The organism is Variovorax sp. GW460-12-1-14-LB1, assembly GCF_059423605.1.
This window is the reverse complement of record NZ_JBWKYF010000047.1, coordinates 1-52,234: the sequence shown is the minus strand read 5'-3', so window position 1 is coordinate 52,234 and position 52,234 is coordinate 1. Positions and strand designations below refer to the sequence as shown.

General features: G+C 67.0%; 43 protein-coding genes and 1 tRNA gene. 17 read left to right on the top strand and 27 right to left on the bottom strand.

Annotated features, from left to right (window positions below; translation table 11 throughout):
• On the top strand, positions 1 to 1,294 hold a 1,294-nt coding region (locus AC07Y4_RS22055; protein WP_495275106.1), incomplete at its 5' end, for a lactonase family protein.
• Positions 1,295 to 1,516: 222 nt separating this feature from the next.
• Here AC07Y4_RS22055 and AC07Y4_RS22050 read toward each other — a convergent pair.
• The 7 genes from AC07Y4_RS22050 to AC07Y4_RS22020 all read right to left on the bottom strand — a co-directional run bounded on the left by AC07Y4_RS22050 (position 1,517) and on the right by AC07Y4_RS22020 (position 10,699).
• A tRNA-Arg gene (locus tag AC07Y4_RS22050) sits at positions 1,517 to 1,591 on the bottom strand.
• A 58-nt stretch (positions 1,592 to 1,649) separates the two neighbouring features.
• Positions 1,650 to 5,747: a translocation/assembly module TamB domain-containing protein gene (locus AC07Y4_RS22045; RefSeq protein ID WP_495275105.1), complete on the bottom strand. Its 4,098-nt coding sequence runs from the start codon at positions 5,745 to 5,747 to the stop codon at positions 1,650 to 1,652.
• Between the two features lie 8 nt (positions 5,748 to 5,755).
• Positions 5,756 to 7,687, bottom strand: a complete 1,932-nt coding sequence (locus AC07Y4_RS22040) for an autotransporter assembly complex protein TamA (RefSeq protein WP_495275104.1) — start codon at positions 7,685 to 7,687, stop codon at positions 5,756 to 5,758.
• A gap of 58 nt (positions 7,688 to 7,745) precedes the next feature.
• Complete coding sequence (locus AC07Y4_RS22035) at positions 7,746 to 8,933, bottom strand: vWA domain-containing protein (protein WP_062482585.1); 1,188 nt, start codon at positions 8,931 to 8,933, stop codon at positions 7,746 to 7,748.
• Positions 8,934 to 8,958: 25 nt separating this feature from the next.
• Positions 8,959 to 9,546, bottom strand: coding sequence for a GNAT family N-acetyltransferase (locus tag AC07Y4_RS22030; RefSeq protein ID WP_070062693.1), 588 nt, complete (start codon positions 9,544 to 9,546; stop codon positions 8,959 to 8,961).
• Between the two features lie 46 nt (positions 9,547 to 9,592).
• Positions 9,593 to 9,841 carry a hypothetical protein gene (locus AC07Y4_RS22025; RefSeq protein ID WP_495275103.1) on the bottom strand — a complete coding sequence of 83 codons (249 nt, stop codon included), beginning with the start codon at positions 9,839 to 9,841 and terminating at the stop codon, positions 9,593 to 9,595.
• Between the two features lie 3 nt (positions 9,842 to 9,844).
• Positions 9,845 to 10,699, bottom strand: coding sequence for an AAA family ATPase (locus tag AC07Y4_RS22020; protein WP_095746764.1), 855 nt, complete (start codon positions 10,697 to 10,699; stop codon positions 9,845 to 9,847).
• A gap of 150 nt (positions 10,700 to 10,849) precedes the next feature.
• Between AC07Y4_RS22020 and AC07Y4_RS22015 the strand changes: the two genes are divergently transcribed.
• Positions 10,850 to 11,542: a c-type cytochrome gene (locus AC07Y4_RS22015; RefSeq protein ID WP_095746763.1), complete on the top strand. Its 693-nt coding sequence runs from the start codon at positions 10,850 to 10,852 to the stop codon at positions 11,540 to 11,542.
• Positions 11,543 to 11,623: 81 nt separating this feature from the next.
• On the opposite strand, the gene pcaG is transcribed toward AC07Y4_RS22015, so the two are convergent.
• A complete protein-coding gene (gene pcaG / locus AC07Y4_RS22010; protein ID WP_495275101.1) occupies positions 11,624 to 12,235 on the bottom strand; it encodes a protocatechuate 3,4-dioxygenase subunit alpha in 612 nt (203 codons plus the stop codon).
• 12 nt (positions 12,236 to 12,247) lie between these two features.
• Complete coding sequence (pcaH, locus tag AC07Y4_RS22005; RefSeq protein ID WP_447747075.1) at positions 12,248 to 12,970, bottom strand: protocatechuate 3,4-dioxygenase subunit beta; 723 nt, start codon at positions 12,968 to 12,970, stop codon at positions 12,248 to 12,250.
• Positions 12,971 to 13,073: 103 nt separating this feature from the next.
• Here pcaH and AC07Y4_RS22000 point away from each other — a divergent pair, with 103 nt between their 5' ends.
• On the top strand, positions 13,074 to 14,072 hold the full coding sequence (locus AC07Y4_RS22000; RefSeq protein ID WP_495275100.1) for a LysR substrate-binding domain-containing protein: 999 nt from the start codon (positions 13,074 to 13,076) through the stop codon (positions 14,070 to 14,072).
• Between the two features lie 7 nt (positions 14,073 to 14,079).
• On the opposite strand, the gene AC07Y4_RS21995 is transcribed toward AC07Y4_RS22000, so the two are convergent.
• Positions 14,080 to 14,514, bottom strand: coding sequence for a DUF1841 family protein (locus tag AC07Y4_RS21995; protein ID WP_070062687.1), 435 nt, complete (start codon positions 14,512 to 14,514; stop codon positions 14,080 to 14,082).
• A gap of 298 nt (positions 14,515 to 14,812) precedes the next feature.
• On the opposite strand from AC07Y4_RS21995, the gene AC07Y4_RS21990 reads away from it, so the two are divergent.
• The 7 genes from AC07Y4_RS21990 (at position 14,813) to AC07Y4_RS21960 (ending at position 27,680) form a co-directional block, all read left to right on the top strand.
• Complete coding sequence (locus AC07Y4_RS21990; protein ID WP_495275099.1) at positions 14,813 to 18,694, top strand: hypothetical protein; 3,882 nt, start codon at positions 14,813 to 14,815, stop codon at positions 18,692 to 18,694.
• An 89-nt stretch (positions 18,695 to 18,783) separates the two neighbouring features.
• Positions 18,784 to 19,281, top strand: a complete 498-nt coding sequence (locus AC07Y4_RS21985; RefSeq protein WP_062479666.1) for an OmpA family protein — start codon at positions 18,784 to 18,786, stop codon at positions 19,279 to 19,281.
• Positions 19,282 to 19,392: 111 nt separating this feature from the next.
• A complete protein-coding gene (locus tag AC07Y4_RS21980) occupies positions 19,393 to 22,488 on the top strand; it encodes a glutamate ligase domain-containing protein (protein ID WP_495275098.1) in 3,096 nt (1,031 codons plus the stop codon).
• Complete coding sequence (locus tag AC07Y4_RS21975; protein ID WP_495275097.1) at positions 22,485 to 22,778, top strand: hypothetical protein; 294 nt, start codon at positions 22,485 to 22,487, stop codon at positions 22,776 to 22,778. Before AC07Y4_RS21980 ends, AC07Y4_RS21975 begins: the two co-directional genes overlap by 4 nt.
• 91 nt (positions 22,779 to 22,869) lie before the next feature.
• Complete coding sequence (locus AC07Y4_RS21970; protein ID WP_095948072.1) at positions 22,870 to 24,714, top strand: peptidase domain-containing ABC transporter; 1,845 nt, start codon at positions 22,870 to 22,872, stop codon at positions 24,712 to 24,714.
• Positions 24,715 to 24,813: 99 nt separating this feature from the next.
• A complete protein-coding gene (locus AC07Y4_RS21965; protein WP_487849683.1) occupies positions 24,814 to 26,109 on the top strand; it encodes an HlyD family type I secretion periplasmic adaptor subunit in 1,296 nt (431 codons plus the stop codon).
• Positions 26,106 to 27,680 carry a TolC family protein gene (locus tag AC07Y4_RS21960; RefSeq protein WP_095948074.1) on the top strand — a complete coding sequence of 525 codons (1,575 nt, stop codon included), beginning with the start codon at positions 26,106 to 26,108 and terminating at the stop codon, positions 27,678 to 27,680. The genes AC07Y4_RS21965 and AC07Y4_RS21960 overlap by 4 nt, the downstream gene beginning before the upstream one ends.
• 128 nt (positions 27,681 to 27,808) lie before the next feature.
• Here the strand turns inward: AC07Y4_RS21960 and AC07Y4_RS21955 are convergent, their stop codons facing one another.
• From AC07Y4_RS21955 to AC07Y4_RS21880, 16 genes are all read right to left on the bottom strand, one after another.
• Positions 27,809 to 29,221, bottom strand: a complete 1,413-nt coding sequence (locus tag AC07Y4_RS21955) for a sigma 54-interacting transcriptional regulator (protein WP_495275096.1) — start codon at positions 29,219 to 29,221, stop codon at positions 27,809 to 27,811.
• A gap of 24 nt (positions 29,222 to 29,245) precedes the next feature.
• Complete coding sequence (locus AC07Y4_RS21950) at positions 29,246 to 31,006, bottom strand: TadG family pilus assembly protein (protein ID WP_495275095.1); 1,761 nt, start codon at positions 31,004 to 31,006, stop codon at positions 29,246 to 29,248.
• Between the two features lie 13 nt (positions 31,007 to 31,019).
• Entirely contained in the window at positions 31,020 to 31,505 is a 486-nt protein-coding gene (locus tag AC07Y4_RS21945) for a TadE/TadG family type IV pilus assembly protein (protein WP_495275094.1), read from the bottom strand.
• The gene (locus AC07Y4_RS21940; RefSeq protein WP_495275093.1) at positions 31,502 to 31,987 is read right to left on the bottom strand and encodes a TadE/TadG family type IV pilus assembly protein; all 486 of its coding nucleotides are present in this window, start codon (positions 31,985 to 31,987) and stop codon (positions 31,502 to 31,504) included. The genes AC07Y4_RS21945 and AC07Y4_RS21940 overlap by 4 nt, the downstream gene beginning before the upstream one ends.
• A 43-nt stretch (positions 31,988 to 32,030) precedes the next feature.
• Positions 32,031 to 32,453, bottom strand: coding sequence for a DUF3613 domain-containing protein (locus AC07Y4_RS21935; RefSeq protein ID WP_495275092.1), 423 nt, complete (start codon positions 32,451 to 32,453; stop codon positions 32,031 to 32,033).
• 8 nt (positions 32,454 to 32,461) lie between these two features.
• Positions 32,462 to 33,382: a hypothetical protein gene (locus tag AC07Y4_RS21930; protein WP_495275091.1), complete on the bottom strand. Its 921-nt coding sequence runs from the start codon at positions 33,380 to 33,382 to the stop codon at positions 32,462 to 32,464.
• Positions 33,379 to 34,344, bottom strand: coding sequence for a type II secretion system F family protein (locus AC07Y4_RS21925; protein WP_495275090.1), 966 nt, complete (start codon positions 34,342 to 34,344; stop codon positions 33,379 to 33,381). The genes AC07Y4_RS21930 and AC07Y4_RS21925 overlap by 4 nt, the downstream gene beginning before the upstream one ends.
• On the bottom strand, positions 34,341 to 35,345 hold the full coding sequence (locus AC07Y4_RS21920; RefSeq protein ID WP_495275089.1) for a type II secretion system F family protein: 1,005 nt from the start codon (positions 35,343 to 35,345) through the stop codon (positions 34,341 to 34,343). The genes AC07Y4_RS21925 and AC07Y4_RS21920 overlap by 4 nt, the downstream gene beginning before the upstream one ends.
• On the bottom strand, positions 35,338 to 36,654 hold the full coding sequence (locus AC07Y4_RS21915; protein WP_139704881.1) for a TadA family conjugal transfer-associated ATPase: 1,317 nt from the start codon (positions 36,652 to 36,654) through the stop codon (positions 35,338 to 35,340). Before AC07Y4_RS21915 ends, AC07Y4_RS21920 begins: the two co-directional genes overlap by 8 nt.
• 3 nt (positions 36,655 to 36,657) lie before the next feature.
• Complete coding sequence (locus AC07Y4_RS21910; protein ID WP_495275088.1) at positions 36,658 to 37,941, bottom strand: CpaE/TadZ family protein; 1,284 nt, start codon at positions 37,939 to 37,941, stop codon at positions 36,658 to 36,660.
• Positions 37,942 to 37,982: 41 nt separating this feature from the next.
• Positions 37,983 to 39,356 carry a type II and III secretion system protein family protein gene (locus tag AC07Y4_RS21905; protein WP_495275087.1) on the bottom strand — a complete coding sequence of 458 codons (1,374 nt, stop codon included), beginning with the start codon at positions 39,354 to 39,356 and terminating at the stop codon, positions 37,983 to 37,985.
• A 48-nt stretch (positions 39,357 to 39,404) separates the two neighbouring features.
• On the bottom strand, positions 39,405 to 40,403 hold the full coding sequence (gene cpaB / locus AC07Y4_RS21900; RefSeq protein WP_495275086.1) for a Flp pilus assembly protein CpaB: 999 nt from the start codon (positions 40,401 to 40,403) through the stop codon (positions 39,405 to 39,407).
• 81 nt (positions 40,404 to 40,484) lie between these two features.
• Positions 40,485 to 40,988, bottom strand: coding sequence for an A24 family peptidase (locus AC07Y4_RS21895; protein WP_495275085.1), 504 nt, complete (start codon positions 40,986 to 40,988; stop codon positions 40,485 to 40,487).
• Positions 40,989 to 41,026: 38 nt separating this feature from the next.
• Positions 41,027 to 41,200, bottom strand: coding sequence for a Flp family type IVb pilin (locus tag AC07Y4_RS21890; protein WP_495275084.1), 174 nt, complete (start codon positions 41,198 to 41,200; stop codon positions 41,027 to 41,029).
• Between the two features lie 412 nt (positions 41,201 to 41,612).
• Positions 41,613 to 43,118: a L,D-transpeptidase family protein gene (locus tag AC07Y4_RS21885; RefSeq protein ID WP_495275083.1), complete on the bottom strand. Its 1,506-nt coding sequence runs from the start codon at positions 43,116 to 43,118 to the stop codon at positions 41,613 to 41,615.
• Complete coding sequence (locus AC07Y4_RS21880; RefSeq protein ID WP_495275082.1) at positions 43,085 to 44,260, bottom strand: YybH family protein; 1,176 nt, start codon at positions 44,258 to 44,260, stop codon at positions 43,085 to 43,087. Before AC07Y4_RS21880 ends, AC07Y4_RS21885 begins: the two co-directional genes overlap by 34 nt.
• Before the next feature lie 205 nt (positions 44,261 to 44,465).
• On the opposite strand from AC07Y4_RS21880, the gene AC07Y4_RS21875 reads away from it, so the two are divergent.
• A complete protein-coding gene (locus AC07Y4_RS21875) occupies positions 44,466 to 45,470 on the top strand; it encodes a Bug family tripartite tricarboxylate transporter substrate binding protein (RefSeq protein WP_307696987.1) in 1,005 nt (334 codons plus the stop codon).
• Between the two features lie 125 nt (positions 45,471 to 45,595).
• Here AC07Y4_RS21875 and AC07Y4_RS21870 read toward each other — a convergent pair whose 3' ends face one another.
• The gene (locus AC07Y4_RS21870; protein WP_495275081.1) at positions 45,596 to 46,393 is read right to left on the bottom strand and encodes an IclR family transcriptional regulator domain-containing protein; all 798 of its coding nucleotides are present in this window, start codon (positions 46,391 to 46,393) and stop codon (positions 45,596 to 45,598) included.
• A 137-nt stretch (positions 46,394 to 46,530) separates the two neighbouring features.
• On the opposite strand from AC07Y4_RS21870, the gene AC07Y4_RS21865 reads away from it, so the two are divergent.
• From AC07Y4_RS21865 to AC07Y4_RS21840, 6 genes are all read left to right on the top strand, one after another.
• Positions 46,531 to 47,232: a 3-oxoacid CoA-transferase subunit A gene (locus AC07Y4_RS21865; RefSeq protein WP_495275080.1), complete on the top strand. Its 702-nt coding sequence runs from the start codon at positions 46,531 to 46,533 to the stop codon at positions 47,230 to 47,232.
• Positions 47,229 to 47,876 (top strand): 3-oxoacid CoA-transferase subunit B, encoded by a 648-nt coding sequence (locus AC07Y4_RS21860; protein ID WP_062482449.1) that lies wholly within the window; start codon positions 47,229 to 47,231, stop codon positions 47,874 to 47,876. The genes AC07Y4_RS21865 and AC07Y4_RS21860 overlap by 4 nt, the downstream gene beginning before the upstream one ends.
• Positions 47,877 to 47,906: 30 nt before the next feature.
• Positions 47,907 to 49,112: a 3-oxoadipyl-CoA thiolase gene (pcaF, locus tag AC07Y4_RS21855; protein WP_062482451.1), complete on the top strand. Its 1,206-nt coding sequence runs from the start codon at positions 47,907 to 47,909 to the stop codon at positions 49,110 to 49,112.
• Positions 49,112 to 50,089 (top strand): Bug family tripartite tricarboxylate transporter substrate binding protein, encoded by a 978-nt coding sequence (locus tag AC07Y4_RS21850; RefSeq protein ID WP_495275079.1) that lies wholly within the window; start codon positions 49,112 to 49,114, stop codon positions 50,087 to 50,089. Before pcaF ends, AC07Y4_RS21850 begins: the two co-directional genes overlap by 1 nt.
• 56 nt (positions 50,090 to 50,145) lie before the next feature.
• A complete protein-coding gene (locus tag AC07Y4_RS21845) occupies positions 50,146 to 51,159 on the top strand; it encodes a Bug family tripartite tricarboxylate transporter substrate binding protein (RefSeq protein ID WP_159279280.1) in 1,014 nt (337 codons plus the stop codon).
• A gap of 350 nt (positions 51,160 to 51,509) precedes the next feature.
• A partial coding sequence (locus AC07Y4_RS21840) for an ESPR domain-containing protein (protein ID WP_495275078.1) occupies positions 51,510 to 52,234 on the top strand: 725 nt, incomplete at its 3' end.

The following is a 52,234-nucleotide window of genomic DNA, read 5'->3' as shown; positions in this document are numbered from 1 at the left end:
GGGCGGTGGTGGTGTATTCCCACTGCCGCCACCGGGCGCTACATACACGGTGGGAGGTACGGTGACCGGACTTGAGTCAGGCGCGTCCCTCACGCTGCTCAATTCAGACGGCGATGCACTGTCCGTCGGCAGCAATGGCGCTTTCACTTTCGCGACGGCCATCGCCGGCGGCAGCAGCTATTCCGTGACGGTGGGCGCACAGCCTTCGGGGCAGAACTGCAGGGTCTCGAATGGCACAGGCTCCAACGTTTCCGCCAACGTCACTTCGGTGCGGGTGTCCTGCGCGGGCGCGCCCGAATTTGCCTATGTGGCGCAGTCCTTCAGCGACAACATCGGCATCTACAAGATCGACGTGTCGACCGGTGCGCTCTCGTCTGTCGGGACCGTGGCGGCAGGGGCCTCGCCATTTTCAATCGCGGTGCACCCGAGCAAGAGATTCCTCTACGTGGCGAACACTGGAGACGGCACCATCTCTATCTATGCGATCAACCAGACGACTGGTGCGCTGGCGCAGGTAGGTACCGACTTGCCCACAGGCCGCTATCCGCAATCGATCGCTGTGGATCCGGCCGGCAACGTTGTCTACGCAGCCAACGCATTGGACAACACCGTCTCGGTTTTCGCCGTTGATCAAGGCTCTGGCGCGCTGACGGCAATTGCCGGCTCGCCGTTTTCTACGGTGACCAGCCCCGTAGGAGTCACTGTTCATCCTGGTGGCAAGTTCGTCTATATCGCGAGCCAGATCGACAACACGATCACCAAGTATGCGATCGATCAGGGCTCTGGCGCTGTGCTCGCTGCCGGGGCGACGTCCGTCCCTGCAGGTTCTTCGCCAACGTTCGTCACTCTCGACGCTGCGGGGGAGACGATGTACGTCACGGGCACCAAGGTCACGACTTTCGCCATCGACTCAGCCACCGGAGATCTTGCGCAGATCGGGGCGCCCTTGACTCCGAACGGTACGTCGAGCCGGGTGCGAGTGCATCCTGCTGGCAAGTTCGCCTACATCCCGGACGGGTTGGGGCGCACTCTCTCGGGCTATGCCGTCGCACCAGGCTCGGGCGTACTCTCCCCGCTCCCGGATGCACCACTGGCAACGGACAATGCGCCGCTGGATATTGCCTTCAACGCATCGGGGAAGTTCCTTGTGACGGCGAACTGGAACGACGACTCCATTTCGGCTTACAGCATCAATCAGAAGACTGGCGTCCTGTCATCTGTCGGCTCGGTCGTGAATTTGGACACCCGTCCCCGGGCGATTGTCACGGTCCAGCTTCCTCTGTCGCCGACTTGACGGGAAGGGCGGCAACGTCCCCTGGCGCCTGATCCGTACACGTGAGTGCGGCGAGATGGGCGTCAGGCCAGAGGGATCTCGTCCGGTGGTTGCGTGATGCAGTTGCCCCCGGTGCCTCACCGGGTGGCATGAACTGCCTGATCCGCGCATCTGCTCGTGAACCGATGGTGTGGCTCTGGCCGTGGTGCTCCGCCTGAGAGCGGTTGAAGAGTAACGGCTTGCTGGTGCCTTCGACAGGAATCGAACCTGTATCTGAGTCTTAGGAGGACCCCGTTCTATCCATTGAACTACGAAGACGGTGTGCGCCGCTGCTGCAGCGCGGCCCGCACTTTACCAGCTTGGGGTGTCCCGGCCCTCAGTCGTACTTCACCGTATAGATCAGGTCCACCCCGCTCGTCTGCCCCGCCTGGCCCCGCAGCGTGAGGCGCTTGGTCAGGTCGTAGAAGATGAAGAGGGTGCCGAAGGTGCCGCCCAGGCTGCGTTCGTAGGTGATGTAGAAATCTTTGGACAACCGCTTGCCCAGCGTCACGGCCGACTCGCGCAGGTCGCCGCCGTTGCCGGGGCCCTTGAAGCCGAGTTCGTCCAGGCCGAAGCGGCTGGCCAGGCTGCCGCCGGTGGTGGTGCCGCCGATCTTGCCGAGCAGCGACAGGGCGGCCTGCTGCAAGAGGGCCGACTCGCCGCCGCTGGTGGCCGAGGCGCGGCCCAGGATGACCCATGACAACGTCTCGGCGTCGGACAGCGCGGGCTCCGCGTAGAGCTTCACGCGCGGCGACTGCGCGGAGCCGGTGATCTGCACGCCGGCGCGCTGCGCGATGTTCGGGCGGATGGCCAGGATGTCGAGCGCGGGGTTGTCGAAGGGGCCGTTGAAGCGCGCGATGCCAGTCTCGACGTCGAGCTGCTGGCCGTAGGCGCGGTACTGGCCCTTGACGGTCTTCACCTCGCCGGTGATGCGTGGCGGGGCATCGAGGCGGGTGCTGCGGATCTCCAGTTCGCCCTCGAGCCGCGTGGTGATGCCGCGGCCCTGCACGGCGAAGTCGTCACCCAGGTCGAAGGTGACGACGATGTCGGGCGGCTTGGCGGTCTGGGGCTTGGCGGCCTTGGCCGCCTGGGCGTCGGCTTTGGCGGATTCGCGCTGCGCGGCCTCGGCGGCGGCCTTGTCCTTGGCGGCCGAGCGCACGACGACGTCGCTGCCCAGGCTGGGCGCGGTCTCGTCGGGCAGGATGATGACGGCGCGGTCGGTCTTGAGCTTGCCGCGCACGTTGAACTGGCCGTCGTCCAGCCGCGCCTGCAGGTTGCCCGACAGCGACACCTGGCGGTCGGTGCGCACGAGCACGCGCAGGGCGCGCAGCTCGGCCTGCAGGGCCATGCGGATGCCGGTGCTGGTCGCGCTGTTGTTGCTGCCCCAGCTGAGGTCGCCGCGCGCGGTGAGCGAGCCGCCGTCGGTGCGCGCTTCGCTGGCGGCGGTGCTGCGGTTGCCGCTCTGGCCGCCGATGCGCGCGTTGCTGCCGGCGCCGCCCTTGAGCGTGAACTCGGTGATCTCCAGGCGCTCGCCGGTGAGCGAGGCGCGCAGGCGGCCGTCGCGCAGGTCGAGGCCTTCGACCGGGGCGCGCAGCGCGAGCTGGTCGGCGCCGAGGGTGCCGTTCCAGCGCGGCGCGGTGCGGTTGCCCGAGAGGGTGGCGTTGGCGTCGAGCGTGCCGGCGATGCGCCAGCCGGGCGGCGCGAGCATCGACCACACGCCCAGGTTGGGCAGCGCGGCGCGCAGGGTGCCGTTCAGGGGCGCGTCGGGCGCCCACTGCCAGCCGCCGCTGCGCTGCTGCATGCGGGTCCCGAGCTCGGCGTCGAGGCGGCCGGCGCGTTCGCTGTCCCAGGCCAGGGTGGCGCGCACGGCGTCGCCCTGCGCGTCGAGCTGCAGTTCGGCGCGGCGCAGGCCGGCCGGGGTGGCGGTGACGTCGACGCCGTTGACCTCGTTCTTGCCGCTGGCCGAGCTCATGGTGCGTTCGCTCGCGGTGCCGGTTCCGGTGCTGGTGATGCGGGTGACGAGCGCGGCCTCGCCGGCCTGCACGCGGATGTCGCCGCTCTGGCGCGCAAGGCGGGCCTTGGCGCGCAGGGTGTCGCCGGCGTCGATGTCCCAGTCGCCGTTGAACAGCAGGTCGCCGCTGATGCCGAGTTCGCTCAGCGTGGCGTTGGCGCCGAACGCGCCGGCCCACGCCATCGGCAGGCCCTGCATCTGGCCCTTGGACTGCAGGCGGAACACGCGGTTGGGCGCGGCGCCGCTCTGGTTGAAGCGCAGCGGCTGCCAGTCGATGCGCACGGTGCCGGGCAGCGGGCCGCGCACGGTGGCGTCGGCACCGGAGGCTTCGACGTCGAGGCGGTTGTCGGCGGTGCGCACGGTGGCCGTGACTTCGCGGCCCAGCTCCAGCACCCAGGGGCCCTGGCCGGGGCGCGCGGTGGCGGTGTCCTGTGCCTGCAGGCGCAGGCTGGCGAGGGTGGCACGCCACTGGTTGGCGCTGGAGAGGCCGCCGCTGGCGCGGGTGTCGAGCGCCAGCTTCTGTGTGCCGGTGATGGCTTCGCCCTTGAGCGTCAGCGTGGCCTGGGCGATGCTTCCGGCGAGGTCGGCTTGCAGTGCGCGCAGTTGCACATTGGTGGCCACGCCGCCGGGCTGGGCGGCGGGCAGGTTCAGGTCGAGGCGCGGTACGGCGAGCGCGGCCTTGAGGCTGGGCTCGGAGCTGCCGCGTGCGGCCGGGGCGCCGGGGTTCTCGATGCGGTGCTGCACGGTCTGCCAGCCGCCTTGCCAGCTGGCGTCGAGCCGGGCGCTGCCCTTGGCACTGGCGTTCGCGAACACGCTCGACAGGCCCGGCAGGCCTTGCACCCAGCGCTGCATGGCTTCGGCGTCGTCGATGCGTGCCTGGAGGTCGCCACCGCCGGTGGTGGGCGCGATGCGGCCGTCGAGCTGCGCGCTGCCGCCCGGCAGCGAGAGGGCGAGCTTGCCGCTGGCGGCCTGGTCGGCCACGCGCACCTGCAGCTTGCCGTCGATGCTGGCGCGCATCGCTTCGACGCGCAGCGTGCGCAGGTCGAGCACCTGGTCTTTCCACTGGCCCTGCGCCAGCGCGCGGTCCAGGCCGAAGCCGGGCAGCGCCTTGCTGCCGGCGCCGCCGTTGCCTTCGGCGCGGAGGGCCACGTCGAAGACGAGGGTGTCGGAATCTTCGGCCTGCCGTGCGCTGATCTGCCCGCCGACGGGCGCGCCCGACAGCTCGCTGTACAGCGCGCCGGGCCGCACGCCGCGCACGGTGGCGCGCACCTGCCAGGGCGAGGGCGCGGGGCTCCAGCTGCCTTCGGCGTCGATGCGGCCGCCGCCCGCGCGCACGGTGGCTTCGGGCACGGTCCAGGTCGTGCCGTCGAAGCCGACCTGCGCCTGGACCTGCTCGACCGGCAGCTTCTGTTCGTCCCACGGGCCGGCGACGGCGTTGCGGATGTCGGCCGAGGCCTTCCATGCGGCGGGGCCGGTGGCCGCGTCGGGCGCGAGTTCGACGGTGCCGGTGAGCCGGGTCCGGGGCGCGCCGGGCCAGAGGCTGGCGGCGTCGACGTTGCGCAGGTCGGCCTTGGCGTCGACCACGGGCTGCGGCAACCAGGGCGCGATCTGCGCGCGCAACTGGGCGGCCATGGGCGCTTCGGCGTCGGGCTCGGTGGGCTGCAGGTCGGCGGCGACCTGCAGGCGCGCCTCGGGGCCGGCCAGCGTGCCTTTCACGGAGGCCTTGGCCTGCACTTCGATGTGGCGGTCTTCGGCGAGCGGGGCTTTCACGCGGCCGTCGAGCGTGGCGTCGAGCGCCATCGGCGCGGGGCCCTGCAGCCGCACGCGGGCGCTGTAGTGGCCGTCGGCGATGTCGACGCCTTCGATGTCCAGCGCGTGCTGCGCGCCGAGGTAGCTGTAGCGACCCGCGAGGCCTTTGGCTTCCAGCGCGGGCGGTCCGGCCCAGCGCACCTCGTCGATGCGGAAGGGCACCTCGGCCACTTCGACGGGCAATGCGACCTGCGTGAGCGGCTCGGTCGGCGTGTCGCTGGGCGGGCCGCGGCGTTCGATCGACAGGCTCGCCGCGTGGATCTCGCCGAGCTGCACCTTGCGCTGGAACAGCGGGGCGAGTTGCCAGCCGAGCGTGGCGTCGTTCACCTCGACCGCGAGGCTCTCGCTTTGCCACTTGAGCCAGCCGATGCGCCCGCCGGTGCGCAGCGAGCCGGTCACGTCGCGGCTCTCGAGCGTCTGGCCCGCGGGCAGGCGCTGCGCGGCCTGCGCGAGCGCGAAGGCCAATGATTTGTTCGAGCCGAGCCACCACCAGGTGCCTGCGGCGAGCAGCAGCACGACGAGCAGCAGGCCCACCAGCGTCCAGCCCAGCGCGCGCAGCACGCGACGGGTGCGCGAGCGGGGACGGGGCGTGGCTGTGGCGGGCGTGGACGGCATGAAGCGGGTCAGAAGGTGAAGCCGAGACGGAAGTGCAGGCGGAATTTCTTCGAGTCGACGCCGTAGGCCAGGTCGGCCTGCACCGGGCCGACCGGGCTGCGCCAGCGCGCGCCGACGCCCACGCCGACCTTGGGCTTGAGCTCGCCGGGCTTGTCGGCCACGGCGCCGGCATCCACGAACACCACGCTCTCCCATTCGGTGAGCTTGTCCTTGTAGACGAAGGGGCGCTGCCATTCGAGGCTGGCCACGCCCAGGTAGCGGCCCGCCACGGTCTTGCCGTCGGCGCGCACGGTGCCGATCTGCTTGTAGCTGTAGCCGCGCACGGTGGTGTCGCCGCCGGTGAGGAACATCAACGTGGAGGGGATCTGCGCGCTGTCCTTGGCCGCGACGGCGCCGGCCTCCAGGCGCATCTGCAGCCGGCTGCGGCGCGCACGGGCGTTCTTGTCCTCGGCCGCGCCCAGCGGCAGCACGCCGAGAAAGCGCGCGTAGGTGCGCGTGAAGGGCACCTGCTGGCCGGTGAGCGTGTAGCCCGCAGCCATTTCGAGCGCCAGCCCGTAGCCGCGCGAGGGCGCCGAGTTGTCGTCGAAGTAGCGCCCGGTCCAGCCCCAGTTGGCGGTGACGGCCGAGGCCGAGGGCGGCGCGTCGGTGCCGCGGTTGTGGGCGTAGTCGTACTGCAGGAAGTAGCTGCGGTCGATGTGGTCGCTGGACTTGTTGCGCCCGCCGCGCAGCCGGCCGCTGTCGACCACGTAGCTGCCCGACTGCTCGCTCTTGAGTTCGCCGCCGGCGAACCAGCGCCAGCCGCGGTCGTCGGGCACGGCGTTCCACTCGGTGCCCAGCGACTGGATGTCGTTGTCCAGGGAGAGCCGCGACACCGCGCGCCAGCCGAGCAGCGGCATGCGGTTGTGGGTGTGGTCGATCGACAGGCGCGGGCCGTTGTCGGTGGTGAAGCCCACGCCCATCACCACCTTCTGCAGCGGTGCCTCGCGCAGCTGGGCGATCACGGGCGCGGCCAGCGGCGTGTTGCTGTCGGTGTCGAGCGTGAGGAACACCGAGTCGTAGTAGCCGCTGCTGGCCAGGCGCTGCTGCGCATCGAGCAGCTTCTGCTGGTCGTAGTCGGTGCCGGTGGGCAGGCGCGCGATGCGGCGCGCGGCGTCGGCGTCGTAGCGCTCCACGCCGCGCAGCACCAGCGGGCCGAACTTGTAGGCAGGGCCCGACTGGTAGGTCACGCCGAGGCGGGCCTCGTGGCGGTCGGCGTCGATCTCGGCGCGGCTGATTTCCACGCTCCCGGTGGGAAAGCGTTTGGCCGTGAGGCTGCGCAGCGCGGTGGTCTTGGCGTCGTCCCACGCGCCTTGCGTGAAGGGCTCGCCGGCGCGCAGCGCCCAGCCGGTGCGGATGGCGTCGCGCTGGGCTTCGGCGCTGGGGTCGTTGGCGATCTGGCCGGCGTAGCGGATCTGCACCGTCGACACTTTGGTGCGCTCGCCGGGTGCCACGGTGATGACGACCTCGCGCGGGGCCTCGGTGCTGTCGGGTGTTTCGTTGAGTTCGAGCGTGAGCGTGGGCGTGAAGTAGCCCAGCGTGCCCAGCAGCTCGCGCGCATTGGCCTCGGCCGCGACCATGAGGCGCGAGACCTCGGTCACGCCCAGGTCGTCGAGCTCGCGGTAGCGCTGGATTTCGAGGTGGCGCGCGAGGTAGTCGCGCTCGGTTTCGGGGCCGCGCACGTCGACCGTGAAGGCGTTGCGCCGGCCGTCGGCCTTGGCCTTGTCGTCGTCCTTGGCGGTGTCTCCGTTGCTGTCGCCGCTACGCACCACGCCCGAGGTGGACGCACCCGTGTCTGCCGCCTCTTTTTTAGGCAGCAGGCTGCAGCCTTGCAAAAGCAGGACGCCGGAAAAAAGCAAAGCCGGCCACAACGCCGGCGAAAGAACGGATGCCACCCTGACCATGGGGGCATTCTGACAGCACCCGTGTGGCGGCTGCCCCCCACTTGTGCGGGGCCGCGGGTTACTTGGACAGCATGCGCATCGCCTCTTCGAGGCCGCGCAGCGTGAGCGGGTACATGCGGTTGGACATGAGCTGCTGCATCACCGCGATGCTCTGGCGGTACTGCCACACGCCCTGGGGCTCGGGGTTGATCCAGGCGAACTTGGGGAAGGTGTGCGTGAGGCGCTGGATCCACTCGGCGCCGGCCTCTTCGTTGTTGTATTCGACGCTGCCGCCAGGTTGCAAGATTTCGTAAGGACTCATCGTGGCGTCGCCCACGAAGATGAGTTTGTAGTCCTTGTTGTACTTGCGCAGGATGTCCCAGGTCGCGAACTTCTCGGAGAAGCGGCGCTTGTTGTTCTTCCACATGAAGTCGTAGACGCAGTTGTGGAAGTAATAGAACTCCAGGTGCTTGAACTCGGTCTTCACGGCCGAGAACAGTTCTTCGACGCGCTGGATGTGCTCGTCCATCGTGCCGCCCACGTCCATGAGCAGCAGCACCTTGACGTTGTTGTGGCGCTCGGGCCGCATCTTGATGTCGAGGTAGCCGGCGTTGGCGGCGGTCGAGTGGATGGTGTTGTCCAGGTCCAGCTCTTCCTCGTGGCCTTCGCGCGCGAACTTGCGCAGCCGGCGCAGCGCGACCTTGATGTTGCGCGTGCCCAGTTCCTGCGTGTCGTCGTAGTCCTTGTAGGCGCGCTGGTCCCACACCTTCACGGCACTGCGGTTCTTGCCCGCGCCGCCGATGCGGATGCCCTGCGGGTTGTAGCCGCCGTTGCCGAAGGGCGAGGTGCCGCCGGTGCCGATCCACTTGCTGCCGCCTTCGTGGCGTTCCTTCTGCTCTTCGAAGCGCTTCTTGAGCGTTTCCATGAGCTCGTCCCAGCCCATCTTCTCGATCTTGGCTTTTTCTTCGGCGGTGAACTCGCGCTCCAGCGTCTTCTTGAGCCAGTCGAGCGGCACTTCCTTGGTGAAGTCGGTGAGCATCTCGACGCCCTTGAAGTAGGCGGCGAAGGCGCGGTCGAACTTGTCGTAGTGCTTCTCGTCCTTCACGAGCGCGGTGCGCGAGAGGTAGTAGAAGTCGTCGATGCCGTAGGCACCGTCGGAGTTCGGGCCCACCACGTCGGACTTGAGCGCCTCCAGCAGCGTGAGGTATTCCTTGACCGACACCGGCAGCTTGGCCGAACGCAGCGTGTAGAAGAAGTCGATGAGCATGGGGTGCGCTCCTTGTGTGTCGTCGTCAGTCGCGCGGCTTGTCGAGCAGGTACTGCAGCTGGGCCTTCACCTCGGGCCATTCGCCCGCGCGCAGGCTGTACATGACGGTGTCGCGGATGGTGCCGTCGCGGCGCATCACGTGGCCGCGGATCACGCCGTCTTTCTTCGCGCCCAGCCGCTCGATGGCGCGCTGCGAGGCGAAGTTGAAGTTGTCGGTGCGCCAGCCCACCACGTTGCAGCCCAGCGTGTCGAACGCGTGCGTGAGCATCAGCAGCTTGCAGGTGGTGTTGACGTGGGTGCGCTGGCAGCGCTCGGCGTACCAGGTGTAGCCGATCTCGACGCGCTTCACGCCCGGAAGGATGTCGTGAAAGCTCGTGCTGCCCAGCACGGTGCCGGTGGCTTCGTCGGTCACGGCGAAGGCGAAGCGGTCGGCCGTCTTGAGGGCGGTCTCGATGTAGGCGCGCGTGTCCTGCGGCTCGGGCACGGAGGTGACGCGCAGCTTCCACAGCGCGCCGTCGGCGGCCGCGGCGCGCAGGCCGTCTTCGTGGGTGAGTGCCAGCGGCACCAGCGCGAGGCCGCGGGCCTTCAGCGTGACGGGTTCGACGAACGCCATGTGCAAACTCTCCGTGTCTCCGTGCGGGTCTCGATGGATCTGGGGCTCAGGCGCGCGGGTCGCCGTACTTGTGCACGTACCACGCGCGCGCGGCCTGTGCACCGGCGCCGCCGCCCAGGCCGATCAGCGCAATGCCGACGATCTCGCGCGTGCCGTACTTGCTGTCGGTGCCGAAGGCGTCGAGCCCGAGCAAGAGCCCGATCCCGCGCCCGACCAGCGCGCCCACCACGAACAGCACCGCCTGGGCGATGCCCAGCTTCATCAGCTGCCTGGTGGAATGCGGTTGCCGGCTCATGGCCTAGCGGTTGTTGCGTTGCATGAAGACGAGCTTCTCGAACAGGGTCACGTCCTGCTCGTTCTTGAGCAGCGCGCCGACCAGCGGCGGCACGGCGACCTTGTCGTCCTTGCTCTGCAGGGCTTCGAGCGGAATGTCTTCGGCCACCAGCAGCTTGAGCCAGTCGAGCAGCTCGGAGGTCGAGGGCTTCTTCTTCAGGCCGGGCAGGTTGCGCACGTCGTAGAAGGTCTTCATCGCCGACGTGAGCAGCTCCTGCTTCAGGCCCGGGAAGTGCACGGCGACGATGTGCTTCATCGTCTCGGCATCGGGGAACTTGATGTAGTGGAAGAAGCAGCGGCGCAGGAAGGCGTCGGGCAGTTCCTTCTCGTTGTTCGAGGTGATGAACACCAGCGGACGGTGCTTGGCGCGGATGAGTTCGCGCGTCTCGTAGCAGTAGAACTCCATGCGGTCGATTTCGCGCAGCAGGTCGTTCGGGAATTCGATGTCGGCCTTGTCGATCTCGTCGATCAGCAGCGCGACCGGCTTGTCGGCCGTGAAGGCCTGCCACAGCACGCCCTTGACGATGTAGTTCTGGATGTCCTTGACGCGCTGGCCGCCGTCCACGTCGGCCAGCTGCGAGTCGCGCAGGCGGCTCACGGCGTCGTATTCATACAGGCCCTGTTGCGCCTTGGTGGTCGACTTGATGTGCCACTGCAGCAGCGGCATGTCGAGCGCTTGCGCCACTTCTTCGGCCAGCATGGTCTTGCCGGTGCCGGGCTCGCCCTTGACGAGCAGGGGGCGCTGGAGTGTGATGGCCGCATTGACCGCCAGCATCAGGTCCTGAGTGGCGACGTAGTTGTCTGAGCCCTTGAATTTCATGAGTGGAGCGGAGGCAGGGTGGAGAAAAGAACACACTCGATCTGCATTGCGCAGTCTCTTGTGCAGCCCGCGCGAGGTTCCCGTGGGACCCTTGCATATAATCGAATGTTGATTCGAAAAACTGTATCTCCACGAGATTGTGCGCGCAAAATGAACAAGTTGTTGACCACGATGTTTGCCCTTGCTGTCGCTTGCGTGACGGTCTCGGCCCAAGCCCAACAAGTCACTGGCAAGGCCCAGGACGGAGCCAAGAAGGTCCAGATGTGCGTGGGTTGCCACGGCATCATCGGCTACCAGGCGAGCTTCCCCGAGATCCACAAGGTCCCGATGATCGCGGGCCAGAGCGCCACCTACATCTCGGCCGCGCTCACCGCGTACAAGGGCGGTGACCGCAAGCACCCGACGATGCGCGCCATCGCCGACAGCCTCACCGAACAGGACATCGCCGACCTCTCGGCCTACTACAGCCAGCTGGGCGTGAAGGAAGGCGACGCGCCTGCGGCCACACCGGCCAAGGCCGCGTCCGAGAACGTCCAGGCGCTCATCGCGCGCGACAAGGACAACAGCTGCACCAAGTGCCACGGTGCCAACTTCAACACGCCGAACGACGGCACCGTGCCCAAGCTGGCCGGCCAGCACGCCGACTACCTGTTCGTGGCGCTGAAGTCGTACCGTGTGAAGAACAACCCCCACCTGGGCCGTTCGAACGCCGTGATGGCCGCACAGGTCGAACCCAAGAAGTTCACCAACGCCGAGCTGAAGACGCTGGCCACCTACATCAGCACGCTGCCCGGCGAACTGAAGGTCGTGCCTGAATCGCGCCTGCATCACGCGCCTCAGTAAGCCAGGCCAGTCCGCAAGACTGGTGCTCCAAAGAAAAAGCCCGCTGATGCGGGCTTTTTTTCGTCCGGATTTTCCCGGGGGTCAGACGTCGAAGAAGGCCGTCTCGTCCGCGCCCTGCATGCGGATGTCGAAGCGGTACGTCACCGCACCGCCTTGTTCCACGCGCTCGGCGACCAGCGTGTGGCGGCGTTCGGCCGGCACGCTCTGCAGCACCGCGTCCTTCGCGTTGGCCTCGGCCTCGTCGCTGAAGTACACGCGCGTGAAGGCATGCAGCAGCAGGCCGCGCATGAGCACGATCACGTTGATGTGCGGGGCTTCACCGGGCGTTTCGGCGCCGGGCTTGACGGTGTGGAACACGAAGCGGTTCTGCGCGTCGGTGCCCGTGCCCACGCGGCCGAAGGCGCGAAAGCCCAGGGCGCGTGCCTCGTCGGGCGTCTGCGGGTAGCGGCCTTCGCCGTCGGGCTGGCTGATCTCGACCAGCGCGTCGTTGATCGGGTTGCCGTCGCCGTCGATCACGCGGCCTTCGAGGCGGATGCGCTGGCCGCTGGCGGTGTCCAGCGCCAGCACGGCGTCGAAGGGCTGGTTGAAGTTGTAGCCGTACTGCGTGGCGGTGAGGCCGTACGCGAAGTAGGGGCCCACGGTCTGCGAGGGGGTCTGGCCGAAGTCGGCTTCCTGTGCGGTCATCAATGGCATGGGGAATTCCTTTCAGCGGTTCTCGAACGGCGTTTCATCGGCGCCGCGCAGCACCATGTCGAACTGGTAGCCCAGGGCATAGCCTTCCTCGGTGATGTCGAGGCTGAAGTCGGCAATGAGGCGGTTGCGGTAGCGCTCGGGCGTGCCGGTGACCATCGGGTCGTACTGCAGCAGCGGGTCGCCGGGGAAGTACATCTGCGTCACGAGGCGACTGGCGAAGCTCTGGCCGAACAGCGACAGGTGGATGTGCTGCGGGCGCCAGGCGTTGGGGTGGTTGCCCCAGGGATACGCGCCGGGCTTGATGGTGAGGAAGCGGTAGCGGCCTTCGCTGTCGGTCAGGCAGCGGCCCGCGCCCAGGAAGTTGGGGTCCAGCGGGGCGTCGTGCTGGTCGACCTTGTGCACGTAGCGGCCCGAGGCGTTGGCCTGCCACAGCTCGACCAGCGTGTTGGCCACGGGGCGGCGGCGCTCGTCGAGCACCTGGCCGGTGAGGATCATGCGTTCGCCCAGCGGCTCGCCGTTGACGCGCGCGTTGCGCGTGAGGTCGTGGTCGAACTCGCCGATGCTGTCGTGGCCGTACACCGGTTGCTGCAGCTCGCCGAGCGAGGCCTTCAGCGGAATGAGCGGCTTCTGCGGGCCGCGCTTGCCGGTCGACTTGTAGCCGGGGTAGATGTAGCTGGGATGGGCGTCCCAGTCGCGCGGGGTGAGGGTGGGCTGAACGCCGCGGGTCTTGGTCATGTACGTTGTCTCCTGTCGTGGGACGAATCCGAAGCCCGCACTGTAGAAGTCGCAATCAATGATGTAAATTGAAGATTGTTCCAGTTTCAATAACCAGAAGGCATTGAAAAAGTCTCCCACCGAGCTTCGCCAGGATTTCGTGCGCAACGTGCAGCTGCGGCACCTGCGCGCCTTCGTCGCGGTCGCACAGGAGCGCCACCTCGCGCGCGCGGCCGAGCGGCTGGCGCTGAGCCAGCCGGCGGTGTCCAAGACGCTGTCGGAGCTCGAGGCCGTGGTCGGTACCCGGCTGGTCGAGCGCAGCCAGGCCGGCCGCCGCGGCGTGCAGGGCCTCACGCCGGCCGGCGAACAGCTGCTGGCCCACGCCCTGCGCGTGCTCGAAGCGCTCGACGCCAGCGCCCAGGCCGTGGCGCCGGCCGCGGGCGGGCGCATCGAGCGCCTGCGCATCGGCGCCTTGCCCAGCGTGGCGCCCGCGCTGCTGCCGGTGGCGCTGGCGCGGCTGCGCGAGGGCTGGCCGGCAGTGCAGATCCTGGTGAAGAGCGCGGCCAACGCCGTGCTGCTCGACGAGCTGCGCGCCGGTGAACTCGATCTCGTGGTGGGCCGCATGAGCGATCCGCGCCTCATGGGCGGCCTGAGCTTCGAGCTGCTGCACACCGAGCCGCTGGTGTTCGCCGTGCGCGCCGGCCATCCGCTCGCGCTCAAGCCGGCGCCGGTGCAGGCGGTGCTCGACTATCCGCTGGTGGTGTACGGCGAGGGCACGATCCCGCGCCACAACACGGAGAGCTTTTTGTCGGCGCGCGGCCTGGCGCTGCCGCGCAATGCCCTGCAGACGCTGGACGTGGCGGTGGCGCGCGCACTGGTGGCGGTGTCGGACGCGGTGTGGATCACGCCGCTGGGCGCCGCGCGCAGCGAGCTGGCCGACGGCCGCCTGGTGCGCCTGCCGATCGACACCACCGGCACCGAGGAGCCGGTCGGCCTCCTGCAGCGCAGCGAGGCCGAGCCGTCGCCGCTGCGCGCCGCGATGGCGGGGCTGCTGCGCGAAGCGGCGAAGGCGCAGGGCGCGTTGCCGGCGCGAAAGGGAACCACCCCGCGCGCGACCGGCTGACGATTCGTCAGTCCTTCGTGGCGCGGCGCTGCACGCAGGCCACGTAGCCATCGCCATCGGGCGGGCGCCCGGCGCGCTGGCTCTCCCACATCATCTGACCGAGGCAATCCATCGCCTCGTGGTGCGCATGCAGCAGCGAGCCGCGGCGCGCGGCCAGCAGCTCGACGGCCTGGCGGATGCCGCGCGGTTGGTCGATGGAGCACTGCTCGCTGATCGACAGGTGCATCGACAGATGCAGGAACGGGTTCTCGCGGCCGTTCGATCCGTCGTAGACCCGCGCCACGGCCGCGTCGGCGTCGAGCAGGTCCTCGTGGTACTCGGGGTGCTCGTCGATCCAGCCGGCCGCGATGGTCTCCAGCGGCTCCATCGGCAGGCCCTGCCGGTGCTTGGCGTACACGTCGCAGAAGAAGCGGCGCACGTCTTCCTGGGAGGGATTGAACATATATAGAAGAGAGAAGAAGAGAAGAGAAAAAGCGGGTGGCGCGGCGCGGGCGCCAGGGCTGTGGAAAGTGCGCGCAACACGCCCGGCGTTCCGGGTACGAGGCGTTACATCGTTACGTAACGAATCGCGAATTGACTTCCTTACGGGCTGTTTCGGAGGTCGGTGCGTTGCGCGGTTTTCAGAAAAATATCCATACAAATCAATCACTTGAGGCGCCGATGGCGCGGCGTTGGCACGGCGGCGGAAAAGCGGCACGCAAGTTGCCCCTGTAGATGCATCTTTTGTCACAGAGGCTGCCATGACCGCTCCACAAGCATCGACCGTTTCGACCGAAGGGCTCGCCGCCACTGGCGCGCCCGTGGTTCTCGCCCAAGCCACCGTCACGCCGCTCGGCACGCCGGGCATCAGCGCCGGCGCCTCCGCCGCGCCTGCGGCCGTGGCGTCGCCCAGCGTGGGCACATTGTCCAATGCTACGCCCGGCGTTGCAGTGATGCGCGAGGGTGTCCGCATTCCGGTGGACGGCAATCAGACCCTGATGGCCGGCGACCGCGTGATCGTGCCGGACGGCGGCCAGGCCAACGTGCTGTTCCCCGGATCGGCCTCCAACAAGGCGCCGCTGGCCGGCGTCTTCACCGGCGGCACCGATGCGACCATCGGCTCGACCAAGCTGCCCGGCGGCCTCGAACAAGTGAATGTGGACGTCGCCTCGGGCGACCTGCAGGTGACCCCGCCGGACAGCGACGCCGATGCGGCCGCCCTGGCAGTGACCAAGAAGACCGCGGCCGGCAGCGGCATCGGCCTCGGTGAATTCGCGCTGGGCGCCCTGGGCGCCGCGGCGCTGGGTGCGGCACTGAGCGGCGGTGGCGGCGACGGTGGCACCACCGGCTTCCCGCTGTTCGTGGGCGGCCCGGGCGGTGAGTCCGATGCGGACGCTGATTCGGATTCCGACTCGGACTCGGACTCGGACTCTGACAGCGACTCGGATTCGGACAGCGACTCTGACTCTGACTCGGATTCGGATTCGGATTCGGATTCGGATAGCGACTCGGATTCCGATTCGGACTCGGACAGCGATTCGGACTCTGACTCTGACTCCGACTCGGACAGCGACTCCGACAGCGATAGCGATAGCGATAGCGACTCGGATTCGGATTCGGACAGCGACTCTGATTCGGACTCTGACTCGGATTCGGACAGCGACTCCGACTCGGACAGCGACTCGGATTCAGACTCTGACTCGGACAGCGACTCTGATTCGGACTCGGATAGCGACTCCGACTCTGACTCCGACTCCGACTCGGACAGCGATTCCGACTCCGACGCAGACGCCGACCACCTCCTCGACCCAGCCGACGGCATCGTGGGTGGCGTGGTCGACGGCCTGGATGACGCGCTCGGCCTTGGTGGCTCGCTGACCCCGGTGGCCGGGGTGGTGGATGACCTGACCGACGTCGTCGACGACGTGCTCGCTCCGTTGCTCGGCGAAGAGTTCCAGGCCAACAACCCGAACCAGCTCGACCCGATCGACGACACCGTCGGCAGCATCACCGACCTGCTCGGCGAAGCGCTCAGCCCGGTGCTCGATCCGCTGCTCGGTGCCGGCGCCGCCGGTGCCATCCTGGACGGCCTGCTCGGCCAGGTCGACTACGTGACCGACGCGCTCAACAACGGGCTCGAGAACCTCGTCGGCGACAACGGCATCGTCAGCGGCCTCACCGACGCCCTCGGCCTGGGCGGTGTCACCGACCAGCTGCTGGGCGACGACGGCGCGCTCGGCGGCCTGCTCGAGAACGTGCTCGGCGAAGGCAGCCTCGTGGCCGGCGTGCTGGCCGAAGACGGCCTGGTCGGTGGCCTGCTGGCACCGGACGGCCTGGTCGGCGGCCTGCTGGGTGAAGACACCGCCGTCGGCGGCCTGATCGACACCGTGCTCGGCGAAGACGGCCTGGTCGGCGGCCTGCTCGGCGACGGCGCCGTCGGCAACCTGACCGGCGGCCTGCTCGGCGCGGACGGCCTGCTGGGCGGTCTGCTCGGCGACGACGGCGCAATCGGCGGCCTGCTGGGCGACAACGGCCTCGTGGGCGGCCTGCTCGGCGGCGACGGCGCACTGGCCGGCCTGGCTGGCTCGGAAGGCCTCACCGGCGAACTGCTCGGCCAGGGCGGCCTCATCGACAACCTGCTTGGCCAGGACGGCGCGATCTCCGGCCTGCTCGCCGACAGCCCGCTGGGCGGCCTGCTCGGCGGCGACGACGGTCTGCTGGGCGGCCTGCTCGGCGGTGTCATCGGCGAAGGCGGCCCCATCGGCGGCCTGCTCGGCAACGACGGCCTCGTCGGCGGCCTGCTGAGCGACGACGGCTTGCTGGGCGGTGTGCTCGGCAGCGACGGCCCGTTGGGCGGCCTGCTGGGTGACGACGGCCTGGTCGGTGGCCTGCTCGGCGATGCCGGCCCCATCGGCGGCCTGCTCGGCGGCGACGGCGTGCTGGGCGGCGTGCTCGGCGACAACGGCCTGGTCGGCGGTCTGCTCGGCGGCACCGGCCCCATTGGCGGCCTGCTCGGTGACGACGGCCTGCTCGGCGGCCTGCTGGGCGACAACGGCCCGCTGGGTGGCCTGCTCGGCGGCGACGGTGTCGGCGGCCTGCTCGGACCGGACGGCGTGGTCGGTGGCCTGCTGGGCGAAGACGGCCCCGTGGGCGGCCTGCTCGGTGAAGAAGGCCTCGTCGGCGGTCTGCTGGGCGGCGTGCTCGGCGGCATCGGCGGTGGCGGCACCCCCGGCACCGGCGCGGCCCTGCTCGACCCGGCCGACAGCGTGGTGGCCGGGCTGGTGAACGGCCTGAACAACGGCGTGCTCGGCGACCTCGGCCTGGGCGACGTGCTGGCCCCGGTCTCGCAACTGACCGACAGCCTGACCGACACGGTCGACGGCCTGCTGGCCCCGGTGCTCGGTTCCAGCTTCACGCCGAACGACCCGAACGTGCTCGACCCGGCCGACAGCCTCGTCGACGACGTGACGGACGGCGTGGGTGGCCTGGTCAGCCCGGTGGTCGACCAGCTGCTCGGCGCCGGCGCAACGAACGGCCTGCTGAACGCGGTCGACACGCAGGTCGACTTCGTGACCGACGGCGTGGCCAACCTGATCGGCGGCGATGGCCTGCTGGGTGGCGTGCTGGGTGGCGACGGCGGCCTGCTGGGCGGTGTCCTCGGCGGCGACGGTGGTCTGCTCGGCGGCGTGCTGGGTGATGACGGCCTGCTGGGCGGCTTGCTCGGCGGTGAAGGCGGTCTGCTCGGTGGCGTGCTCGGCGACGACGGCCTCCTGGGCGGCGTCCTCGGCGGTGACGGTGGTCTGCTCGGCGGTGTGCTGGGTGACGACGGCCTTCTGGGTGGCGTGCTCGGTGGCGACGGCGGCCTGCTCGGCGGCATCCTCGGCGACGACGGCCTTCTGGGTGGTGTCCTCGGCGGCGACGGTGGTCTGCTCGGCGGTGTGCTGGGTGATGACGGCCTCCTGGGCGGCGTCCTCGGTGGCGACGGCGGCTTGCTCGGCGGCATCCTCGGCGACGACGGCCTGCTCGGCGGTGTCCTCGGTGGCGTGACCGGTGGCGACGCTGGCGGCCTGCTCGACGGCATCCTCGGCGACGACGGCCTGCTCGGTGGTGTCCTCGGCGGCGTGACCGGTGGCGACGCTGGTGGCCTGCTCGACGGCGTGCTGGGTGACGACGGCCTGCTCGGTGGTGTCCTCGGCGGTGACGGCGGCCTCCTGGGCGGCGTGCTCGGCGGCGGCGAAGGCGGTCTGCTCGGCGGCGTCCTCGGTGACGACGGCCTGGTCGGCAGCCTGCTCGGTGCGGACGGTCTCGTGGGCGGCCTGCTCGGCGGCCTGACGGGTGGTGCTGAACCGGTGGCCGGCATCCTGGAACCGGTGACGAGCATCCTCGACGGCTCGGCCGGCTCGGTGGTCTCGACGGTGGTCGAAACCGTGACCAACGCAGTCGAACCGGTGACCGACATCCTCGCCGGCACGCCGGCAGCTCCGGTGGCCGCGGTCGTGACCGGTGTGCTGGACACCGTCGAACACACGGTGGCCCCGGTGCTCGACAACGTGCTCACCCCGATCACCAGCCTGCTCGACCAGAGCCCGGCCGGCGGTGCCCTGGCACCCGTGACGAACATCCTGCACGGCCTGCTGGGCTGATCCAAGGACACGAAGAAGGAGGAAGGGAAACCTCGATAGCAAGCAGACAGGGACGGGCCGTCAGCGGCCCGTCCCGCGAAAGGACCGTCATGAACAAGAATTTCCGGATACTGGCCCTCGTGGCAATGGGCGCAAGCCTCGCGGCCTGCGGTGTGCCTCCCAAGGGCGGTCGCGACGACGCGACCTACTACTACTCCAACAAGAGCGTGCGCGAAGTGCCCAAGGTGGAGCCGGCACCCCCGCCGCCGCCGCCGAACACACCGGCCAAGATCGTCTACTTCGACTTCGACCGATACGACGTCAGGACGGGCGACCGCAGCATCGTCGAGGCGCACGCGGGCTACATGCGCAACCGGCCGGCGAGCCGGGTCGTGATCGAAGGCCACACCGACCTGCGCGGCGGCCGCGAGTACAACCTCGCGCTCGGCCAGCGCCGCGCCGAGGCCGTGCAACGCATGCTCACGCAGATGGGCGTGCCGGGCGAACGCATCGAAGCCGTCAGCTGGGGCATTGAAAAGCCCGCATCGCTTGCCACCACCGAGGAGGGCCATCAGCTCAATCGTCGCGCCGAGTTCAGCTACCGCTGAATCGGGAGCACGCGATGATTTCACGGGCGGTTTCCGGTCCGCGATCACGTCATTCAAGCGAGAGCAGATGACGGACGCGACCGGCCTTCGCCCGCATTCGACCGGGGCCGAATGATGTCCTTCTCAGACCAGCTCCACGCCTGCCACGAGCGCCTGGTGTCCGTGTGCGCGGCGTTGCCTGCCCCGTACCCGGCCTTCACGCTCTTCTTCTCGGTGAGCGACGGCTCCCAGCGTGCGCACGTCGTGCATGCGCGGGCCGACGACTTCGAGACCGCCTGGCGCGAAGGCGCCGACCTCGTCGAGCGATGGGTGCGCGAGCGCGGCATCGTCTCGCCCTGGCTGCGCATCGACTGGGTCGAGGGCGCCAGTCCCATGGACTGGACGCAGTTCAAGACCCAGCTCACCGCGGTCAAGCGCAACTACTTCCGGCTCGGCCTGGCCTTCGACCAGGACTTCGGCTTCGCCTTCACTGAGCAGGAACTCAACGCCAACGCCATGCTGTGCGGCGATTCGACCATCGCGCATTCGGTGGTGAACGTGCGCAACTTCGACGTCTATGCGCAGGCCCGCTTCGAGCGCACGCTGCCGCTGGAAGAGTCGTCCGAGCGCACCGTGTACCTGCTGGCCACGGTGGGCGTGTTCTGCCAGCCCGACGGCGTGGTGCACAAGCTCGTGGGCACGGGGCTCGACGCGGGCCGCCGGCAGCTGCCGGCGCTCAACCCGCAGTCGGTGCTCGAGCTGGTGCGCAGCGGCTCGTCGTACCTGGCGCGCCAGATGCAGAGCGACGGCCTGTTCGTGTACGGCTACTTCCCGTGCTTCGACCGCCGCATCCCGACCTACGACGCGATGCGCCACGCGGGCACCGTGCACGCCATGCTCGAGGCCTGGGAGCTCACGCGCGACGACACGCTGCGCGCGGCCATCGACCGCGCCATCGACCACCTCACCGACGCGCTGATCCGCGACTACACGCTGCCCGACGGCCGCGAGGTGGCCTACCTCGTCGACACCGGCGGCGAGATCCGCCTGGGCGGCAATGCGGCCTGCGTGCGCATGTTCGTGCGCTACTGCGAGCTGATGGAAACGCGCCACTGGCTGCCGCTGCTGGAGAAACTCGCGCTGGGCATCGTGGCGCTGCAGGACCCGGCCAGCGGGCGCTTCGACCACGTGCTGCACGCGGCCGACCTGTCGCTCAAGCAGGCCTCGCGCGTCATCTTCTACGACGGCGAGGCGGCCTTCGGCCTCATGCGCCTGTACGGCCTCACGCGCGATCCGCGCTGGCTGGCCGCGGTCGAGAAGGCCTTCGACCACTTCATTGCCAGCCAGCACTGGCAGTCGCACGACCACTGGCTCAGCGGCTGCGTGAACGAGCTCACGCAGTGGAGCCCGCAGGAGCGCTATTTCCGCTTCGGGCTGCAGAACGTGGCGGGCTACCTGGACTTCGTGCTCGACCGCAAGACCACCTTTCCCACGCTGCTCAGCCTCATGCTGGCGGCGCAGCAGATGCTGCAGCGGCTGGAGAGCATGCCCGCCATGCGGCACCTGCTCGACGAGCTGGACACCGAGAAGTTCTACCGCGCGCTCGACTACCGCGCGCACTACCTGCTCAACGGTTTCTTCTGGCCCGAGATGGCGATGTACTTCCGCCGGCCGTCCACGGTCGTCGGCGCTTTCTTCGTGCGGCACCACTCGTTCCGCGTGCGCATCGACGACGTCGAGCAGTACGTGACCGGCTTCGCGGCCTACCACCGCTACCTGCTCGACCGGCGCAGCCAACCCGGCGGCGCGGGTCCTGGCGGCGGCGGTGGTGGCGGCGTGCGCGACGACGGCGCGGTCTGGACCGCCAGCGAGATGGCCCGCGTCACCGGCGGCGAGTGGGTGGTCAAGCCCGAGGACGGCTGGCGCGCCACCGGCGTGACCCAGCGCACCTTCATGCGCAAGGGCCGCGTCGTGTTCGAACACCAGGCCCGGCCCTCGAAGACGCCGCTGGCCGCTGTCACGCTCAAGGGCGTGCTGCAGCCGGCCGCGGCCGTGCTGTGCACCGACCCCAAGCCGCACCTGGACAAGCGCGTGCCCGTGCTGCAGGTGGCCAACGTGCTGCAGGCCGTGCTCGAGTTGGGCGACCACGCGCGCACCGAGTTCACCGGCCGCGTGTGCGGCGTGCTCGGCAGCGGCGCGGGCAGCAGCACCGTGGCCGCCATGCTGGCCGGCGCGCTCACCGTGTGGGGCGAGGTGGCGCAGCCCGAAGGCAACATCAGCCTGCCGTCGGGCATCGCGTGGAACCTCACCTGCATGCCGCGCCATGCCGCCTACTGGGTGCTCGAGATGGGGACCTCGCACATGCCGGCCTCGGCGCAGCTGATGCGGCCCTCGCTCATCGTGGTGACGGGGCTGTCGGCCGCGTCGCAGAAGCACCGCGGCCCGTCGGAGGCCGCCGCGCGGCTGGACTGCCGCATGTTCCAGGCCATGGCCGCGGGCGATCGCGTGGTGCTCAACCGCGACATGCCCGAGTTCGCCACCTTCGCCGAAGCCGCGATGGCGCACCAGCTGCAGATCGTGACCTACGGCGAGCACAAGGACGCCGACGTGCGCCTGCTCGCCTTCGACCACGGCGAGGTGCAGGCCGAGGTGGCCGGCGAGCCTTTCCAGCTGCGCCTGAATGCGCCGGGCCGCCACATGGGCGCCAGCGCCGTGGCCGCGCTGGCCGCGCTGCAGGCACTGCGCCTGCCACTGGCCGCCGCCGTCGAACCCTTTGCGCACTTCGAGCCGCCGGGCGGACGCGGTGCGCTGCACACCATTCACATCGGCGGCGGGAGCTTCAAGCTGATCGATGAAACCTACGACGCCAACCCGAGTTCGATGCGGGCGGCGCTTGAGTTGCTGTCACAAGCCCCCTGCGAGCCTGCGCGCCGGGTGGCCATCCTGGGCGACATGCAGGAGCTGGGGCCCGCGGCGCAACGCCATCACCTCGATCTGGAGGCCGAGTTGCTGGCGTCGCAACCTGACCGCGTGCTCCTGTGCGGACCTTTGATGCGGGCGCTTCACACGCGCATCCGCACCAAGGTCCGCTCCCATTGGTTTGTCGATGTGTCCGACCTCTCCACCGCACTCGGCGGGCTGCTGCAACCAGGCGACTGGGTGCTGGCCAAAAGCTCCGCCGGTGTCGGTCTTTCCCGGCTGGCCCGGGTCCTGAAAGCACTGCCATGAGATGGAACGCATTGGTCCACATCCCCTATGAATCCGAACGCGAGGTACCCCCGCGGCGCTGGTGGCTGGGCTGGCTGCAGCTGCTGTTCGCCTGGGTGCTGCTGATGCTGCTGTGCGCCAACATCGCCCTCGTTTTTGCCGAAGGCCTGCCGGGCTCGTCCGGCCGCACCGCGAGCCACAGCCATGCCCACAAAACGATGAATTGCACGCTCAGGGAAAACGCCGCGCCGCAAGGAACGCGCGGTACGGAAACGACCGGTCCGGCGCAGGTTCGCGCACACCGATGCTGAGAGGCATCAGAGGCGAATTTTTGCCTTGTAACAGACGGGTAACAGTTGATAATGATGCAGGCGTCGTTGCCCGACGGATCGGTCTTTTTCCATGATCAAGTTCCTCTTGCCCAGCCAGCTGGTTGCCGACAGGCCGGAAGTCCCCGGCGCCAGTCCGTATGCCAGTGCGCTGAACGATGCGTTTCGCGCGGCCTACCCGCTCGTCAAGAGCGCTGCTTGGCTGTCGCTGCCCATCAGCCTGTTCGGGCTGCTGCCTTCGATCTTCCTGCTGCAGGTGTATGACCGCGTGCTCTCGCGCAGCGGCGTCTCCACGCTCGCCGCGCTGGTGAGCGGCATCCTGTTCTTCCTGTGCATCGAGTTCTGGCTGCGCACGCGCCGCTCGCGCCTGCTGCGCAACGCGGGCGCCACCGTCGACCACGGCGTGTCGGGCGCGCTGCTGCACTCCATGCTCGGGCGCCCGCTGCGTGCGCTCGAGGCGCGGCCGGCCTCGTCCTGGCAGCTGTTCTTTCGCGACGTGGGCGCGGTGCGCGGCACCGTCACCGGCGGACTCGCGCAATCGATCTTCGACCTGCCGATGGCGATCTTCGCGCTGATCGTGATCGGCATCGTCGCGCTGCCGGTGCTGCCCGTGGTGGCGGCCTTCCTGGCCATCATGGCGTTCCTGGCCTGGTGGTGGGCTGACGAAGTGCGCGCCGGCCGCGTCGAAGAAGTGCTGCGCGGGCGCGGCCTGGATCGCATCACCTCCGAGATCTGCCATGCGCGCGAGACGCTCAAGGCGCAGTCGAACGACGGCCCGACCATCGAGGTCTGGCAGCAGACCTACAACGCTTGGCTCAGCGAGAGCTTCGGCAAGAACGGCCAGATCGAAACCGCGCGCGACGGCACCACCGTGTTGCTCACCGTGTTCTCGGTGATCGTCGTCACCGTCGGCGCCATCGCCGTCATGCAGCAGTGGATGACGGTGGGCGGCCTCGTCGCCTCCAACATGCTCGCGCTGAAGGCGCTGCAGCCGGTGGCCGGGCTGGTGTCGAACTGGCGCGCGCTGGCCACCGCCAAGGAAGCCGCCAAGCGCCTCGAAACCGTGCTCGGCGAGCCGGTCGAGAAGGCGCCCACCGGCATGGCGCTGCCGCAGCCGCTGGGCCGCGTCACGCTGAAAGACGTGAGCTTCAGCTTCACCGAAGACGCACCGCAGCCCGTGCTCGAAAACGTCGACCTGGACATCGGCCCCGGCGGCCTGCACGTGATCGTCGGGCGCAACGGCGCGGGCAAGTCGACGCTGGTGAAGCTGCTGTCGGGCCTGTACACGCCCACGCACGGCGTGGTGAGCATCGGCGAGTACGACCTGTCGCAGTTCGGCCGCGAAGAGCTGTCGCGCTGGATCAGCTACCTCTCGCAGGAGGTGTACTGGTTCGGCGGCCCGCTGGTCGACACCATGCGCCGCGGCGCGCCGGGCCAGAGCGACGAGCAGATCGTCGCGGCCTGCAAGCTCTCGGGCGCGCACGACTTCATCTCGCGCCTGCCCGACGGCTACCGCACCGTGGTGGGCGAGGGCGGCACCGGCTTCTCGGTGGGCGAGCGGCGCAAGCTCGCGCTGGCCATGAGCTTCCTGCGCAAGCCCTCGGTGCTGGTGCTCGACGAGCCCAGCAACGACCTCGACTTTCAAAGCGAGCGCAACCTGCTCGCGACCATGCTCGCGGTGGCCAAGGTGCGCACCGTGGTCGTGGTCACGCACTCGCTGCGCATCGTGTCGGCGGCCTCCGCCGTCTATCACGTCACCGGCCAGGGCAATGTGGAAATCGGCTCCGCCGCCGTCATGGTGCCCAAGCTCTTCGGCGTGAAGAAGCCGCTGGTGGCGCTGGGCGACAGCACCGACGACGGCAGCGGCAGCAGCAACAGCAATGCAGGCGTCCCGGCCGCCTCGCGCTCGATGGCGTGAGCAAGCAGGCCACGCGATGCGTGATTCGTGGTTGCCACGGATCGACCGACTGACAGACAGAGACAGGGGAACGGGATTTTGAAACCAGACTTGCCGCAGGTGCTTCAGGGCGAGAGCGAGAAACAGGCGGCGCAGACCACGCCGCAAGGCCGGCGGCGCCAGTGGATCATCGGCGGCGCGGTCGCGGTGCTGGCGGTTGTGGGGCTCGGCTTTCCGATGGAAACCGTCGTCGTCGCACCGGGCCGCGTGATCCCCTCCGACCGCGTGAAGTCGATCCAGCATCTGGAAGGCGGCATCGTCAGCAACGTGCTCGTGAAAGAAGGCGACAAGGTCAAGCAGGGCCAGTCGCTGGTCGAGATCGACCTGGGCGGCAGCGGCCTGAACTTCGAGGAGCTCACCGCGCGATACGCCGCCACGCAGGCCACGCGCGTGCGACTCATTGCCGAGAGCCGTGGCCAACCGCTCAAGCGCGATTCGTTCGATGCCGACATCGACGAAGCCGTGCTCGAAGGCGAGGTCGGTGCCTACCAGGCGCGCGCGCTCGAACAGCGCGGCGTCATGGCCGGCGCCGTGTCGGGCCTGGAGCAGGCGCGCAGCAAGCAGCTCGAACAGCAGGCCAAGGCCAAGGGCCTGAACGATCGGCTCGCGCTGATGCAGAAAGAGCAGGAGATCTCCGAACAACTGCTCAGCGAAAAACTCGTCGGCCAGGTCGAGGTGCTCGAGAAGCGCCGCCAGGCCGAAGGCGTGCGCAGCGAACTCGCCGTGGCGCGCCAGGGCGTGATCTCGGCGCAGGCCGCCATCACCGAGGCGCAGGCCAAGATGGCCGAGGCCGAGGGCCGCTTTCGCCGCCGCGCATCGGACGAACTGGCCACCGTCGAGCGCCAGTTCGCCAGCCTGAGCGAAGACCTCGCGCGCGCCCGCACCCAGCGCTCGCGCACGGTGGTGAAGGCGCCGGCCGACGGCATCGTGAAGGGCCTGCGCAGCTCCAGCGCCGGCTGGGTCGTGAAGCCCGGCGAATCCATCCTGGAGGTGGTGCCTGACGAGGACGAGATCATGGTCGAGGCGCGCCTCAACCCGAACGACCGCGGCTTTGTCGAAGTGGGGCAGGAGGCGCGCGTGAAGATCACCGCCTACGACTACCTGCGCTACGGCGCCGTCGACGGCAAGGTCAAGCTTGTGGCGGCCGACGCCGACCGCGACGCCGCCATTGCCAGCGGCGCGCCGTACTACCGCCTGCTCATCAGCATGTCGCAGTCGCACGTGGGACGGCCGGAGAACCGCATCACCGCCGGCATGGAGTCCGAAGTCGACCTGCGCGTGGGGACCGATCCGTTCATCTGGTACATCCTGCGGCCTGTGCTCAAACTGCGGCGCGAAGCCTTCCGCGAACCATGAGCAAGCCCGTGTTGCCGGGCCGGCGCGCGCGCATCGCCCCGGGTGTGCTCTGCGCGACCTTGTGCGTCAGCATGGCGCTGCCGCCCACCGCGTATGCCCAACCGTCGCCGGAGCAGGAGGGGCCGCCTGCAGCGCTGGCACTGTCGCGCCGCCTGTCTCCGCCGTCCCTCGGCGCCGCGAGCTATGCGCAGCGCGTGAAGCAGGCGCTCATCGCGCTGTCGCAGGAATACCCCGAAGTGCTGACCGCGCAGGCCGCGGCCAACACCAGCAGCTTCGGCGTCGACGCGGCCCGCATGGCGCGCTACCCGCGCTTCAAGGTCGGCACGTCGTCGGGCACCTACAGCAGCGGTGCCAAAGATGCGAAGAGCGAGAACTACACCGTGCTCACCGCCGAAGCGCGCGTGAGCCTGATCGATGGCGGCGCCATGAGCGCGGCGCAGCGCGCTGCCGAATTCGGTAACCAGGCCGATGACGAAGCCGTGGTCACGACCTCGCAGAAAGTGGTGCTCGACGCGCTCACCGCCTACCTGCAGGTGCAGCGTTTCGACCTGAAAAAGCAGATCGCGCACCGCGCCACCGAAGTTGTGGCCGACCTGTCGAAGGCCGAGGCACGCCGCGTGGCGCTCGGCGTGAGCGGCGACAACGACCTCAACATGGCCGCCTCGCGCCGCGCCCTCGTCGCCGCGCGCGAGTCCGACTTCGAGGCCCAGCGCGACGAGGCGCTGGCCAAGTTCCGCAACTACTTCAAGTTCTCGCCCGCGCCCGAATCGTTGCCCGTGCTCGCCGCGCCGGCGCACTGGCGCATCGGCTCGCAGGAAGAAGCGCTGCGCCGCGCCGAAGCACGCAGCACCGAACTGGCCGAAGCCCAGGGCCGCGTGGCGCGTGCGCGCGCGCTGGTCGACCAGACCGAAGCCAGCCTGTACCCCACGCTCGACGCCGTCGTCGTGAAGAGCAAGGACCCGCGCGGCGTGTCGCCGCAAGACCCGACGCGCGCGGCGTTCGAATTGAACTGGAACTTCGGCAACGGCTTCGACCGCCAGCTCAAGCTCAAGGGCGCCCTGGCCGAAGTGGCGAACCAGGAGGCCAAGATGGAGGGCGTGAAGCTCAACCTGATGGAGCTCACCGCATCGTCATGGTCTCGCACCGTGGCCGGCCGCGAACGCGAGCGCCAGTTGATGGAAGCCGTCAGCACCTCGGGCCAGGCCTTCCGCGGCCGCCGCCGCCTCATGGAATTCGGCCGCGAGACCTTGCCCCAGGTGCTCGACGCGCAGCTCGACTACTACACCCTGCTGTTCGACTACATCGACGGCGTCTTCGACCTGCGCATTTCGGAACTGCGCCTGGCGCGCACTACTGGCGAACTGCGCATCGACCCCATCGGCGCCAACAACTGGATCGACCGCATCTTCGGCCCCCCGAGCCGGAACGTTCTGACCGAAGACGGCCTGCTGGGCGCGCTGTGCATCTCGAGCAACACGACCTGCGCGAGCGAACCGTTGGTCGACCGCGCGCCGGGCGCATCGATTGCGAACCCGCCGCTGCGCCGGTCAACGCGCCTCGGAACCAACTAGCCGACGAGGCAAGCGCAGCGAAGCCCCTTCGCGAAACACCACGGAACCGGCTTTGCCGGGCCGTAGGTGTTGCCCCCGGTAGGGGGAAGGAGAAGCGGACACGAAGTGCCGCGCAGCCTGGGGGCGAGCTAAGTCTCTTCGGGGATGCCGGGCTCGCCGTCGAGGATCTGGTACTTGCGCATCTTTTCCCACAGCACCTTGCGGCTGATGCCCAGGTGCTGCGCCGTGTCCTGGCGCTTCCAGTCGTTGATCTCGAGCGCCGCGATGATGCGATTGCGCTCGCTGCTGTTCCAGCCTTTGCGGTCGCCGTTCGCATCGAGCGGGACCCCCGTGCCGTTGCGGTCGGTGGCCAGCGCAGCGGGCGCCGGCGTGCCGCGCGTGAGCGCGATCGCGCGCTGGATCAGGTTCTGGTCCCAGCTGTGCAACTGCCGCGCGATCACGCCCACGCGCTCCGCGAGGTTGCGCAGCTGCCGCACGTTGCCGGGAAAGTAGGTTTCGGCCACCGCATCGCTGAGCCAGTGCGGCGTTTCGCCCAAGGCCTCGAGCTCGTCGCCGAGCACGTTCGACAGCAGCGCCTTGAAGATCGCGATCTTGTCGATCTCGCCGCGCTCCTCGAGGCTCGGCACATGCAGCTCGATCACCGCAAGCCGGTAGAACAGGTCGGCCCGAAACTCGCCGCTCGCCACCATCTCGCGCAGGTTGCGGTTCGTCGCCGCCACGAGCCGGAAGTCGACACGGATCGGCGACGTTGCACCCAGCCGCGTGACCGCGCTGTCTTCGAGCACGCGCAGCAGCTTCACCTGCTGATAGCGAGGCAAGTCACCGATCTCGTCGAGAAACAACGTGCCCCCCGTGGCCTGCTCGAAGTACCCGCGGTGCGCATGCACGGCACCGGTGAACGAGCCCTTCGTGTGGCCGAAGAACAGCGACTCGAACAGCCCGTCGGGAATCGCACCGCAGTTCACCGCCACGAACGCGCCCTTACCGTACTGCTGGTGCCCGATGTGAAGCTGTTGCGCGATGCGCTCCTTGCCCACACCGGTCTCGCCGCGCACCAGCACCGGATGGTTGCAGTCCGCAAAGGCGCCCACTTCGGCGAGCAGCCCTTTCATCGCATCGGAATGCGCCACCAGCACGTCGGGCGCCTGCGGCGCGACATCGCGCGCACGCAGCTGGCGCACCAGCTTGGCCACCATCGTGCGCAGCTCGGCGCAGGTGAAGTCGTAAGGCAGGACGTGCAGGTACTCGGGTGGATACGTGCGCGAATCGCGCTCGCGCGAGGCGGCGGCGACCCAGATCACGGGCATGCCTTGCAGCAGCTCCGTGGCATGAGGAAGCCCGCCGCCATCGATCACGGTGACGCTGATGATCGCGACGGAAGGACGCAGTGCGACACCGCGGTCCTGCTGAGGAGGCGGCAGGCCATCGGCCCGGATGACTTCCACGTCGAAGCTCGCCATGCACCGCGCAATGCGGTCGAGGATGTCGGCTTTGCCTTCCCAGACAAAGAGGTCGAGTTCGTCGAAGCTAGGGGCGGTCATGTATCAAGAAAACACAGAAGATCTCTAGTAAACAAGCTTCGAGTCACCGCATGTGAGGGACTGGTGATGGACATCGCTGTAGCCCAATTGCACGCCGAGAAGGCCAAGCAACGGTTGAATGACAAGGTCGAGAAGCCCGAGAAGCGGCGTAATCACCGCGGTGTTGAGCGTAGCTAGCAAGCTTTTTAGTTCGGTCGTAGGTAAGCAAAATATGGAGAGAAGACAGGCCTTCAGACTTAAGCCGTTCGTCAACCCCCCTACGGCGGTCGAAAGCACGGCCCCCACTCCATTGGAGGTACTGCGCTGGATGTCGTCTTCATTGCCGATGACGCCATCGAAGTGCATTGGCACAGAGTTCTGAAGCGGTACCGTGGCTGGAAGAGGAACCGTTGCCTTAACTTCAAGAATAGGAATGGTTAGGACTGAGACCTTACTAATCGTCGCAGGCGCTGAGCAATTTGGGGGAGTCTCTAAGTTGGTCATCTGAGTGTCCATTTCGTCCGCAATGCAGACACTGACGACACCAGGTTGAGAAGCGATGCTGACCTGTGAGTCCTTGCGAGGGTTGTTGCATTGAATTTCGGTCAGCCAGGCTTGTCCAGGGGCCACTTCGACATAAAGGGGGAGGTGAATCAATTTAATGTCTGTAAGGAGGCCGACAAGAGGGATCTTGCTGGTATCGAGAACTCTTGCATCGAGAAACAATCTGATGGCTGCAGAATGCGCCTGGGTTTTCCATTTTCCCTTGCTGTCTTTGCCCGCTTGCCCTATGGCGATGGAAGGTGGTTCGACGACAACCAGTTGTACATCTACCTTCGCGAGTGCGCCGAGATCGATCCCCGTATCAAGTTTGGCCACATTCGTTCCATTGGCGATCTGTGCCGTGACCATCAATAGTTCCAGAACATTGACGCTCGCGTCTGCCGCTCCTTCAAGAGAGGGGGTCGTCACTTTGATCAAGTCGCCAATTTTAATTTCTGCTGACCGTACATTCGCCAAAAGGATTCCGTTAAGAGCTTCTACTGCAGCAGTATTGGTTGTGCCAAGCGCCTTGATCATGGCCAGCATGAAATCCTTCAGCTGGATGCGCGTATCCAAGAGTTCCTTGACGGTGCCGATGTTAGGCATGACGGAAATCAGATCGAGAAGTCGAATTGAACCTGTCGCCAGGCCTTTGTAGCTCACCAGATCGAGGGCTATTTGATTTTTGGTACCAAGCAAGGCACTCAAGAGTTGATTGAGAACCCCTTCGTTGAGGCTGGCAACGCCAGTCCCAAGAGAGAACCCAGCAATTGGATCGTTCACAGCTACCGCCTTGCTCTGGATCGTTCTATCTGCTTCAAAAAAAGGCAGAAGAGCAAGCGGAGCTCTACTGAGCGTGACGCGAATCGCGTTCAGACTGGTTGTCTCGATCTTGAAATGATCGACGGTATCTTTGTTGTCGGGAGACCATCGACCACATTCGATATCTGCATCGAATAAAGAGAACATCGAAGGAAGATTTCTGTTTGGGTCGGTGGTACTTACTCCATTGGCGCTGAGCTTGGCCGCAGTCTTCGCATCTGCGCATCCATCTGCACTCGATATTTTCTGGGCACCAGCGAGCGCCGCCAAGTCGGTTGCCTTTTGTATTTCTCTCTTCACGAAAAAGAGATAACCCAACTCGGCTCCTATGAGCGTGATGACGATTAGGCTCATCGCAATGGCCATGTTGATCAGGATCGAACCTCGATGACGTTGCTGGTTGCGCGCGCCACTGGTGGCACGGGTGAGTCCTGTGTTCATTTCTTTAGGGCCCTCACGATGTCCGGAGCGCCGTGGTGGCGCTGCTTTTCAGTTGCTCGATCCAATCGCTGGCATCTAGCAGCGGCATTGAGGGAAGGATGCGGGCGTCACCTGTGTAGGGGTAGGTAATGGTCACCACGCAGCTGGTCGCACCTGCTGCAGCCGTACAAGGCTCGATGGTGACGTGGTCAGCGATCCAGCTCTTCCGGCTGGCCGTGTCTGCGTTCGCCGAAGTGGGGACGACGAGCGAGCGAGCTAGGGACTCGACAACCGCCTCCTTGACACGGTCCGCATCTGGAGGGTGGGGCAAGAGTTCTGCTGCACGGGCGCCGTCTTCGGCAGCGCGCGAAACGGCTTGCTGGATATAGAGCGCCGCACCGAAGGTCGCCAGTGCGTACATCACGAGAAAGAGCAGCATGAAGACAAGAGCGAACTCGATAGCTGCGACACCACGCTGCTTGCGTCGTACTGGACGCGTTCGGTACAAGGCAGCCCTCATGGCTCGGACCTCATGTCAAGCAGCATGCTGGCGCTGCCAGCGATCTGGGCGGGTAGCGCGAAACTAAGCAAGGGAGGCAAAAGCAAATTCAAATTGCTTGCTTGAACAAGGACGGTGACCTGACAGCGGTGACTCCACGTGATTCCGCACACATAAGGCCCGGTGGTCGTGCATTTATCCTCTTTCGCCGAACAAATTTGTGCCGACACATTCACTGTGACCGCAGAGGGCATCCAGTCGATTTGTGCGGTCGCTGTTTCTTTTGCATGTGTCCGACGTTTCTCCACGCTGCTCTGATACTGCAGCGCCGCTCGCGCCCCATCTTCCGCAGCGTTCTGCAACCCAAGTCGAAATGCAAACAGCATGCCGTAGCAGATGACCGCATACAGAATGCTGAAAAAGAGCATGAACACCATTGCGAACTCGATCGCGTACACGCCGCGCTGCTGGCGCGGTGTGGAGAAAGTGCGGGTTGCTTTCATGGGGGCATGTCAAAGGTGCGATGGAGGCAAACGTCCTGGCGATCTACTTGGCGTTACCGCTGCCGCCGTTGCCAGATGACGTCTTTACCGTCGAACTCATCTTCTCTGGAATCGGAAACTCGAAGCTCTTCAAATAACGCTCATAGCTTCGGTGTGCGACATTGCCTGCAATCGGGCGCGTCGTTTTGGATGCAATGTCACCGCTGCGTTGCCAGGCAAGGAGGCCTTGGGTGGCGTCACCCACCTGCAATGGTGAATAGCCAATCTCTTCGGCATCCGTGGCATCGTTCTGAGATGGATGGGGCGAGGTCTGGGCTGCGGCTTGCGGGGCTTCGGCTGTGGAAGCAGTGAGAGGTTCTGGCACAGCCGCGCTTTGTGCCATGACCATCGACGAAGAGGAAAGAAGGGCAATGACCCAGCCGCACAGAGGCAGGGCGCGGAATGCGGGGTTGCGTTCTTTTTTCATGGTGTACCTTATGGCGTCGTAGCCGGGATCAAAGGTGTCGATGCGGTGTTTGCCGCGGGATTCGACTGAATGACGGTGCGCACGCCGGTCAGGGTGGACCAGCGCGAAGCCTTGAGTGCGAGCGGGGGGACGACTTCGTCGCGCACGGGCGCTCCGGTACTGAGCGTCGCAGACGTCGCGGCTCCTCCTGTACGGAGCTGCTGCGCGGCTTCCCTGATTGCTGAGCGCGCGGCAGGCGACATCCGATTCGCGTCCATCATGGCCGTCGCTTGCTCTTGCTGATTCATAAGTTCGAGATACAGCGCGAGATTGGCTTGCGCCTGTGTACTGTCCGGGCGAAGTTGAAGCGCCTGCATCAGTGGCAGCCGGGCTTCCTCGGTCGAGCCTGCACGCAGTTGCGCGTAGCCCAGATCGCTCAGCAGCAGCGCATCCGTTGGCGCATGGCGCTGAGCTTGTTTCAGCAGCTGCACGGCCTCAGGGTAGCTGCCGCGTCCGCCGGCCAGCAACCCCAGGCCGCGATAGCCCGCACCTTCGAGGGGCGTGCCCATCAGTCGCTTGTAGGTCGCTTCGCTCTGTGCGGCTTGCCCTGTCTGCCGGAGGGCATCGGCGCGCAGACGTGTGGATTCGGGTGAAAGTCCCCAGCGTTGTTCAAGGGCGTCGATGTGAGCCAGTGAGGCGAACCACAGGTTTTCGCGCTGCATCTGATCGACGAGCTTGAGATACGTTTCCTTCGTATCGACGGAGGCGCCAGCCTTGGTATCTGCAGCGGCTTCTGCGGCCATGCGTTGTTGGGCGTCGACGCTTGCTGCGTACTGATCCTTGGGGGCGGCACAGCCAGTGATGGTCAAGGCCGCGAGGCAAGCCACAGCGCATGCTGAGTTGCATCTGAGCAAGCGCAGTAGTCCAGAATCCAAAAGGAGGATGTTCATTTTGCGATGGATCCCAATGATCGGAAGATGGCGATGAAGCCGGGACCTGCGGTCACGATGACTAGTGCTGGCAAGAGCGTGGTCACCATGACACCGGTCATCTTCACAGTGATCTTCCCGATCCGCTCTTTCATCTCTGACCGACGTCTTTCGCGTAGCCGTTCGCTGAAGATGCGCAGCGGCTCTTGCACCGCGCCGCCATGGCGATCAACTTGTACGAGCAGAGAGACCAGACCGCGAAGGTCTTCGTTGCCATGCAAAGTGGCCAGACGATGCAGGGAATGCTCGCGCGTGCGCCCTTGGCTGTATTGGCGATTAGCCAGAGTCAGTTCGAATCCGAGAACGCGCAATACATGCGAAAAATCGTCCGCCATGATTTGCAGACTTTGGTCGAGGCTCAAACCAACGCCTTGCAGTAGCTTCAACAGGTCGACAAAGAGCGGAAGTTCGCGGGAAATACGTTCACGTCGACCGGAGGCGATGTAGCCCAGCACCCACTTAGGAGTCATGAATCCTGCAACGAAGGTCGCGGCCAGCACCATGACGACGACGCGTTCTGTCAGGTGGCTCCTCGATACAGCGTACGCAATCACTGGTAGAAAAATCGCCAGCGCGAGTCTGGTGATCAGGAAGATCAACTGAGCCCGCTTGGAGGCCAATCCGCATTGATCAATTAAGCGGCGGTCTTCGTCTGCGACGAAGGCTCGTCCGATCCTGGAGTCGAGCCAATGGAAGGGGAGTTCCACATCGGCGCGTAAGGGTGCGCCGGGTTCTGCATCGCTTTCAATCGGTGTCCTCAAATCTATCTGTGTGGTCGTATCCCGACGTAGGGCACTGCCAATCACCTTACTGCTCAGGGTGCGGCGCCGTTCCGCGGCGATCAGCGCGCCGGCCGCAATCATTAGTCCCAGTGCGAGGAGGGCGACACTGATGATCGCCAGTTGATCGGGCGTGAAGTTCATGCGAGTCTCGCTAATCGATACAGAAGGACAGCGCCTAGCACTTGCAGTCCACCCGAAGAAAAAATCAGCGTGCGCCCGGTTCCATCGTTCCACATGCCCATGAAGTACGACGGATTGATGAGGATCAGCAAGGCGCCTACGCCCAGTGGAAGGAGGCCCAGAATCCAAGCTGAGAGCCGGGTCTCAGAGGACATCGCGATCAGTTCGTGCTCCGCTTGCTCGCGGTCGCGCATGAAGTTGGCCACCCGTTCGAGAAGAAGATCGGCGCGCCCGCCATAGCGCACGCCAAGGCCGAGGATGGACGCCAGAAGGAACATTTCCTCCACCTGCACATTGGTCGCCGTCTGGTGCAACGCACGGTCGAGATCCACCCCCGCGCGAACCAGAGCCGCGGAGCGTTCCATGTGACCTCGCAAGGGTTCCTGTGTCGTGGCAATGGCGAGTTGGAATGCCGCTTGTGTGGAATTTCCGATGGTGATCAAACGCACCATTGCGTCGATGTACGCCGGCAACTGGCTGATCAATTGGCGACGAACTTTCTGAAGCCGAAGCCATACCGCAAAGACCGAAACCAGGATGAGCAGGAACAGAACACCAACCGCTGCGATTGCCCCGCCGAAGAGTCCCGCCAAAAGGCACAGCACGACGATGCCGACCACGGCAAGCGTGGCGACCTTCGGTGAAATAACGCCGAGCAGCCACTCGGGCAAGACCGTCTCCATCAGGCCCTTGCGGGCCGGCGTGCCGGTCGTCGCCTCCGTGTTGAGCCAAGGATCCGAAGTGATGCCGGAGACATAGCTGTCCGAAGACGGATCGCGCAATGGCATCGGCACGTTCGCAACGGACGGCACCGCGTCGGCACTGCTCGCCAGAATCTGCTGCTCAAGGTGACGCCCGGTTGCCTGGCGGGTCTGCCGGCTTCTTGCCCATTGCCAGAGCAACAGGCCGCCGGCTGCCAGCAGCAGTGCGATGCAGGTCACGATGAGCAGTGCTTCACGCACGGCCTTCTCCGTTTTGCGCGCGTGCCATCGATTGGCGGAAGCGGGTGATCTTTGGCGAGTGCGGCGCGATGCCCAGCGAGACCCAGCGATCGCGCTCTTCGCCATCCGGCGACACGACCGGTTCGTAGCGGTAGAGCTCCTGCATCGCCACCACGTTGTCGTTCACGCCGGTGACTTCGCTGAGCGAGATGATGCGCCGCTGCCCATTGGAGAGCCGGCCGATCTGTACGATGAAGTCGATGGCGTTGGCAATCTGGCGGCGCAGGCTGACCTCGCTGCCTTGATAGCCCGCAAAGCCGGAGAGCATTTCGAGGCGGTACAGGCATTCGCGCGGCGAACTCGCGTGGATGGTGCCCATGGAGCCTTCATGCCCGGTGTTCATGGCCTGCAGCATCTCAATGACTTCTGCACCGCGCACTTCGCCCACGATGATCCGGTCCGGGCGCATGCGCAGGCTGTTGCGCAGCAGGTCGCGGATCGACACCACGCCAGTGCCGTCGAAGCCGCCGGGGCGGCTTTCGAGGCGCACCACGTGGCTGGTGCCCAGCGAAAGCTCGGCCGTGTCTTCGATGGTGATCACGCGTTCGCGCGAGGGGATGAAGCTGGCCAGCGCGTTGAGCAGCGAGGTCTTGCCCGAGCTGGTGCCGCCACTCACGAGAATGTTGCAACGCGCTCGCACCGCGATCTCGAGCAGCTGCGCCATGCCGGCATCGAAGGTGCCGAGCTTCACCAGGTCTGCGGGTGTGAGAGGTTCCTTGCGAAACTTGCGAATCGAAACCGACAGGCCATCGATGGCCAGCGGCTCGATGATGACGTTGATGCGGCCCCCATCGGGCAGGCGCGCATCGACCATCGGGTTCGACTCGTCGAGCCTGCGCCCCAGCGGTGCCAGGATGCGCCGCACGATCCGCATCACGTGCTCGGAATCGGTGAAGCGCAGCGTTTCGCGCTCCAGCATGCCGTGGCGCGACACATAGACGTTCTGGTAGCCGTTGATCAGGATGTCTTCGACGGCCGGGTCGTTCAGCAGGTCTTCCAGCGGGCCGAAGCCGGCCAGCTCCTTCGTCAGCGCATCGGCGATGAGCTGCATCTCGCGGTCGTTGATCGGCACGCGGCGCAGGCGCACGAAGCTGTCGACCTCCAGTTCGACGAACTGCTGGATCGACGCGCGCGACCAGCGGCCGAACTCCGCGCCCAGTTCTTCGATGCGACTGAGCAGGTGATCGTGCGTCCAGCTCTTGATGTCCTGGAACTGCTGGGAGTTGATGAACGCCTGGTCGTCGTCGGCAAATTCGATATCAGTGGACATGGATCAGCCTTGGTTATCTCTCTTCCAGAGCCCCGTGATCTGCGCCATCAGTGCCACCCAGCGTGGGTCCTTGGCAGGCGGTTGACCGGAGACGGACATGTATTCCTGGTGCAGGGTGCGGGCTAGGCCGCCGACGGCCTGCGCATACGGATCGTTGCGGGCGGTGCGCACGAGCATTTCGCCGCGGCAGCCGGCGGCGAGCAGCTGGCTGCTGCGTTCGGGAAGCACATGCTGCAGCGGCAGTTCGAGGCGTTCGGCGATGTCCTTGGCCGACAGGCCGACGCGAGCGTCGAACTTGTTCACGACCAGTGTCATCCGCTCGGTCTCGACGTTGCGAGCGCGCAGCTCCTTCAGCATGTTGGCCGTCGAGACGATGGCGCCGATGCTTTGGTCGCACACCACCCAGGCGTTCTGTGCTTCGCGCACGGTCAGGGCGATGAAGTCGATGGTCGAGAAGCCGCCGAGGTCGGCGATCTGGAAGTCGAAGAAGTCGGCCAGCCGGCGGATCAGCGAGACGGAATCGGCGTGCGAGATCTCGCGCACCTGCGCCAGGTTGGTCGGCAGCGGCAGCACGGCGACGCCGCTGGTGTGATGCGCCAGTGCGGTGTGCAACAGGGTCTGGTCGAGGCGCCGCAGATTGCGCACGCCATCGACGAAGCTGAATCCGCTTTGCGTGTTCAGGTACAGCAGGCCATCGCGTGCGGGCAGGCCCAGGTCGAGCAGCGCCACGCCCTGGCGCCCATTGCGGCCGGGCGGACGTGCAGGCGCTTGCCCCAGTTGGTCGTACAGCGTGAGCGCCAAGCTCGTGGCCAGCGTGGTGACGCCCAGGCCGGCACGCGCGCCCAGCAGGGCCAGCGTGCTGCCATGCAGGCCCCCGGGGAGCGAGCGCCGCTTTTCGAGAAGTGCGCGCAGGGTGCCCACGGCTTCATCGGGCGTGGCCGAGAGGTCGATGAAGTCGTCCACACCGGCGCGAAGGGCGGCCAGCATCGCGGCGGGTTGCGACGACACACCGGCGGCCAGCACGGGCAGGGTGGGCCAGTCGCGCTTCAGGCGTTGATGGAGCTCGCTGGCTGCGGTGGCCTGCTCGGGCGAGAAATCGATGAACACGGCCACGGGGCCGAGCAGGGAAATGCGCTCGTCGATCGTCTTCGTGTCCTGGCTCAGGACGACCACCGAGCCTTCGTGGCTCAGGGCGTCGGTCAGCCAGGTGATGTGGCCGCTGTTGGCTGACGCGAACAGGTAGGTTTCGCTGCCAGTTTCCGGAAGGTTGTCGCGTGGGGCGTTCATGGTGCCGTTCTGCGATGTGCGATTCGTAAGACCGTCATCCATCAGCGGGAGAAGCCCGGCACCGCCGTGTTGGCTGCGCCGCCGAGGAAGTGCGAGCGCCACACGGGGCCGTCGCGCTGTTCTGCGCCGCCTGGGAGGTAGGGCGTCAGATCGGTGTTGCGGGCAATCGGCTTGACCAGATGCGGGGTGACGAGGATCACCAACTCTTTCTCGTTCATCTGGTACTTGTTCTGGCGGAAGAAGGTGCCCAGGATCGGCAGGTCGCCGAGCAGCGGGACCTTGTCGACGTTCGAGGTCGTGGTGCGACTGACGAGGCCACCGATGATGAAGCTCTCTCCATCGCCCAGTTCCACGGTCGTGTCGGCGCGGCGCGTGGTGATTGCGGGCACAGCGACGCCACTGATACTGAGCGAGTTGGTGTAGTCGAGATCGCTGGCTTCAGGTGCAACCTTGAGCACGATGCGGTCGTTGGACAGCACTGTGGGGGTCAGAGTCAGGCCAATGCCAAAGGGCTTGTATTCGATGCTGGTGGTGCCCAGGCCTTGAGGTGCTGGCACCGGTAATTCTCCTCCGGCCAGGAAACTGGCGCTCTGGCCCGACATCGCAACCAGGGTGGGTTCGGCGAGCACCCGGGCCATGCCGTTGCCTTCAAGGAAGCCGACGTTCACACCGATGCCTGCCTTGCCGAAGTTGAAAAGCAGACTGAAGGCTTGCGCCAAGGGGTTGCTGTATTCGCCGCTGATAGAACCGTTGGGTGCGAAGGTCGAGCTGCTGAGCGACGACGGGCCGAAGACCCCGAAGCTGAACCCGTTCGAGTTGGCGCGCGTGCTGAAGATGTTCAGGCCCGCCTGCTTGAGAACGCTCCGATTGAACTCGACGACCTTCACTTCGACCTGAACGGTGTTGCTGCGCACGTTGACGACAGAGCGGTCGATGAGTTCCGTCTTCTCGCCCGCGCCGGCCAAGGCCGTGTCGCGTGCTTGCTGGTGTGCCGCGACGCTGTCCATGGTGCCGGAAACGGTGGCGTTGCGACGCCGCACTTCGACGGCGTAGGTCGTCGCTGCCGCGTTGCCCTTTTCCCAGACCATCAGCGTGGTGCGCCCTGCCGCCTTGCCGGTGATGATCAGTCGCGCTGCGGGAGAACTTGGTGTCTTGCGGGTGACGGTGACGGCCGCGACGGCCTCGTCGGCGATGGCCATCCGCTCTATGCCCTTGTCGATCAGAAGCTCCTGCTGTGTACCCGCATTGAGAATCAGCGGTCGCTGGGGCTGTGTGCGCACAGCCTGAGCGTCTGCGGCATTGGTGGCGAGCGGCCAGGCGGCCTGGGCCAGCGCACACAAGGCGATCAGCGACGAGCGCAACAGCGGCGGGGCGCCCGCAGGGCTGCTCGACGGTTCGCGTGGCGTGTAGGGCATGTGGCTTCTTTCCTGGATGACGGACGTGACGGCTGAAGTGCGCTGCACTCAATAGCTCATGGTTTCGCTGCGGTCGCCGCGAATGACTTCGACTTGAAGGCCGCCGCGAGCGATACCTGCTTGGGGTGCTCGTGTGCCAGTTGAAATGGCGCGGGCTTCAGTCAAGGCCGGGCGACTGGCGACGTTCTTGCCTCCAGTCACAAGATCGAGTGCCGTCAAACCTGCCTGTGCACGGTCCAGTCCTTCCAGAGGCGGGCGGCGAGGCTCGCCGGGGCGGACCGAGGCAGGCTGCAGTGCGGTCGGGAGATCGGCAAAGAGCTTGGGGTCGGGTTCCCCCATGTCGTTCGGGTTGCGCAGCGCGAGCATCAGCCGACCGGTCGAGTCGCCGATCGTGAGGCGGTTCACGTCATCGACGGGCACCGCCAGGACGGCGGTGCGGGCAGGCTCGGTGCGCTGAGCTTGTTGTTGCTGCTTGTCCGCCGTCTTCGAAGGAAGACCATCGACGGATGCCGAACCGAAGGCGAGCACGCGCTTGCGCGAGAGAAGCAGGCGTGCCTGACTGCGATCGACGTCCTTGCCGTCCGACTTCAGCGTGATGAACACGTCGACGAAATCTCCGGGCTGAATCTTGTTGCCGACACCCATGATCTCGTCGGCCTTGACAGCGACTGCGCGTTCGCCTGCTCCCACGCGAAGGGCAAGGCCCGAGACCAACTGGTTCTCCATCACGGGCGTGCCCTCTGAGAGATCGAGTACCGGAACGCGATCGGCCGCCGCTGCCACCTCTTGAAAAGCGCCCGCAGGATTGACGGTGAGATGCTCGACGCGCAGGGCATCTGCTGCAATGACTTGACCCGCGGGCAGCGGCTTTGCGGCGACGACGACGGGGTAGGTGACTGCGGGCTGGCTCTTTGTCTGCTCGCTCCCTCGTTCAGAGGCCGCAGGGGCCTTTGGTGCGGGCTGCCGACCGAGCATCCAGGCATAGACCCCCAGCAGGATGGCCAACAGAACCAGGATGGCAGCAATGATTTTGGTGAGATTGATCATGGGCGGCGAACTGAAGGAGGGGAGCAAGCGATCACGGGGAAAAGATGAAGGGCCTGCGAGACGGGGCAGAGTTGGCCGTGGCTAGCTCTGTCGCCCCCAAACCATCCACGCCGCGGCGGCCAACGCAAGGTAGGCTGCGTAAGGAATGATGCGAATCCGGCGGGATGGGCCGCCGGGCTCGAGGGTGCGTGACGGGCCGGCAAGCACCAAGGCCAGACGCGGAAAAAAAGGCCAGCGCTTGAGTGCGAGCCAGAGGACGCTGTGGGCGCCAGCTACTAGGCTGGCAATGATCCAGATCGGCACCAGGGCCGACAGGCCAACCCACAGTCCCAAAGCAGCAGTGAATTTCACGTCCCCAGCTCCCATGAAGCCGGTGACGTAGAAGAGCAGGAGAAACGCAAAGCCTGTTCCTGCGCCAAGAAGTGCCGCACGCCAATCGTGTCCGAGAGGCCCGGACCCCAACCACAAGGCCGCGAGTGCCAAGGCGGCGCCAACGAGCACAAGCCAGTTAGGGACGCGGCGTTGTCGGAAATCATAGGTAGCGACAAGAAGGAGCCACAACAACCAAACTGTCGTCAGAGTCATCGATTGCCTGCGGTCCGCGCGCTGTGCACAACCGACGCTTATACGGCTGCCTTCAGCTTCGTAGAAATTCTTCCAAAGAGACCCGACAAATCAGTGCCCAGAGCCGTCAAGGCGACGGCAATTCCAATAGCAACCAATCCAGCGATCAGTCCATATTCAATTGCGGTAGCACCTTCTTCATCGCGCAGAAAACGAGTAATAGAACTAAGCATGGTGATCTCCTGAAAGGAAGTGTTAACAAAGGCTGGCACGGTGGATGTTATACAGCGTAACTCCGTGTATCAACAGGAGAAACACACCGGATCGAGTCCCGGATGTGCTACTCGGAGGGGTAAAGCAGGAAGGCGGCCAGCCTCGTTCGGCCCCCACAACGGGGCAGAAAAGGTCACTTATTCACAGTCTGGAGATGTTCGTTTCCCTCTGTAAACCGCATGCACACTGGCATGGACGAGGGGAACGCGTTACGGGCGTGGGAACGTCCGGAAGTTGAGCGTTACGGGAACATGCCCGTTACGTGTTACGTAGCGCGGTACCTAGGAGTGCAATTTGTAACACTCGACAAGGCGGCTCCGTTTGGGCAATAAATCACACTTTTGGGGCCGAGACCCCTTCGGTGATGTGGGCTCAGCCGAGGATTTCTTCGTGGAAGAGCTTCCACTCGCCGCCCTGGCGCAGCCAGTACTGGCGGCGGGTGCGGCCGTTCTTCTCGCCCTCGAACACCTCGCCGAAGGTGGCGACCATGGTGTCCTCGGTGTCGCGCCAGTGCAGGTACGACGTGTCCTTGATTTGCACTCGTTTACCTTGTGCGTAGGTCAATTCGTCGCGGAGTACCCCATCGGCATCGACGGGCTTGCGGCTGGCGCGCTGGAAATCCGGCAAATAGAATTTTTTCAATTGCGCTTCATTGCCGCTGGCGCGCGCGTCTTTCCAGGCGGTAATTGAATCGGCGAATTTCTTTGTTTCTTTTTCGGCCTGCGGCTGCGAAATCCATTGCAGGCTGCGCGCGGTGACGACGGGGGTGGCGCCGATCTGGACCTTGCGCAGCAGCTGCTTGAGGTCGGGGTTGGCCATGACGACGCAGCCGTCGCTGGCCAGCGGCGCCCGCGCGAACTGCTGGGGCGGGGTGCCGTGCAGCCAGATGCCGCTGCCGGTCTTGCCGCGCCGCACGTCGTACGGGTTGGGGTAGTTGATGGGCAGGGCGCCGGCGCCGTAGAAGTCTTTCAGCGAGCGCGGGTCGAGGCTGCTGGTGATGTAGTACACGCCCAGCGGGGTGCGCGCGTCGCCTTCGACGGCCTTGTCGGTGCCCGACTTGCCGACGGAGATGTAGTAGTCGGCAACGAGCTTCAGGCCCTTGTCGGAGTTCTCGAACAGGTACAGCCGCGAGCGCGAGGCGTCGACGGCAATGGCGAAGCGGCTGCGGGTCGAGAGGGTGAGGAACTGCGAGGGCACGGTGCCGGCGGGCGGGCGTTCGCGCAGGGCCTGCAGGCGGCGGCGCGATTCCTCGTGCAGCTCGACCATGGCCGGGTTGCCGCGCAGGCGCGCGATGCCGGCGGTGTCGGGCATGGCGTTCGAGGGCGGCACCTGCGCTGCGAGCAGGTCGCCGTACACGAGCTGCGCGAGCTGGAAGTTCGGGTGGTCGCGCACGAGGGTCTGGGCCTTGGCCAAGGCCTCGCGGGTCTTGCCACGGCCGAACAGTTCGTAGACGCCGATCAGGCGGGCCTCGGCGCCGCTGGCTTCCTGCAGCGGCGCGGCGGTTCTGGCGGTCTTGCGGGTCGGGCGCGTGGCGCCGGCGTTGTCTGCTGCGACGGTGGACCGCTTGCCCTTGGCCTGCAGCTGCGTCTTGCTGGCGCCGCTGCCGGCCTTGCCGCCTCGGGCTTCCTTGGCAGACGCACGGCTGCCGCCGGCCTTGGCGGCCTTGGTGCCGCTGGTCTTGGCGGTGGCCGACTTGCTGGAACTGTTGCTGTTGTTGGCTGCGAGCGCGGCGCCGGGCGTGGCCAGCAGGAGCGCAGAAGCGGCCGTCAAGGCCGCGAGCAGCTTCCCGCTCCGCAGCGGGAACGGGAGGGTCTGAAGCCGGCCGTGCCGGACGATGTCTGCCACTAGCCGCCGACGCTTTCCTTGCGAATGTGCCACTGGTTGCCGGAGCGTTGCAGCTCGAGCGTCTTACGGCTCGCGATGTTGAGGTTGTCGGCGCGGTAGATCTGGCGGAACTTGGCGGTGGCGGTCTGTCCGTCGACCTTGATCGCGAGGTTCTCGAGGTTCACGCTGATGCTGGACTTGCCGACGATGCGCGCGCGGCGGTCTTCTTCCCAGGCCTTGCGGCTCTGGCCGCCGGCGGGCACGAAGTCGCTGCCGTAGGCGGCGAGGTAGCGGTCCATGTCCTGGCTGGCCCAGGCCGAGGCCCAGCCGCGCACGACGGATTCGATCTCGGCGTTGGAAGCCGGGGCTGCAGCAGGCGCTGGTGCCGGTGCCGGTTCAGGCGTCTTGGCAACCGGCGCGGGGGCTGCGGCCACCTTGACGGGCGGTGCGACAGGCGCGGCGGCGGGGGCCGGCGCGGGCGCAGGCGGTGCCTTGGCGACGGGAGCAGGAGCGGGCACGGGTGCCGGAGCGGGTGCCTTGGCGACCGGTGCGGGCGCAGGCGCCGGGGCAGGGGCCTTCGCAGCCGGTGCCGGTGCGGGCGTCGTCGTGGCCGAAGCCACTAGGGTCGAGCCCTTCGAGCCGGCCGCCGGCGGAGCGGTGAAGAGCGTACGGATCACGGCCAGCTTGGGCTGCACCGCGGTGTTGTTCTGGTCGAGCTGCAGCGCCTTGCTGTAGGCCTGGCTGGCCAGCCGTGCGTACACGTCGCCGAGGTTTTCCTGGGCGGTGGCGTAGCTGGGGTTGGTGCGAATGGCGCTTTCGAGGGCGTTGCGGGCCTTGTCGAACTGGTTCTGGCTCGCGTAGATGACGGCGAGGTTGTTGAACGGCTCGGGCAGCTCGGGCGCATCTTGCGTGAGCTGGGTGAAGGCGGCGATGGCCTCGGCGCGCTTGCCGGTGTCGAGCTGGATCACGCCCTTCAGGAAACGCATCTGCGGATCGCGCGGCTTGTCCTTGAGGAAGGCCTCGGCCTTGGTCATGGCCTCGTCGAGCTTGCCGGACTGCATCAGCCGGTCGACCTCTTCGTGCTCGGTCGCGGCCAGCGCGGGAAGCGCGGCGCCGCAGGCCGCAACGGCCAGGAGCAGGGCGCGCACGGTGGGGGAGAAGCTGAAGCGGGCGCGAGGCCGGGGGCTCTTGGGCATTGCGGACAAGACCTCGTTGGTGGGGAAGGGGAATGCGGCAGGCATTGTAAATGCGCCCGTCACCTCTGGATACCAAGCTGACGGAGCCCTGCGATGGCCCTATTCACAGTTGTGCCGAACTTGTGCGCTGCAGCATCATCATGTAACGTCTCGTAAGCAAAATGCACGTGTTTACCCTGATTTTTCCATCCCTCTGGAGTCCGTTTTGAAGATCACCAAACGCCGCCTGCTCGAAGGCGGCGCTGCAGCCATTGCCACCTCGCTGTTCACGCCGGCCTCGTGGGCCCAGCGCGCAGCAGGCGGCGATGCCGCCTGGCCAACCAAGCCCGTGCGCATCCTCGTGGGCTTTCCGGCGGGTGCCTCGCCCGACCTGGCGGCGCGCGCCATCGCGGAGCCGCTCTCGAAGCTCCTGCGCCAGCCGGTGACGGTGGAGAACAAGCCCGGCGCCAGCGGCAACCTCGTGGCCGCCGAAGTGGCCAAGGCCACGGACGACCACACGATTGGCGCGCTCATCAACGGCAACCTCACGATCGCCAAGCTGTTGAACCCCTCGCTCGACTTCGACCCCGAGAAAGACTTCGCGCCCGTCGGCCTGATCGGCACCGCGCCGCTGGTGCTGGTGGTGTCGGGCAGCGCCACGGGCAAGTCTGCGGCCGACCTGCTGCTGTGGGTGCGCAACCTGGGCAGCGCCGGCAAGTACGGCACGCCGGGCGTGGGCACCGTGGGCCACCTGGGCATGGAACTGCTCAAGAGCCGCGCGGCCATCACCGCGCAGCACAAGCCCTACACCGGCAACCCGCAGGTGATCGCCGGCATCCTCGCGGGCGAGATCCAGCTGGCGCTGCTGCCGCCCGGCCTGGCGATGCCGCACGTGAAGTCGGGCAAGCTCAAGGCCATCGGCGTGACCTCGCCCGAGCGCAGCCCGTTGGTCAACGAGCTGCCGACGATCCGCGACGCCGACGTGCGCGGCGCCGACCTCGAGATCTGGACCGCGCTCGCCGCGCCCGCGAGCATGAAGCCGGCCGCCGTGGCCAAGCTGAACGCCGCGCTGGTCGAGGTGATCAGTTCGCCCGAGGTGAGCGGCGAACTGCTCAAGACCGGCTGGCAGGCGCAGCCCGGTTCGCCCGACACACTGGCCAAGCGCATGCGCGCCGACACCACGCGGCTGGGCGGCGTGATCCTCATGAAGGGCATTCGCTCAGAAGCTTGAGCTCGCCCCCAGGCTTCGCGCACTTCGTGTCGCTTCTCCAACCCCCTACCGGGGGCAACACCAGCGGCCCGGCAAAGCCGGTTCCGCGGTGTTCCTGAAAGGGGCCGGGGCCGTGCGTGGATGGCCTACAGCAGCGCCGACACCTGCCGTGCCGCATCGATCAGCGCCGGCAGCATCGTCTCCTGCATCACCTTCGCGCTGGTGCGGTTCGCCTGCCCGCTGATGTTGAGCGCGGCCACCATGCGGCCCTGCCGGTTCACGATGGGCGCGGCCACCGAGATCAGGCCTTCTTCCAGTTCCTGGTTCACCAGGCACCACTGCTGCTTGCGCGCCTGGGCCACCTTGGCCATGAGCGCGTCGATGTCGGTCACGGTGTGCTTGGTCAGCGCCTCGAGGTTCGAGGCCTCGAGGCGTGCGCGCACCTCGTCGTCGCCCAGGTCGGCCAGCAGCAGGCGGCCCAGCGACGTGCAGTACGCCGGCAGCCGCGAGCCCACGCCCAGGCTGATGCGCATGATCTTCTGCGTCGGCACGCGCAGCACGTAGACGATGTCGGTCGCGTCGAGCACGGCGGCCGAGCACGACTCCTGCACCTGCTGCACCAGCGCCTCCATCACGGGCTCGGCGCGGTTCCAGATCGGCATCGACGACAGGTAGGCAAAGCCCAGGTCGAGGATGCGCGGCGTGAGCGTGAAGAGCTTGCCGTCGGTCACCACATAACCCAGCGTCTGCAGCGTGAGAAGAATGCGCCGCGCCCCCGCACGCGTGAGGCCGCTGCCGGCGGCCACCTCGCTCAGCGTCTGGTGCGGCGCGCTCGCGCTGAACGAGCGGATCACCTGCAGGCCGCGCGCAAAGGACTGCACGTAGCTGTCGCCGGGGGCGGGCGTGTCGGTGGTGGACGTAGCGGAAACGGGGTGGGTTGCCATGGCGAGCGATCCTCTCTAAAATTCATTATACGAACAAAAGTTCTTTAGACGAACAAATTGCGGTTCGCGAGGATTCGTGAATTCGGCAGGGTGTTCGGACCGTTCGGTTTCTTTCTTCACTCCCGGAGACAGGCTTCATGATCAACAAGATCGCGCGCTCGGTCGCCGATGCCCTGGCAGGCATCCAAGACGGCGCCACGGTGCTCATCGGCGGTTTCGGCACCGCCGGCATTCCAGGCGAACTCATCGACGGTCTCGTCGAACAGGGCGCCAAGGACCTCACGGTCGTCAACAACAACGCAGGCAATGGAGAGACGGGCCTGGCGGCGCTGCTCAAGGCCGGCCGCGTGCGCAAGATCATCTGCAGCTTTCCGCGCCAGGCCGACAGCCAGGTGTTCGACGGCCTGTACCGCAGCGGCAAGATCGAACTCGAGCTCGTGCCCCAGGGCAACCTGGCCGAGCGCATCCGCGCGGCGGGTGCCGGCATCGGCGCCTTCTACTGCCCCACGGGCTACGGCACGCAACTGGCCGGCAACCGCGAAACGCGCGAGATCGACGGCGTGCAGTACGTGCTCGAGTACCCCATCCACGGCGACGTGGCGCTCATCAAGGCCGAGCGCGGCGACCGCTGGGGCAACCTGGTCTACCGCAAGGCCGCGCGCAACTTCGGCCCGGTGATGGCCATGGCGGCGAAGAAGACCATCGCCACCGTGCACGACATCGCCGAACTCGGCACCCTCGACCCCGAGAGCATCGTGACCCCGGGCATCTTCGTGCACCAGGTGGTGCGCATCGAACGCGTGGCGACCCAAGCCGGCGGCTTCAAGAAGGCAGCATGACCATGGCATACACCCGTCGCACCAAAGACCAACTGGCAGCCCGCGTCGCACAAGACATCTTCGACGGCGCTGTCGTCAACCTCGGCATCGGCCAGCCCACGTTGGTGGCCAACCACCTGCCGCAGGGCCGCGAGGTCATCCTGCAAAGCGAGAACGGCATCCTCGGCATGGGCCCCGCGCCCGAGGCCGGCGAAGAAGACTACGACCTCATCAACGCCGGCAAGCAGCCCGTCACGCTGCTGCCGGGCGGCTCGTTCTTCCACCACTCGGACAGCTTCGCGATGATGCGCGGCGGCCACCTCGACATCTGCGTGCTCGGCGCATTCCAGGTGTCGGCCACCGGCGACCTCGCCAACTGGCACACGGGCGAGAAAGACGCCATTCCCGCGGTCGGCGGCGCGATGGACCTGGCCATCGGCGCCAAGCAGACGTGGGTCATGATGGATTTGCTCACCAAGCAGGGCGCGAGCAAGCTGGTGCAGCAGTGCACCTATCCGCTCACCGGCATCGGCTGCGTCAAGCGCGTGTACTCCGACCTCGCCACGCTCGAATGCACGCCGCAGGGCCTGAAGCTCGTCGACACCGTCGAGGGCCTGAGCCGCGAAGAACTCGAGACGCTGGTCGGCCTTCCGATCGCCGCCTGATCCGTTCCACCCATTCAAGAGACAACTCACATGACCACCCAAGCCTTCATCTGCGACGCCGTCCGCACCCCCTTCGGCCGCTACGGCGGTTCGCTCAGCAGCGTGCGCACCGACGACCTCGGCGCCGTGCCCCTGCGCGCACTGATCGAGCGCAACAAGAACGTCGACTGGCAGGCCGTGAGCGACGTGCTCTACGGTTGCGCCAACCAGGCCGGCGAAGACAACCGCAACGTCGCGCGCATGTCGGCGCTGCTCGCGGGCCTGCCGATCGAAGTGGGCGGCGGCACCATCAACCGCCTGTGCGGTTCGGGCCTCGATGCACTGGGCACCGCCGCGCGCGCCATCCGCGCCGGTGAAGCCGGTCTGATGATCGCCGGCGGCGTCGAAAGCATGAGCCGCGCGCCCTTCGTCATGCCCAAGGCCGAGAGCGCCTTCAGCCGCAACAACGCGGTGTACGACACCACCATCGGCTGGCGCTTCGTCAACAAGCTCATGAAGGCGCAGTACGGCGTCGACTCGATGCCCGAGACGGCCGAGAACGTGGCGACCGACTACAAGATCGAGCGCGAAGCGCAAGACCTGATGGCGCTCAACTCGCAGCTGCGCGCCGTGGCTTCGCAGAAGTCCGGCTTCTTCGACGCCGAGATCGTGCCCGTGAGCGTGCCCCAGAAGAAGGGCGACGCCCTCATCGTCAACAAGGACGAGCATCCGCGTGACACCACGCTGGAGGCGCTGGCCAAGCTCAAGCCCATCGTGCGCCCCGACGGCACCGTCACCGCCGGCAATGCCAGCGGCGTGAACGACGGCGCCTGCGCGCTGCTGCTGGCCGACGAAGCCAGCGCCGCCAAGCATGGCCTCACGCCGCGCGCCCGCGTGGTCGGCATGGCCACGGCCGGCGTTGCGCCGCGCATCATGGGCATCGGCCCGGCGCCCGCCACGCAGAAGGTGCTGGCGCTCACCGGCCTCACGCTCGACCAGATCGACGTCATCGAACTCAACGAAGCCTTCGCCGCACAAGGCCTCGCCGTGCTGCGCCTCCTGGGCCTGAAGGACGACGACGCGCGCGTGAACATCAACGGCGGCGCCATCGCCCTGGGCCACCCGCTCGGCGCCAGCGGCGCACGCCTGGCCACCACCGCGGTGAACCAGTTGCACAAGGGCGGCGGCCGCTACGCGCTGTGCACGATGTGCATCGGCGTGGGGCAAGGCATTGCCGTGATCCTGGAACGCGTCTGATGGCGCTCGCCCGACGCGAGCTGCTGCTGGGCCTGCTGGCAGCAGCAGGCCTGCCGGCGCACGCGCAGCAGAGCGATGCCAAGCCGATCCGCATCGTCGTGCCGTTCGCGGCCGGCGGCGGCAACGACGTGTTCGCGCGCCAGATGGCCAAGGGCCTGGGCGAGGTGCGCAAGTCCGGCGTCATCGTCGACAACAAGCCCGGCGCGGGCGGCAACCTCGGCACCGAGCAGGTGGTGCGCAGCACGCCCGACGGCAGCACGCTGCTGCTGGGCCACACGGGCACCGTGTCGATCAACCCGGCGCTGTACAAGGGCCTGAAGTTCGACGCCCGCAAGGACCTCGTGCCCGTGGCCATGTTCGCCTCGTCCGCGCTCGTGCTTGTGGTGCCCGCGGCCTCGAAGGTGCGCAGCGTGGCCGACCTCGTCAAGGAGGCCAAGGTGCGCCCGGGGCTGCTCGACTACGCCTCGAGCGGCAGCGGCACGGGCGGCCACCTCACGGGCGAACTCTTCGCGCAGCGCACCGGCACGAAGATCAATCACATTCCCTACAAGGGCACCAACCCCGCGCTCACCGACCTCGCGGGCGGTCAGGTGCAGATGATGTTCAGCGTCATCCCGCCCGCGCTTGCGCTGGTCAAGGGCGGGCGTCTGCGCGCCATTGCCGTCACCGGTGCCAAGCGCCTGCCGTCGCTGCCCGACGTGCCGACCGTGGCCGAGTCGGGCCTGCGCGAACTCGCGGGCTTCGAGAGCACGCTCACCTACGGCATCCTCGCGCCGCGCGGCACGTCCGATGCGTTCGTGAAGACGCTGTCGGCGCAGATGCTGCAGGTGGCGGGCGGCGCCGAGTTCCAGTCGCGCCTGGACGTGGAAGGCGCCGTGCCGCTGCTCGGCGGGCCGGCCGCGTACGCCGCGCTCATCGCGAAGGAAAGCGCGCTGTGGGCCGGCATCGTCAAGGCCTCGGGCGCGTCGGTCGACTGAGCGGCGACGCACCGCTTCCCACCCATCAACGATTCATCAAACCGGAGACTTCTCTCATGTCCTTCTTCCGTTCGTCGCTTTCGCGCCGCGCCATCGCTGCAGCCGTGCTGGCGTTGACTGCCGGCGGCCTGCTGCCGCTGACCGCTTCGGCACAACAGCAGCCCGCAGCCTTCCCGACCAAGCCCGTGCGCATCATCACGCCGTTCCCGGTCGGCGGTGGTCCGGACGGCGTGGCCCGCCTCGTGGCCGACAAGCTCTCGCGCGCCTGGGGCCAGCCGGTGGTGGTCGAGAACCGCCCGGGCGGCAACGGCTTCATCGCCATCGACGCCTTCAAGCGGGGTGCGAAAGACGGCCACGACATCATCGTTCTGGACAACGTGCACCTGGCCGCGTACCCGGCGCTGTTCAAGAAACTGCCCTACGACGCGTCGAAGGACTTCGACGCGCTGCTGCCGCTGTTCAAGACCTACTTCTTCTTCACCGTCGCGACCAACAGCAAGTACAAGACCGTGGGCGACCTGATCGCCGACGCCAAGGCCAACCCCGGCAAGCTCGACTACGGCTCGTGGTCGGTCGGCAACCCGGTGCACCTGGGCTCGGAACTGTTCGAGTCGGCCACCGGCACGCAGATGGAGCACGTGATCTACAAGGAGACCACGCAGCTGTACACCTCGGTCGCCACTGGTGAGCTGGCCTTTGCGCTGGGCAGCAGCGCCACCGCCGGCCCGCTGCAGCGCGCCAACAAGCTGCGCTTCCTGGCAGCGGCAGCGCCCCAGCGCGTGGCCGCTTTCCCCGACGTGCCGACCGTGAGCGAATCGGGCGGCCCGAAGGGCTTCGAGGTCATCGGCTGGAACGCCATCGCCGTGCCGAAGGGCTTGCCCGCCGCGGTCACCGACAAGATCAAGCGCGACATCGAGAAGGGCCTGGCCGAACCCGACGTGCTGGAGAAGTTCAAGAGCTTCGGCTACGAGCCGTTCCCGACGACGCGCCCGCAGTTCGACCAGTTCGTGGCGACGGAAACGAAGCGCTTCACCGACGTGATCCGCAAGGCGAACGTGTCGCTGGACTGACAGCGCGCGCCCAGGGCGCATCCGCAACGAACAAGGCACCCGCGAGGGTGCCTTTTCTTTTGGGCGCCGCGCCCAGGGCGAGAGATTGTGCTGTCCAAAAGTCACATGTTACGTATGGATACGCGACAGGGTAGACCGTCTACCGAAGGGCCTGACAGAGGCGGAGTGGCCCCGCATGGGGCCGGTCGCCCCGTTTCAGGGTAGCCCCTTGCAGGGATACGCGTAACTGGCACGCGTTCTTACATTTTTGACTTGCACATCCGAAATCGTCGCCGTGGGGAGGAGCAAGCCATTGCTGCTGCACACGGAGGTCCACCTGCCCAGTCAGTGAACGAAGAGGGAGTTGAGTCATGAACAAGATCTTCCGAACCCTGTGGAGTCCCACCGCCGGCACCTGGGTGGCCGCGCCGGAAATCGCGCGCGGCCACGCGCGATCGTGCAGCGGGGGCGGCGTGCGCGCGGTGGCGGCGGCGGCGGCAACGGCGGCGCTGTGGGTCTGCGTCGTGCCGGTGCTCGCGGCCGGCGGTGCGGGTGGCCAGCCGGTCGGTGACGCGTCGCTGAACGCGGGCACGGGCGGCAGCGACGGCACGGGCGGCAGCGGCGGGCTCAACGACACCACGGTCAATGCCTTCGGCGGCGCGGGCGGATCGTCCACGCCGGGCGGCGTCACGGCGGGGGCCAACGCCAGCATCGGCGGCTTCGGCGGTGCCACGCCGGGCACCGGCGGCGCGGCCGGCGCGGCCAGCACGCCCACCGGCCCCGGGGCGTTCCAGGGCGACGCCGGCGGCGCGGGCCAGGCGCAGACCGGTGACGCGGCCAACGGCAACGGCTACGGCGGGGGCGGCGGCGGTGGCTTCCAGGGCATGTCGATCGCCAACAACGTGGCCAATTCGTCCGACAGCTACACCGGCGGCATCGGTGGCGCGGGCGGCAACGGGTACTGGGCCGCGGGCGGTGGCGGCGCGGGCGGCTACGGTTCGATCCTCAGCGGCCCGCTCGGCAGCTACACGGCCACGGGATCTTCCACGGGCGGCGCCGGCGGCAAGGGCGGCGACGCCTTCTCGCAGGGCGGTGG

What these genes read in the sequence shown, in the direction of transcription:
- AC07Y4_RS22045 (WP_495275105.1), bottom strand. Translation starts at nt 5,747, where the DNA reads ATGCCGTCCACGCCCGCCACAGCCACGCCCCGTCCCCGCTCGCGCACC.
- AC07Y4_RS22040 (WP_495275104.1), bottom strand. Translation starts at nt 7,687, where the DNA reads ATGGTCAGGGTGGCATCCGTTCTTTCGCCGGCGTTGTGGCCGGCTTTG.
- AC07Y4_RS22035 (WP_062482585.1), bottom strand. Translation starts at nt 8,933, where the DNA reads ATGCTCATCGACTTCTTCTACACGCTGCGTTCGGCCAAGCTGCCGGTG.
- AC07Y4_RS22030 (WP_070062693.1), bottom strand. Translation starts at nt 9,546, where the DNA reads ATGGCGTTCGTCGAACCCGTCACGCTGAAGGCCCGCGGCCTCGCGCTG.
- AC07Y4_RS22025 (WP_495275103.1), bottom strand. Translation starts at nt 9,841, where the DNA reads ATGAGCCGGCAACCGCATTCCACCAGGCAGCTGATGAAGCTGGGCATC.
- AC07Y4_RS22020 (WP_095746764.1), bottom strand. Translation starts at nt 10,699, where the DNA reads ATGAAATTCAAGGGCTCAGACAACTACGTCGCCACTCAGGACCTGATG.
- AC07Y4_RS22015 (WP_095746763.1), top strand. Translation starts at nt 10,850, where the DNA reads ATGAACAAGTTGTTGACCACGATGTTTGCCCTTGCTGTCGCTTGCGTG.
- pcaG (WP_495275101.1), bottom strand. Translation starts at nt 12,235, where the DNA reads ATGCCATTGATGACCGCACAGGAAGCCGACTTCGGCCAGACCCCCTCG.
- pcaH (WP_447747075.1), bottom strand. Translation starts at nt 12,970, where the DNA reads ATGACCAAGACCCGCGGCGTTCAGCCCACCCTCACCCCGCGCGACTGG.
- AC07Y4_RS21995 (WP_070062687.1), bottom strand. Translation starts at nt 14,514, where the DNA reads ATGTTCAATCCCTCCCAGGAAGACGTGCGCCGCTTCTTCTGCGACGTG.
- AC07Y4_RS21990 (WP_495275099.1), top strand. Translation starts at nt 14,813, where the DNA reads ATGACCGCTCCACAAGCATCGACCGTTTCGACCGAAGGGCTCGCCGCC.
- AC07Y4_RS21985 (WP_062479666.1), top strand. Translation starts at nt 18,784, where the DNA reads ATGAACAAGAATTTCCGGATACTGGCCCTCGTGGCAATGGGCGCAAGC.
- AC07Y4_RS21980 (WP_495275098.1), top strand. Translation starts at nt 19,393, where the DNA reads ATGATGTCCTTCTCAGACCAGCTCCACGCCTGCCACGAGCGCCTGGTG.
- AC07Y4_RS21975 (WP_495275097.1), top strand. Translation starts at nt 22,485, where the DNA reads ATGAGATGGAACGCATTGGTCCACATCCCCTATGAATCCGAACGCGAG.
- AC07Y4_RS21970 (WP_095948072.1), top strand. Translation starts at nt 22,870, where the DNA reads ATGATCAAGTTCCTCTTGCCCAGCCAGCTGGTTGCCGACAGGCCGGAA.
- AC07Y4_RS21960 (WP_095948074.1), top strand. Translation starts at nt 26,106, where the DNA reads ATGAGCAAGCCCGTGTTGCCGGGCCGGCGCGCGCGCATCGCCCCGGGT.
- AC07Y4_RS21955 (WP_495275096.1), bottom strand. Translation starts at nt 29,221, where the DNA reads ATGACCGCCCCTAGCTTCGACGAACTCGACCTCTTTGTCTGGGAAGGC.
- AC07Y4_RS21950 (WP_495275095.1), bottom strand. Translation starts at nt 31,006, where the DNA reads ATGAACACAGGACTCACCCGTGCCACCAGTGGCGCGCGCAACCAGCAA.
- AC07Y4_RS21945 (WP_495275094.1), bottom strand. Translation starts at nt 31,505, where the DNA reads ATGAGGGCTGCCTTGTACCGAACGCGTCCAGTACGACGCAAGCAGCGT.
- AC07Y4_RS21940 (WP_495275093.1), bottom strand. Translation starts at nt 31,987, where the DNA reads ATGAAAGCAACCCGCACTTTCTCCACACCGCGCCAGCAGCGCGGCGTG.
- AC07Y4_RS21935 (WP_495275092.1), bottom strand. Translation starts at nt 32,453, where the DNA reads ATGAAAAAAGAACGCAACCCCGCATTCCGCGCCCTGCCTCTGTGCGGC.
- AC07Y4_RS21930 (WP_495275091.1), bottom strand. Translation starts at nt 33,382, where the DNA reads ATGAACATCCTCCTTTTGGATTCTGGACTACTGCGCTTGCTCAGATGC.
- AC07Y4_RS21925 (WP_495275090.1), bottom strand. Translation starts at nt 34,344, where the DNA reads ATGAACTTCACGCCCGATCAACTGGCGATCATCAGTGTCGCCCTCCTC.
- AC07Y4_RS21915 (WP_139704881.1), bottom strand. Translation starts at nt 36,654, where the DNA reads ATGTCCACTGATATCGAATTTGCCGACGACGACCAGGCGTTCATCAAC.
- AC07Y4_RS21910 (WP_495275088.1), bottom strand. Translation starts at nt 37,941, where the DNA reads ATGAACGCCCCACGCGACAACCTTCCGGAAACTGGCAGCGAAACCTAC.
- AC07Y4_RS21905 (WP_495275087.1), bottom strand. Translation starts at nt 39,356, where the DNA reads ATGCCCTACACGCCACGCGAACCGTCGAGCAGCCCTGCGGGCGCCCCG.
- cpaB (WP_495275086.1), bottom strand. Translation starts at nt 40,403, where the DNA reads ATGATCAATCTCACCAAAATCATTGCTGCCATCCTGGTTCTGTTGGCC.
- AC07Y4_RS21895 (WP_495275085.1), bottom strand. Translation starts at nt 40,988, where the DNA reads ATGACTCTGACGACAGTTTGGTTGTTGTGGCTCCTTCTTGTCGCTACC.
- AC07Y4_RS21890 (WP_495275084.1), bottom strand. Translation starts at nt 41,200, where the DNA reads ATGCTTAGTTCTATTACTCGTTTTCTGCGCGATGAAGAAGGTGCTACC.
- AC07Y4_RS21880 (WP_495275082.1), bottom strand. Translation starts at nt 44,260, where the DNA reads ATGCCCAAGAGCCCCCGGCCTCGCGCCCGCTTCAGCTTCTCCCCCACC.
- AC07Y4_RS21870 (WP_495275081.1), bottom strand. Translation starts at nt 46,393, where the DNA reads ATGGCAACCCACCCCGTTTCCGCTACGTCCACCACCGACACGCCCGCC.
- AC07Y4_RS21865 (WP_495275080.1), top strand. Translation starts at nt 46,531, where the DNA reads ATGATCAACAAGATCGCGCGCTCGGTCGCCGATGCCCTGGCAGGCATC.
- AC07Y4_RS21860 (WP_062482449.1), top strand. Translation starts at nt 47,229, where the DNA reads ATGACCATGGCATACACCCGTCGCACCAAAGACCAACTGGCAGCCCGC.
- pcaF (WP_062482451.1), top strand. Translation starts at nt 47,907, where the DNA reads ATGACCACCCAAGCCTTCATCTGCGACGCCGTCCGCACCCCCTTCGGC.
- AC07Y4_RS21850 (WP_495275079.1), top strand. Translation starts at nt 49,112, where the DNA reads ATGGCGCTCGCCCGACGCGAGCTGCTGCTGGGCCTGCTGGCAGCAGCA.
- AC07Y4_RS21845 (WP_159279280.1), top strand. Translation starts at nt 50,146, where the DNA reads ATGTCCTTCTTCCGTTCGTCGCTTTCGCGCCGCGCCATCGCTGCAGCC.